Source organism: Paraburkholderia sp. Tr-20389, from assembly GCF_017104565.1.
Lineage (GTDB): Bacteria > Pseudomonadota > Gammaproteobacteria > Burkholderiales > Burkholderiaceae > Paraburkholderia.
The window spans coordinates 57,672-115,342 of record NZ_JAAGPD010000005.1 but is presented as its reverse complement, the minus strand read 5'-3'; the positions used below and the strand labels follow the sequence as shown (position 1 = coordinate 115,342).

General features: G+C 63.0%; 41 protein-coding genes, 1 tRNA gene and 2 riboswitches (2 of these 44 cut by a window edge). Of the genes, 26 read left to right on the top strand and 16 right to left on the bottom strand.

Annotated elements, in window-relative coordinates; translation table 11 throughout:
- The 6 genes from G3N95_RS07925 to G3N95_RS07900 form a co-directional block, all read left to right on the top strand.
- Nucleotides 1-190, top strand: the 3' portion of a protein-coding gene (locus G3N95_RS07925) for a F0F1 ATP synthase subunit delta (protein ID WP_205969453.1). 350 nt of this gene lie to the left of the window's left edge; 190 of the gene's 540 nt are visible here — the last part of the coding sequence; its start codon lies beyond the left edge, outside the window; the stop codon is at nucleotides 188-190.
- A gap of 58 nt (nucleotides 191-248) precedes the next feature.
- Nucleotides 249-1,790 carry a F0F1 ATP synthase subunit alpha gene (gene atpA / locus G3N95_RS07920; RefSeq protein ID WP_205969452.1) on the top strand — a complete coding sequence of 514 codons (1,542 nt, stop codon included), beginning with the start codon at nucleotides 249-251 and terminating at the stop codon, nucleotides 1,788-1,790.
- Between the two features lie 90 nt (nucleotides 1,791-1,880).
- The gene (gene atpG / locus G3N95_RS07915) at nucleotides 1,881-2,768 is read left to right on the top strand and encodes a F0F1 ATP synthase subunit gamma (RefSeq protein WP_205969451.1); all 888 of its coding nucleotides are present in this window, start codon (nucleotides 1,881-1,883) and stop codon (nucleotides 2,766-2,768) included.
- 92 nt (nucleotides 2,769-2,860) lie between these two features.
- Nucleotides 2,861-4,255: a F0F1 ATP synthase subunit beta gene (atpD, locus tag G3N95_RS07910; protein ID WP_205969450.1), complete on the top strand. Its 1,395-nt coding sequence runs from the start codon at nucleotides 2,861-2,863 to the stop codon at nucleotides 4,253-4,255.
- Nucleotides 4,256-4,404: 149 nt separating this feature from the next.
- Entirely contained in the window at nucleotides 4,405-4,830 is a 426-nt protein-coding gene (locus G3N95_RS07905; RefSeq protein WP_012402374.1) for a F0F1 ATP synthase subunit epsilon, read from the top strand.
- Nucleotides 4,831-5,029: 199 nt separating this feature from the next.
- Nucleotides 5,030-6,760 carry an AMP-binding protein gene (locus G3N95_RS07900; RefSeq protein ID WP_205969449.1) on the top strand — a complete coding sequence of 577 codons (1,731 nt, stop codon included), beginning with the start codon at nucleotides 5,030-5,032 and terminating at the stop codon, nucleotides 6,758-6,760.
- A gap of 790 nt (nucleotides 6,761-7,550) precedes the next feature.
- Here the strand turns inward: G3N95_RS07900 and G3N95_RS07895 are convergent.
- A complete protein-coding gene (locus G3N95_RS07895; protein ID WP_205969448.1) occupies nucleotides 7,551-8,333 on the bottom strand; it encodes a transporter substrate-binding domain-containing protein in 783 nt (260 codons plus the stop codon).
- Nucleotides 8,334-8,509: 176 nt separating this feature from the next.
- On the opposite strand from G3N95_RS07895, the gene hemE reads away from it, so the two are divergent.
- The 4 genes from hemE to G3N95_RS07875 all read left to right on the top strand — a co-directional run bounded on the left by hemE (nucleotide 8,510) and on the right by G3N95_RS07875 (nucleotide 14,152).
- The gene (gene hemE / locus G3N95_RS07890; RefSeq protein ID WP_205969447.1) at nucleotides 8,510-9,613 is read left to right on the top strand and encodes a uroporphyrinogen decarboxylase; all 1,104 of its coding nucleotides are present in this window, start codon (nucleotides 8,510-8,512) and stop codon (nucleotides 9,611-9,613) included.
- 442 nt (nucleotides 9,614-10,055) lie between these two features.
- Nucleotides 10,056-12,314: a primosomal protein N' gene (locus tag G3N95_RS07885; protein ID WP_205969446.1), complete on the top strand. Its 2,259-nt coding sequence runs from the start codon at nucleotides 10,056-10,058 to the stop codon at nucleotides 12,312-12,314.
- A 180-nt stretch (nucleotides 12,315-12,494) separates the two neighbouring features.
- Complete coding sequence (locus G3N95_RS07880; protein WP_205969445.1) at nucleotides 12,495-13,916, top strand: putative sulfate exporter family transporter; 1,422 nt, start codon at nucleotides 12,495-12,497, stop codon at nucleotides 13,914-13,916.
- Nucleotides 13,913-14,152: a hypothetical protein gene (locus tag G3N95_RS07875; RefSeq protein ID WP_205969444.1), complete on the top strand. Its 240-nt coding sequence runs from the start codon at nucleotides 13,913-13,915 to the stop codon at nucleotides 14,150-14,152. The genes G3N95_RS07880 and G3N95_RS07875 overlap by 4 nt, the downstream gene beginning before the upstream one ends.
- Nucleotides 14,153-14,207: 55 nt before the next feature.
- Here the strand turns inward: G3N95_RS07875 and G3N95_RS07870 are convergent, their stop codons facing one another.
- Nucleotides 14,208-14,366, bottom strand: a complete 159-nt coding sequence (locus G3N95_RS07870; protein ID WP_205969443.1) for a hypothetical protein — start codon at nucleotides 14,364-14,366, stop codon at nucleotides 14,208-14,210.
- 307 nt (nucleotides 14,367-14,673) lie between these two features.
- Here G3N95_RS07870 and putA point away from each other — a divergent pair, with 307 nt between their 5' ends.
- Together putA and G3N95_RS07860 are read left to right on the top strand one after the other, a co-directional pair.
- A complete protein-coding gene (putA, locus tag G3N95_RS07865) occupies nucleotides 14,674-18,624 on the top strand; it encodes a trifunctional transcriptional regulator/proline dehydrogenase/L-glutamate gamma-semialdehyde dehydrogenase (protein WP_205969442.1) in 3,951 nt (1,316 codons plus the stop codon).
- Between the two features lie 88 nt (nucleotides 18,625-18,712).
- On the top strand, nucleotides 18,713-19,861 hold the full coding sequence (locus G3N95_RS07860) for a branched-chain amino acid ABC transporter substrate-binding protein (protein WP_205969441.1): 1,149 nt from the start codon (nucleotides 18,713-18,715) through the stop codon (nucleotides 19,859-19,861).
- Between the two features lie 840 nt (nucleotides 19,862-20,701).
- Here the strand turns inward: G3N95_RS07860 and G3N95_RS07855 are convergent.
- The 6 genes from G3N95_RS07855 to gcvT all read right to left on the bottom strand — a co-directional run bounded on the left by G3N95_RS07855 (nucleotide 20,702) and on the right by gcvT (nucleotide 29,856).
- The gene (locus tag G3N95_RS07855) at nucleotides 20,702-22,402 is read right to left on the bottom strand and encodes a thiamine pyrophosphate-binding protein (protein WP_205969440.1); all 1,701 of its coding nucleotides are present in this window, start codon (nucleotides 22,400-22,402) and stop codon (nucleotides 20,702-20,704) included.
- Between the two features lie 74 nt (nucleotides 22,403-22,476).
- Nucleotides 22,477-23,865 carry an L-serine ammonia-lyase gene (locus tag G3N95_RS07850; RefSeq protein WP_205969439.1) on the bottom strand — a complete coding sequence of 463 codons (1,389 nt, stop codon included), beginning with the start codon at nucleotides 23,863-23,865 and terminating at the stop codon, nucleotides 22,477-22,479.
- Between the two features lie 121 nt (nucleotides 23,866-23,986).
- Nucleotides 23,987-25,123 carry an alginate lyase family protein gene (locus G3N95_RS07845; protein WP_205969438.1) on the bottom strand — a complete coding sequence of 379 codons (1,137 nt, stop codon included), beginning with the start codon at nucleotides 25,121-25,123 and terminating at the stop codon, nucleotides 23,987-23,989.
- A 135-nt stretch (nucleotides 25,124-25,258) separates the two neighbouring features.
- Nucleotides 25,259-28,189: an aminomethyl-transferring glycine dehydrogenase gene (gcvP, locus tag G3N95_RS07840; protein WP_205969437.1), complete on the bottom strand. Its 2,931-nt coding sequence runs from the start codon at nucleotides 28,187-28,189 to the stop codon at nucleotides 25,259-25,261.
- A gap of 64 nt (nucleotides 28,190-28,253) precedes the next feature.
- Nucleotides 28,254-28,634, bottom strand: a complete 381-nt coding sequence (gcvH, locus tag G3N95_RS07835) for a glycine cleavage system protein GcvH (protein WP_012402352.1) — start codon at nucleotides 28,632-28,634, stop codon at nucleotides 28,254-28,256.
- A 103-nt stretch (nucleotides 28,635-28,737) separates the two neighbouring features.
- Nucleotides 28,738-29,856: a glycine cleavage system aminomethyltransferase GcvT gene (gcvT, locus tag G3N95_RS07830; RefSeq protein WP_205969436.1), complete on the bottom strand. Its 1,119-nt coding sequence runs from the start codon at nucleotides 29,854-29,856 to the stop codon at nucleotides 28,738-28,740.
- Between the two features lie 83 nt (nucleotides 29,857-29,939).
- Nucleotides 29,940-30,079: riboswitch (glycine riboswitch) on the bottom strand.
- 49 nt (nucleotides 30,080-30,128) lie between these two features.
- Nucleotides 30,129-30,240, bottom strand: a riboswitch (glycine riboswitch).
- A gap of 231 nt (nucleotides 30,241-30,471) precedes the next feature.
- Here gcvT and G3N95_RS07825 point away from each other — a divergent pair.
- A complete protein-coding gene (locus G3N95_RS07825; protein WP_205969435.1) occupies nucleotides 30,472-31,290 on the top strand; it encodes a hypothetical protein in 819 nt (272 codons plus the stop codon).
- On the opposite strand, the gene G3N95_RS07820 is transcribed toward G3N95_RS07825, so the two are convergent.
- Complete coding sequence (locus G3N95_RS07820) at nucleotides 31,287-31,643, bottom strand: hypothetical protein (protein WP_205969434.1); 357 nt, start codon at nucleotides 31,641-31,643, stop codon at nucleotides 31,287-31,289. The two genes, G3N95_RS07825 and G3N95_RS07820, sit on opposite strands and share 4 nt — an antisense overlap.
- A gap of 198 nt (nucleotides 31,644-31,841) precedes the next feature.
- Nucleotides 31,842-32,891, bottom strand: a complete 1,050-nt coding sequence (locus tag G3N95_RS07815; RefSeq protein ID WP_205969433.1) for an oxidoreductase — start codon at nucleotides 32,889-32,891, stop codon at nucleotides 31,842-31,844.
- Nucleotides 32,892-33,230: 339 nt separating this feature from the next.
- On the opposite strand from G3N95_RS07815, the gene G3N95_RS07810 reads away from it, so the two are divergent.
- Nucleotides 33,231-35,318 carry a UvrD-helicase domain-containing protein gene (locus G3N95_RS07810; protein WP_205969432.1) on the top strand — a complete coding sequence of 696 codons (2,088 nt, stop codon included), beginning with the start codon at nucleotides 33,231-33,233 and terminating at the stop codon, nucleotides 35,316-35,318.
- A gap of 55 nt (nucleotides 35,319-35,373) precedes the next feature.
- Here G3N95_RS07810 and G3N95_RS07805 read toward each other — a convergent pair whose 3' ends face one another.
- The gene (locus G3N95_RS07805; protein WP_205969431.1) at nucleotides 35,374-36,324 is read right to left on the bottom strand and encodes a c-type cytochrome; all 951 of its coding nucleotides are present in this window, start codon (nucleotides 36,322-36,324) and stop codon (nucleotides 35,374-35,376) included.
- A 364-nt stretch (nucleotides 36,325-36,688) separates the two neighbouring features.
- Between G3N95_RS07805 and G3N95_RS07800 the strand changes: the two genes are divergently transcribed.
- Nucleotides 36,689-36,764: transfer RNA gene (locus tag G3N95_RS07800), tRNA-Arg, on the top strand.
- Nucleotides 36,765-36,893: 129 nt separating this feature from the next.
- Here the strand turns inward: G3N95_RS07800 and G3N95_RS07795 are convergent.
- The gene (locus G3N95_RS07795; protein ID WP_205969430.1) at nucleotides 36,894-37,052 is read right to left on the bottom strand and encodes a hypothetical protein; all 159 of its coding nucleotides are present in this window, start codon (nucleotides 37,050-37,052) and stop codon (nucleotides 36,894-36,896) included.
- Nucleotides 37,053-37,142: 90 nt separating this feature from the next.
- On the opposite strand from G3N95_RS07795, the gene G3N95_RS07790 reads away from it, so the two are divergent.
- From G3N95_RS07790 to G3N95_RS07775, 4 genes are read left to right on the top strand one after another with little or no spacing between them, the layout of a single operon-like run.
- Nucleotides 37,143-37,835, top strand: coding sequence for a class I SAM-dependent methyltransferase (locus G3N95_RS07790; RefSeq protein ID WP_205969429.1), 693 nt, complete (start codon nucleotides 37,143-37,145; stop codon nucleotides 37,833-37,835).
- A gap of 22 nt (nucleotides 37,836-37,857) precedes the next feature.
- The gene (locus G3N95_RS07785; protein WP_205969428.1) at nucleotides 37,858-39,054 is read left to right on the top strand and encodes an aminotransferase class I/II-fold pyridoxal phosphate-dependent enzyme; all 1,197 of its coding nucleotides are present in this window, start codon (nucleotides 37,858-37,860) and stop codon (nucleotides 39,052-39,054) included.
- A complete protein-coding gene (locus G3N95_RS07780) occupies nucleotides 39,051-40,232 on the top strand; it encodes an aminotransferase class I/II-fold pyridoxal phosphate-dependent enzyme (RefSeq protein WP_205969427.1) in 1,182 nt (393 codons plus the stop codon). The genes G3N95_RS07785 and G3N95_RS07780 overlap by 4 nt, the downstream gene beginning before the upstream one ends.
- A 1-nt stretch (nucleotide 40,233) precedes the next feature.
- Entirely contained in the window at nucleotides 40,234-40,953 is a 720-nt protein-coding gene (locus tag G3N95_RS07775) for a WbqC family protein (protein WP_205969426.1), read from the top strand.
- Nucleotides 40,954-40,959: 6 nt separating this feature from the next.
- On the opposite strand, the gene G3N95_RS07770 is transcribed toward G3N95_RS07775, so the two are convergent.
- From G3N95_RS07770 to G3N95_RS07760, 3 genes are all read right to left on the bottom strand, one after another.
- Nucleotides 40,960-41,949, bottom strand: a complete 990-nt coding sequence (locus G3N95_RS07770) for a hypothetical protein (RefSeq protein ID WP_205969425.1) — start codon at nucleotides 41,947-41,949, stop codon at nucleotides 40,960-40,962.
- Nucleotides 41,946-43,256 (bottom strand): DegT/DnrJ/EryC1/StrS family aminotransferase, encoded by a 1,311-nt coding sequence (locus G3N95_RS07765; protein ID WP_205969424.1) that lies wholly within the window; start codon nucleotides 43,254-43,256, stop codon nucleotides 41,946-41,948. The genes G3N95_RS07770 and G3N95_RS07765 overlap by 4 nt, the downstream gene beginning before the upstream one ends.
- Nucleotides 43,257-43,457: 201 nt before the next feature.
- Nucleotides 43,458-45,161 (bottom strand): glycosyltransferase, encoded by a 1,704-nt coding sequence (locus G3N95_RS07760; RefSeq protein WP_205969423.1) that lies wholly within the window; start codon nucleotides 45,159-45,161, stop codon nucleotides 43,458-43,460.
- Between the two features lie 451 nt (nucleotides 45,162-45,612).
- Here G3N95_RS07760 and G3N95_RS07755 point away from each other — a divergent pair, with 451 nt between their 5' ends.
- The 7 genes from G3N95_RS07755 to G3N95_RS07725 are packed head-to-tail and all read left to right on the top strand — an operon-like array spanning nucleotide 45,613 to nucleotide 57,377.
- Nucleotides 45,613-46,302, top strand: coding sequence for a glycosyltransferase (locus tag G3N95_RS07755; protein ID WP_205969422.1), 690 nt, complete (start codon nucleotides 45,613-45,615; stop codon nucleotides 46,300-46,302).
- A 34-nt stretch (nucleotides 46,303-46,336) separates the two neighbouring features.
- Nucleotides 46,337-48,469, top strand: coding sequence for a tetratricopeptide repeat protein (locus G3N95_RS07750; protein WP_205969421.1), 2,133 nt, complete (start codon nucleotides 46,337-46,339; stop codon nucleotides 48,467-48,469).
- Nucleotides 48,466-50,346 carry a tetratricopeptide repeat protein gene (locus G3N95_RS07745; protein WP_241018309.1) on the top strand — a complete coding sequence of 627 codons (1,881 nt, stop codon included), beginning with the start codon at nucleotides 48,466-48,468 and terminating at the stop codon, nucleotides 50,344-50,346. The genes G3N95_RS07750 and G3N95_RS07745 overlap by 4 nt, the downstream gene beginning before the upstream one ends.
- On the top strand, nucleotides 50,343-51,284 hold the full coding sequence (locus G3N95_RS07740; protein WP_205969420.1) for a UDP-glucuronic acid decarboxylase family protein: 942 nt from the start codon (nucleotides 50,343-50,345) through the stop codon (nucleotides 51,282-51,284). Before G3N95_RS07745 ends, G3N95_RS07740 begins: the two co-directional genes overlap by 4 nt.
- A complete protein-coding gene (locus G3N95_RS07735; protein ID WP_205969419.1) occupies nucleotides 51,281-52,486 on the top strand; it encodes a class I SAM-dependent methyltransferase in 1,206 nt (401 codons plus the stop codon). Before G3N95_RS07740 ends, G3N95_RS07735 begins: the two co-directional genes overlap by 4 nt.
- 22 nt (nucleotides 52,487-52,508) lie before the next feature.
- Complete coding sequence (locus G3N95_RS07730) at nucleotides 52,509-54,884, top strand: tetratricopeptide repeat protein (protein ID WP_205969418.1); 2,376 nt, start codon at nucleotides 52,509-52,511, stop codon at nucleotides 54,882-54,884.
- A 51-nt stretch (nucleotides 54,885-54,935) separates the two neighbouring features.
- Nucleotides 54,936-57,377 carry a glycosyltransferase family 41 protein gene (locus G3N95_RS07725; RefSeq protein WP_205969417.1) on the top strand — a complete coding sequence of 814 codons (2,442 nt, stop codon included), beginning with the start codon at nucleotides 54,936-54,938 and terminating at the stop codon, nucleotides 57,375-57,377.
- Nucleotides 57,378-57,524: 147 nt separating this feature from the next.
- Here the strand turns inward: G3N95_RS07725 and G3N95_RS07720 are convergent, their stop codons facing one another.
- On the bottom strand, nucleotides 57,525-57,671 hold the final stretch of the coding sequence (locus tag G3N95_RS07720; RefSeq protein WP_205969416.1) for a flagellar protein FliT. The gene runs 150 nt beyond the window's last position; only the last 147 of its 297 coding nucleotides appear in the window; its start codon lies off the right edge, out of view — the gene reads right to left on this strand; the stop codon is at nucleotides 57,525-57,527.

Below are 57,671 nucleotides of genomic sequence, written 5' to 3'. Positions count from 1 at the left end.
CCCCCTCGAAGGTGCGCAGCTGGACGACCTCGTCGCAAGCCTCGAACGCAAATTCAAACGCAAGCTGAAGCCGACGGTCCAGGTGGACTCGTCGCTGATCGGCGGCGTTCGCGTGACGGTCGGCGACGAAGTGCTCGATACCTCGGTCCGCGCGCGGCTCGCCAGCATGCAGACGGCACTGACCGCCTGAAGCCCTTACGTGGTTGTGGCGGCTGGCACGCAACAGAATTGACTATCAGGAGCGAATAATGCAACTCAATCCCTCTGAGATCAGCGAGCTGATCAAGAGCCGGATCCAGGGCCTTGAAGCGAGCGCAGACGTTCGCAACCAGGGCACGGTGATCTCCGTGACCGACGGTATCGTGCGTATCCACGGCCTGTCGGAAGTGATGCAGGGCGAAATGCTCGAATTCCCGGGCAACGTGTACGGTCTCGCGCTGAACCTCGAGCGCGACTCGGTCGGCGCGGTGATTCTGGGTGAATACGAAAGCATCTCGGAAGGCGACATCGTCAAGACGACGGGCCGCATTCTCGAAGTGCCGGTGGGTCCGGAACTGATCGGCCGCGTGGTCGACGCGCTGGGCAACCCGATCGACGGCAAAGGCCCGATCAACGCGAAGCTGACGGACGCAATCGAAAAGATCGCCCCGGGCGTGATCTGGCGTAAGTCGGTGTCGCAGCCGGTGCAAACGGGTCTGAAGTCGATCGACTCGATGGTGCCGATCGGCCGTGGTCAGCGCGAGCTGATCATCGGCGACCGTCAGTGCGGCAAGACGGCCGTGGCAGTCGACGCGATCATCAACCAGAAGGGCAAAGACCTGATCTGTATCTACGTCGCGATCGGCCAGAAGGCTTCGTCGATCATGAACGTGGTTCGCAAGCTCGAAGAAACGGGCGCGATGGCATACACGATCGTCGTCGCCGCTTCGGCTTCGGAATCGGCTGCGATGCAGTACCTCGCACCGTACGCCGGCTGCACGATGGGCGAATACTTCCGCGACCGCGGCCAGGACGCACTGATCGTTTATGACGACTTGACCAAGCAGGCTTGGGCATACCGTCAGATCTCGCTGCTGCTGCGCCGTCCGCCGGGCCGTGAAGCTTATCCGGGCGACGTGTTCTATCTGCACTCGCGTCTGCTGGAACGTGCTGCTCGCGTCTCGGAAGAGTACGTCGAGAAGTTCACGAACGGCGAAGTGAAGGGCAAGAGCGGCTCGCTGACGGCACTGCCCGTCATCGAAACGCAGGCAGGCGACGTGACGGCGTTCGTTCCGACGAACGTGATCTCGATTACCGACGGTCAGATCTTCCTGGAAACCGACCTCTTCAACGCAGGTATCCGCCCGGCAATTAACGCCGGCGTGTCGGTGTCGCGCGTTGGTGGTGCGGCTCAGACGAAGGTCGTGAAGAAGCTGTCGGGCGGTATCCGTACCGACCTCGCACAGTACCGTGAACTGGCAGCATTCGCGCAGTTCGCGTCGGACCTCGACGAAGCCACCCGCAAGCAGCTCGAGCGCGGCCGCCGCGTGACGGAACTGCTGAAGCAGCCGCAGTATCAGCCGCTGCAAGTGTGGGAACTGTCGGTGTCGCTGTTCGCAGCGAACAACGGCTATCTCGACGATCTGGAAGTGTCGCAAGTTCTGGCCTTCGAAAAGGGCATGCGCGAATTCCTGAAGTCGAAGCATGCTGACCTGGTCAAGCGCATCGAAGACAACAAAGACTTGTCGAAGGACGACGAGGGCGCGCTGCATGCCGCACTCAAGGACTTCAAGAAGTCGGGCGCTTATTGATCCGCGAGTGATCCGCAAGGCATAAACGGAGCTTGAAGCAGCGTGGACGCGTGAAAGCGCGCCGACGCTGCTTCGATCAAGGAGCAAGCAATGGCTGGAATGAAGGAAATTCGCGGCAAGATCAAGAGCGTGCAAAACACGCGCAAGATCACCAAAGCGATGGAGATGGTGGCCGCATCGAAGATGCGCCGCGCTCAGGAGCGCATGCGCGCTGCTCGCCCGTATGCCGACAAGGTCCGCGATATCGCTGCGCACATGAGCAGTGCGACTCCGGAGTACCGTCACCCGTTCATGGTATCGAACGAAGGTGCGAAGTCGACGGGCTTCATCCTTGTCACGACTGACAAGGGTCTGTGCGGCGGTATGAACACGAACGTGCTGCGCGCCACGCTTCAGAAGTTCAAGGAGCTGGAAGGCCAGGGCAAGACGATCGAAGCGACGGCAATCGGCGGCAAGGGGTTCGGTTTCCTGAACCGTCTGCGCGCGAAGCTCGTGTCGAACGTCGTGCAACTGGGCGACACGCCGCACCTCGAGAAGCTGATCGGCGCGGTGAAGGTTCAGCTCGACATGTACTCGGAAGGCAAGGTCTCGGCCGTGTACCTCGCGTACACCCGCTTCGTCAACACGATGAAGCAGGAGCCGGTGATCGAGCAACTGCTGCCGCTGTCGACGGAACAGTTCGAGAGCACGGACGACAAGGATAGCCCGACGCCGAAAACGTCATGGGACTACATCTACGAGCCGGACGCACAAACGGTCGTCGACGAACTGCTGGTGCGTTATGTCGAAGCGCTGGTCTATCAGGCCGTCGCGGAAAACATGGCATCGGAACAGTCGGCACGGATGGTCGCAATGAAGGCCGCTTCGGACAACGCGAAGACGGTCATCAACGAACTGCAGCTCTCGTACAACAAGAGCCGTCAGGCAGCGATCACGAAGGAACTGTCGGAAATCGTCGGTGGCGCCGCGGCAGTCTGACGCTGACGTCGACACGCGGAAGCGCCTTCTGGCGAGTCCACCGAAACTGCGCCGTTGCGCGAGTGAAGAATTGAGTATCTAAAGGAAAAGCGATGAGTACTACTGCTTTGGTAGAAGGCAAGATCGTACAGTGCATCGGCGCGGTGATCGACGTGGAATTCCCGCGTACACACATGCCGAAGGTTTACGACGCGCTCATTCTCGAAGGTTCGGAACTGACGCTCGAAGTCCAGCAGCAGCTGGGCGACGGCGTTGTCCGTACCATCTGTCTGGGTTCGTCGGACGGTCTGCGCCGTGGCGTGATCGTCAAGAACACGGCCAAGCCGATCAGCGTGCCCGTCGGCAAGCCGACGCTCGGCCGCATCATGGACGTGCTGGGTCGTCCGATCGACGAAGCGGGCCCGATCGCCAGCGACAACATGCGCTCGATCCACCAGAAGGCACCGGCGTTCGACGAACTGTCGCCGTCGACGGAACTGCTCGAAACGGGTATCAAGGTTATCGACCTGATCTGCCCGTTCGCGAAGGGCGGCAAGGTGGGCCTGTTCGGCGGTGCTGGCGTGGGCAAGACCGTCAACATGATGGAGCTCATCAACAACATCGCGAAGGAGCACGGCGGTTACTCCGTGTTCGCGGGCGTGGGCGAGCGTACCCGTGAAGGGAACGACTTCTACCACGAAATGAAGGACTCGAACGTTCTCGACAAGGTCGCGCTGGTGTACGGCCAGATGAACGAGCCGCCGGGCAACCGTCTGCGCGTCGCGCTGACGGGTCTGACGATGGCTGAGCACTTCCGTGACGAAGGTCTCGACGTGCTGTTCTTCGTCGACAACATCTACCGTTTCACGCTGGCTGGTACGGAAGTGTCGGCACTGCTCGGTCGTATGCCTTCTGCAGTGGGCTATCAGCCGACGCTGGCTGAAGAAATGGGCAAGCTGCAAGAGCGTATTACGTCGACGAAGACGGGCTCGATCACGTCGGTTCAAGCCGTGTACGTCCCTGCGGACGACTTGACGGACCCGTCGCCGGCTACGACCTTCGGCCACCTGGACGCAACCGTCGTTCTGTCGCGTGACATCGCTTCGCTGGGTATCTACCCGGCTGTGGACCCGCTCGATTCGACCTCGCGTCAGATCGACCCGCACGTGATCGGCGAAGAGCACTACTCGATCACGCGTGGCGTTCAGCAGACGCTACAGCGCTACAAGGAACTGCGCGACATTATCGCGATTCTGGGCATGGACGAACTGTCGCCGGAAGACAAGCTGTCGGTCGCGCGCGCTCGTAAGATCCAGCGTTTCCTGTCGCAGCCGTTCCACGTTGCTGAAGTGTTCACGGGCTCGCCGGGCAAGTACGTGCCGCTGAAGGAAACGATCCGTGGCTTCAAGATGATCGTCGAAGGCGAGTGCGATCACCTGCCGGAGCAGGCGTTCTACATGGTCGGCACGATCGACGAAGCCTTCGAAAAGGCCAAGAAGATCCAGTAAAGGCTGGGTGTAACGAAGCGGGCGCCGGCTCGCGCCTGGTTGCCGTCGAAAGGCGGCACCCGGCGAAGCGGGCGCCTCGTCCTACGCTCAACCATGGGACCAGAGCAAGACGCTGAAGCGCCAACTCTGGTCGACAGGAGTCGACATAAATGGCAACCATCAAGGTAGACGTCGTCAGCGCGGAAGAGCAGATCTTCTCGGGCCAGGCGAAGTTCGTTGCGCTCCCGGGCGAAGCGGGCGAACTCGGCATTCTGCCGGGCCACACGCCCCTCATCACGCGGATTCGTCCGGGTGCGGTGCGCATCGAATCGGAAAACGGTGAAGAAGAGTTCGTGTTCGTCGCCGGCGGCATTCTCGAAGTCCAACCGGGCGCAGTGACGGTTCTGGCCGACACGGCGATCCGCGGCAAGGATCTCGACGAAGCAAAAGCCGAACAGGCTCGCAAGCGCGCGGAAGAAGCGCTGCAAAACACCGGCTCGAACCTCGAATACGCTACTGCGCAAGCAGAACTGGCGTACGCGACGGCTCAGCTGGCTGCGATCCAGCGTCTGCGTAAGCTGCGCGGACAGCACTAAGCAGCACAATCAAAAGCAGCCTCCGTGGCTGCTTTTTTTGTCCTCTACTTGACGTTTACGGAAAGGTCAGCAAAATCATACCGACGCCCGGAACAGCTAGAAAGCTGCGGGTAAGACTTGATGCCGGACGAATTGGCGCCGGGGCACAATCGGTCGCAAAGTCATTTCAATACTGGGATTCACCTCTGGAGACAGGATCATGGCAACGCAAGCTGCAGGAGAGGGTGCACTCATCGAACCGAAAGACGGACTCTCATATGTGCGCGGTTCGACTGACGTCCCGCTCAGCGAGTCGACCGTCGGACAGTTTCTCGTCGACACGGCGCGACGCTTTCCCGAGCGTCCGGCAGTGGTGTTCCGTGAGCAGGAGATTCGCTGGAGTTGGAAGGAGTTTCAGCAAGAAGTCGATATTTTGGCCGCAGGTTTGCTGGAACTTGGGATTGAGAAGGGCGATCGGGTCGGCATCTGGTCGCCCAATCGCGTCGAATGGCTGATGACGCAGTTCGCGACCGCGCGGATCGGCGCCGTGCTCGTCAACATCAACCCCGCCTATCGTCTTGCCGAACTCGAATACGCGCTGAACAAGGTGAGTTGCAAGGCGATCGTCTCGGCTGAGAAGTTCAAGTCTTCGATGTACCTGCAGATGCTTCAGGAGCTGGCGCCTGAACTGGCGACGGCTACGCCGGGTGATCTCCACGCCGCCCGTCTGCCCGACTTGCGCATCGTGATCCGGATGTGCGACACCGAAACGCCTGGAATGCTGACGTTTTCCGACGTCATCGAGCGCGGCCGCACCGCGCTCGATCCCGCGAAACTCGACGCAATCGGTGCGACGCTCGATCCGGGCGATCCTATCAACATCCAGTTCACGAGCGGCACCACCGGCAACCCCAAGGGCGCGACGCTGACGCATCGAAACGTCGTCAACAACGCGCGCTATATCGCGATGGCCATGCGGCTGACGGAAGAGGACTCGCTCTGCATTCCGGTGCCGCTGTATCACTGTTTCGGCATGGTGCTGGCGGTGCTGGCGTGCGTCTCGGTGGGCGCCGCGATGGTCTTTCCCGGCGAAGCGTTCGAGCCCGGCGCGACGCTCAGAGCGGTCGCGGAAGAGAGATGCACGGCGCTGCATGGCGTACCGACCATGTTTATCGCTGAACTCGATCATCCCGACTTTGCGACCTTCGATCTCACGCGCTTGCGCACCGGCATCATGGCAGGGTCGCCGTGCCCAATCGAGACGATGAAACGGGTCGTCTCGCAGATGCATCTCGCGGAGATCACGATCGCTTACGGTATGACGGAGACGAGTCCCGTGTCGTTCCAGAGTTCGACAACGGATCCTTTGGACAAGCGAACGACGACAGTCGGACGCATCCAGCCACATCTGGAAGTGCAGGTCGTCGATCCGCTTGGCGCAATCGTGCCTGTCGGCGAAACGGGCGAACTGTGCACGCGCGGCTATTCCGTAATGAAGGGCTATTGGGGCGACGAAGCCAAGACGCGGGAGAGCATCGTCGACGGCTGGATGCATACGGGCGACCTCGCGACGATCGATGCCGATGGTTATTGCAACATCGTCGGTCGTCTGAAGGACATGCTGATCCGCGGCGGTGAAAACATCTATCCGCGTGAAATTGAGGAATTCCTGTTCCGTCACCCGAAGATCCAGAGTGCGCAGGTGTTCGGCGTGCCGGACGCGAAGTATGGCGAGGAGGTGTGCGCATGGGTCGTACTGCGCTCAGGTGAGCAGCTGACGGCCGAAGAGGTCCAGGAATTCTGCCGCGGCCAGATCGCACACTACAAGATTCCGAAATACATCCGCTTCGTCGACGAACTGCCGATGACGGTGACGGGCAAAGTACAGAAGTTCGTGATGCGCGAGCGGATGATCGACGAGCTTCACCTGAAGGAAGACAAGACCGCGTAGCGGGACTCGCGGATCGCAGCCGCAAAAACCAAAAACGCCGTGTGCGAGTCACACGGCGTTTCGCTTTCAGAGGAAGGGATGCCGGCTCGCGCGCAGTTGCTTGATGGCGCGCAAACGTTTGGCTAGGCAAAAAAAAAGCGGGCCTGGAGCCCGCTAAAAACCACACGCTACGGGGTTAGCGCGAGGAGACCATTGGAGGAATCGGATAATCGGCGTGATCAACGCCGATCACGACTCCAGCAGAGATGCCCCTTTGAAGAGCTTCGACGTTTGCGTCGACCGATCAGGAATTTGTGTCCGGAGACACTACTACCCGGCCGCATCCTTGCTGAACCCGTGAAAGGCATTGTGGGCGAATTACCCTGCGCGCGCGGTAACAAAGTGTTTCAGGTTGTAACGCCCACCAGATAAGGCGCTACGGGATTTTTTGCGACAGGAAAGCGGATTTGAGGCAACTATTACCGATACCTTTTGAGTCCAACGGTCGCACTTTCGCGCGGTCGTTCGAATCGGATATTGCACTGCGCTACGTCTCCGGAACTGAAGGATTCTCCTTATTCATCGCGTGGGCAGATCACGAAAGTCAAATGCTCATACGGATTCCACGCCGACCTGTTTGAAACTACCGTTTGCAGGACACGCGCACTCATGCTGCGCTGCCGCATTAACCGACCATCCCAAACGGACTTGTCTTGTAACCGACGGGCACGTATATGCCATCGATGCGCCTTCCGGCAGCCGCACGCCCGAATCGGTAAGTGCGACTGCCTCGGCCGTCACAAACTCGGCGTTATTTCAGCCATTTGTCGGATATGGACTGATATTCACCCGTCGCGCGGGCCAGGTGCAGCCACTGGTCGACATATTGCTGGAACACGACGTCGCCGCGCGGCACGAGCCACGCTTTTTCCCCGTACTGGAACGGCTTGTCCGGATGCACCGAACACAGACCCGGATTGAGCTTCTGCTGCAGCAAGGTCTCTGATGCATCCGTCACCATCACGTCGGCCTTTCCCGCAAGAATCTGCTTGAAGATAGTCACGTTGTCGGGATACACCGTGAGATTTGCGTGCGGAAAGAACTGCCGTGCGAAGCGCTCGTTGGTGCCGCCCGGATTGAAGATCACGCGCGTGGATGGCTGATCGATCTGAGCGACCGTCTGGTACTTCTCCACATCGTCGCAACGTACGATCGGCGATTTGCCGTCCACCTGATACGCGACCGTGAAGAAAGCCTTCTTTTGCCGGTCGAGCGTCGTGGACACACCGCCCACGCCGACGTCGCACTTCGACACAAAGTCGCTCATCAAATTCGACCACGACGTTTTCACGAACTCCGCTTTCACGCCGAGCGACTTCGCAAGCGACTCGGTCATGTCGATATCGATCCCTTCGAACTGGCCGTCCTGCCTGTAGAACGAGTACGGTTTGTAGTCGCCCGTCGTGCAGGCCCGCAGCGTGCCGCGAGCGAGAATCTCGTCGAGCCTCGACGCAGGCGCTGGTGCGGCACTTTGCGCCTGGGCCGCGCCCGCCCACAACAGCGCGCTGACAAGAACCACCGTGGCTTTCTTCATTGAGTCTCCTTTATCGTTGTTTATCGTGATGCAACGGAGTCGATCATAGTCCCCGCAACTCCCTGTGACCATTGATCTAAGGGCATAGGACAAACAGCAATTGCCAGGATTACGGAGGCGGCACCGGACGCTCAGCGGGTAAAATGCGTTTTTGCCTTCCTTCAGTCGCGAGCAACGTGGCCCACAACCTCCTCAACGACACCTTCCTGCGCGCGTTGATGCGCGAGCCGACCGAGTACACGCCGATCTGGCTGATGCGCCAGGCGGGGCGTTATCTGCCGGAATACAACGCGACGCGCAGTCGCGCCGGCAGTTTCCTCGGGCTCGCGAAGAATCCCGATTACGCGACGGAAGTCACGCTGCAGCCGCTCGAGCGCTATCCGCTCGACGCTGCGATTCTGTTCTCCGACATCCTGACCATCCCCGACGCAATGGGTCTCGGTCTGGACTTCCAGGTCGGCGAAGGGCCGAAGTTCGCGCGCCCCGTGCGCACCGAAGACGACGTCGCGCGTCTCGCCGTACCGGATATCGACGCCACGCTGCGCTACGTGACGGACGCCGTGCGCCAGATCCGCACCGCGCTGACCGACGCGCAAGGCCGGCAGCGCGTGCCGTTGATCGGCTTCTCGGGAAGTCCGTGGACGCTCGCGTGCTACATGGTCGAAGGCGGTGGTTCCGACGATTTCCGCACCGTGAAGTCGATGCTGTACAGCCGCCCGGACCTGATGCATCGCATCCTGGACGTCAACGCGAAGGCCGTTGCTGCGTATCTGAATGCGCAGATCGAGGCGGGCGCGCAAGCCGTGATGATTTTCGATACCTGGGGCGGTGCGCTTGCCGACGGCATCTATCAACGCTTCTCGCTGCACTACATCCAGCAGGTCGTGAGCCAGTTGAAACGCGAACACGACGGCAATCGCGTGCCCGTCATCACCTTCACGAAGGGCGGCGGCCTGTGGCTCGAAGAAATCGCCGCGACGGGCGTCGATGCTGTCGGTCTCGACTGGACGGTGAATCTGGGCAAGGCGCGCGAACGCGTAGGTGGAAAAGTCGCGCTACAAGGCAATATCGATCCGTCCGTGCTGTTCGCGCCGCCGTCGACCATCCGCATCGAAGCGCGCGCGGTGCTCGACAGTTTCGGCAACCATCCGGGACACGTGTTCAACCTCGGACATGGCATTTCCCAGTTCACGCCGCCGGAACACGTGGCCGAACTGGTTGACGAAGTGCATCGGCATAGTCGCGCAATTCGCGCGACGGGCGGCAGCAACGCGGCCTGAAGCGGCAGCGATATGTGACGTTTGTGTTGCAATGCAGCGACGCGGGCTCGCGGCCAAAGGGGAAAATAGCGTTCCACAGGCCGCCCCGGCGCCGTTTTAGCGTTGTCAAGACTTGACTTATGCACATTCGTCACGCTGCGGCGCGGTAGAGGGATAGATCGTCGCAGGTGCCTTGAAAAGTACGTAGAAATCTGGTCTGTGCCTTAAGCGATAAGGGTTTCCGGGTTCCTAAGAGGAATGTGCGCTATCCCACAAAGAGGCCGGAATGACGCGGTCTGCGGGCCATCGGGCCTGAGTTCTCAACAAAGTTATCCACAGGCAGGCGAGGCTGGGCGCAATTGTCGATGCAAATTCAAAACTTAGCGCCGAATTTGAAGTTTTACTTTAAGTGTGGCGACCGCAGCATCGAGCCTGTGCATAACTCTCTCCGCCGACACCCGTCATGCAGGTCGAAGCGCTGACCGACACCTACGTTCGCGTCGCGCTCGATCATCCGCTGCCGACGCTCTTCGATTACCGCTGCGACGCCGCCCTGGCGCCGGCGCCGGGCACGCTCGTCAGCGTGCCGTTCGGCAAGCGGCATATCGTGGGGCTCGTCATGGAAGTGACCGCTCACAGTGACGTGCCCGCCGATCGCATCAAATCGGTCCACAGCGTCTGCACGGCTTGCCCGCCGCTGTCGGAGCATTGGCTGCAACTCGCGCAGTTCGCTGCCGACTACTACCAACGCGGCATCGGTGAAGTCGCGCTGCCCGCGCTTCCTCAGGCATTGCGTGATGCGGCGCGCTGGACGCGCCTGTTTGCGCCCGAAGAGTTTTATCGTCTGCTGCCTGCGGGCCGGGCCGCATTGCCCGACGTGTTGCCCGCTCGCGCGACCGCGCTGCGCCGTCTGGCGGCAGCGCTGGCGGAAGCGGACTCGCTGCCGGCCGTCGAAGCCCGTGCGCTGCATGCGAAGGCCACCGCGACGCTTGAAGCGTGGCAAGCGGAAGGCTGGGTTGCGCTCGACGTGATCGATCCAGCGGCACCGCGTCCAGCGCAGTTCCACACGCCGCACAGCACATCGCTGCCCACGCTCACGGACGAACAGACCACCGCGGTCGAAGCGATCCGCGACGCACAGGGCTTCGCTCCGTTCCTGCTGCACGGGGTGACGGGCAGCGGCAAGACCGAGGTGTATCTGCGCGCGCTGGCGGGCTTGCTGGCCGCCAATCCCAACGCGCAAGCGCTGGTTCTCGTACCCGAGATCAATCTCACGCCCCAGTTCGAAGCGGCGTTCCGTGCGCGTTTCGCGTCGATGGGCGATTCCGAAATCGTCACGCTGCACAGCGGTCTGGCCGAAGGCGAGCGCGCCCGCAACTGGTTCGCCGCGCATACGGGCCGAGCGCGCATCGTGCTCGGTACGCGGCTCGCGGTGCTCGCGTCGTTGCCGCACCTGGCCATCATCGTCGTCGACGAGGAGCACGATCCCGCCTACAAGCAGCAGGAAGGCCTGCGCTATTCGGCGCGCGATCTGGCGATCTGGCGGGCGAAGCAGCTCGCGATCCCTGTCGTGCTGGGGTCGGCGACGCCCTCGCTGGAAAGCTGGTGGCAGGTCGATCAGGGACGCTACAAGCGCCTGACGTTGTCGCGCCGCGCCGTCGCGGATGCCGTGCTGCCCACCGTCAGGCTCGTCGATCTGGAAGACGAACGCAGGCGCGGACGCGCATCGGTGGAAGGTCTGTCGGGGCCGCTGATCGCGGCGCTGAAAACCCGCCTCGAACGCGGCGAACAAAGTCTCGTGTTCCTGAACCGCCGAGGCTACGCGCCGCAACTGGCGTGCGATGCATGCGGCTGGGTCGCGGGATGCCCGCGGTGCAGCGCCTACGTCGTGCTGCATAAGCCGGAACGCGCGCTGCGCTGCCACCACTGCGGCTGGGAAGCGCGCATTCCACGCTCGTGTCCGGAATGCGGCAATGTCGATATCGCGCCGCTCGGACGCGGCACCCAGCGTATCGAAGAGGCGCTCACCGGCGCGGTGCCGGGCGCGCGCGTGCTGCGCATCGATGCCGACAGCACCCGTCGCAAGGGCAGCGCGCAGGCGCTGTTCTCGGACGTGCATGCGGGCGAAGTCGACATTCTGGTCGGCACGCAGATGATTGCGAAGGGGCACGATTTCCGTCGCGTGTCGCTGGTTGGCGTGCTGAACGCGGACACGGCGCTCTTTTCCCACGATTTCCGGGCCAGCGAACGCCTCTTCGCGCAACTGATGCAGGTGAGCGGCCGCGCGGGCCGCGCCGGACTGCCCGGCGAGGTGCTGGTCCAGACGCGTTACCCGACTCACGCGCTGTATCACGCGCTGGCTCGCCAGGACTACGTCGGCTTCGCGAATTCGACGCTTTCCGAACGGCGCGACGCGCATCTGCCGCCCTTCGTGTATCAGGCGATGCTGCGCGCAGAAGGCCGCACGCTCGACGCCGCGCTCACGTTCCTGCAACAGGCGGCGGCGGTGCTGACCGAGATTCCCGCTGCGAGTCGCGTGACCGTCTACGACGCGGTGCCGCTCACCATCGTCAAGGTGATGCATGTGCATCGCGCGCAACTGCTGGTCGAAAGCGCCTCGCGCGCCGCTTTGCAGGCGACGCTGCGCGGCTGGCAGCCGCTGTTGCGCACACTCAAGGGCGTGCTGCGCTGGAGCATCGAGGTCGATCCGCTCGACATCTGATTCGCCCTCTGCCAAGCCTCGATCTCGCGCCATCTTCGCGCAAATCCATTTAAGTCATATCGATCAAACGAAAGGTCGTTTCGTTTCAGCAGATCGCTCGACTATATTTCGCCGAATCGGCGCATGAATTACAACGATCGACAGCGCGTGCGCCGCCATCTCATTACCGGGGCACTGCACATGAGCGATACCAGACATACCTTGCCGGCAGGCGCACAGCCTTCGCGACCGGCAAGCTCGACAGGCGGCGGATTGTTTTCGACGGAGGACTGGTGGGCCGTGTGGGTCGGCCTGCTGGTGATCGTCGTCGCATGGGCTCTGTTCGCGTCGGGCAGCAGCATTAAATGGCTCGCGACGGCGCCCGCTAAATGGTCGGACCTCGGCGCGGCCGGTCACGATCTCGCGAAGCATCTGCCGAACTACGTTGCGCTGTTCGTCGTGTTCGCCGTGCTGTTCGGCGTCAGCCTGAGCGTGCTGAAGCAGCGAATCGCCCACTTCCTGCCGTCGTTCGCGATTCTCTTCGTCGTGTCGGTGCTGATTTTCGAGGTCGGCGCGTGGGCCAACGCATCGAAGTACAACCTTGAGACGCCGCTGGTCGCGCTGGCCCTCGGTCTGCTGATTTCAAACGTCTTCACGCTGCCCGAGTGGTTCTCGGCGGGACTGCGCGTGGAGTTTTACATCAAGGTGGGGATCGTGCTGCTCGGCGCGACGCTGCCGTTCACGCTGCTCGTGTGGGCCGGTCCCGTCGCAGTCGGACAGGCGACGATCGTCTCGTTGGTCACTTTCTTCGTGATCTTCTTTGCCGCCAAGGCGCTGGGACTCGACAAGCGCTTCGCCGCGGTGCTCGGCGTGGGTGGTGCGGTGTGCGGCGTGTCGGCCGCCATCGCGATCGCGGGCGCGGTGCGCGCTAAGCGCGAACATGCGTCGGTGGCGATCACGCTCGTGATCTTGTGGGCGATCGTGATGATTTTCGTGTTGCCGTTCGTCTCGCGCTCACTGGGGCTGTCGACGGCCGTCGCGGGCGCATGGATCGGCACCTCGGAGTTCGCGGATGCCGCCGGGATCGCCGCAGCGCAAGCTTACGGCGACTTCGCGAAGCACGCGGGCGGCGCGATCGCCGGTTCGCCCGAAGCGTCGCTTCAGGCGTTCACGCTGATGAAGGTCGTGGGCCGCGACATCTGGATCGGCATCTGGGCGTTCCTGCTGGCGATCGTTGCAACCACGCGCTGGGAGTCGGATGAAAGTGGCGTTATCGCGAAAGCCGACGCGCGCGAAATCTGGGCGCGCTTTCCGAAATTCGTGATCGGCTTCGTGATCGCGTCGGCGCTCGTCACGTGGATCGCGAGCCACTACTCGCTGGCCGACTACCGCAAGGTGGTGACGCCCGAGTTCGTCGCGCCGATCACCGCGCTGCGCACGTGGGCGTTCATCTTCTGCTTCTTCAGCATCGGACTGACGACGCGCGTCCGTTCACTCGCGGCCACGGGCATCAAGCCGTTCATCGCGTTCACGATCGGCGTGGCCGTCAATATCGCCATCGGCTACGCGCTGTCCGCGCACGTGTTCGCACCGTATTGGAATAGCTTGGGGCGGGGATCGTGAGCGCACCCGCCGTTCTCGACGACCACATCCATACGCCGTCCGACGCGCGCCGGCCGTGCTGCGCGGATTGCCGGTTTCGCGCCGACGATCGGCATTCGCTTGAGCAGAGCATTCCGGGCCTCGTTGTGTTCGGGTCGGGCTTCGGCGCAAGCGTCGCCGACAGCCGCCTGTGTCTTGTCCACGATCGGCTCGTCGCGTCGCGCGACAGCTGCCGCGCGTTCGCGCCGCTACGCTGATCCTTTCTTCGCCTGACGTGCGCCCGCTCTAAGCGGGCGCCGCATCATCGAACGCTTAACCGCGCATTGATCCCCGCGCCGCGTCGCGCTCGTCGTCGCGCACTTCGATGGGCACCAGTTCGTTGCGCGATGGGCCCGTCGCGCCGCGAATGAAAAACACCATGCACGTTGCGAACATCATCCAGATCCCCGTCACTACCAGCCACTTTTCCATTTGGTCACCTCATATAGCGAGACTTCGAACCCCGTACCGTGCGTCAGTGCGCATCTCATAGCCGGTATAACGGCGCGATTTCGGATTCGATAAGGGTTGCCAGAAAATAAACCGATCCAGGGAAAACACCGAGCGCAACTGCGTGCATCCAGAAGGTGCACGCTCGCCGCAAACCCTTGTGGAATAACGGTTTCATAGGGGTGCAACCGTTTCGCTAGACTGGTTGCACCTTTTTATTGGGAGAGGTACGATTCGCCCAACTTTTTAGTCTTTGGCCGGCGTCCGCCCGGCGCATAAAGAAGGAATCATGGCGAGCACCACCCTTGGCGTAAAAGTCGACGACCTGCTGCGTACCCGGCTGAAAGACGCCGCCACGCGCCTCGAACGCACTCCCCACTGGCTGATCAAGCAGGCGATCTTCGCGTACCTGGAAAAGATCGAGCACGGCCAGCTTCCCGCCGAACTCTCCGGCCATCACGGCGCAACCGAACTGGCCGATGGTGCCGCCGATTCGGACGAGAGCGACGGGCTGCATCCGTTCCTCGAATTCGCGCAGAACGTGCAACCACAGTCGGTGCTGCGTGCGGCGATCACGGCGGCGTATCGCCGGCCGGAGCCGGAATGCGTGCCGTTCCTGATCGGCCAGGCGCGTCTGCCCGCGAACATCGCGAACGACGTGCAGGCGATGGCGAGCAAGCTTGTTGAAGCCCTGCGTTCGAAGAGCACGGGCGGCGGCGTCGAAGGGCTGATCCACGAGTTCTCGCTGTCGAGCCAGGAAGGCGTGGCGCTGATGTGCCTCGCGGAAGCGCTGCTGCGCATTCCCGACCGGGCGACTCGCGACGCGCTGATTCGCGACAAGATCAGCAAGGGCGACTGGCGCTCGCACGTCGGCCATGCGCCGTCGCTGTTCGTGAACGCGGCGACGTGGGGCCTGATGATCACCGGCAAGCTGGTGACGACGAACAGCGAAACGGGTCTGTCGTCGGCGCTGACGCGCATGATCGGCAAGGGCGGCGAGCCGCTGATCCGCAAGGGTGTCGACATGGCGATGCGCCTGATGGGCGAGCAGTTCGTCACGGGCGAAACCATCTCCGAAGCGCTGGCCAACAGCCGCAAGTTCGAGGCACGCGGTTTCCGCTACTCGTACGACATGCTCGGCGAAGCCGCGACGACGGAAGCCGACGCACAGCGCTACTACGCATCGTACGAACAGGCGATCCACGCGATCGGCAAGGCGGCGGGCGGCCGTGGCATCTACGAAGGTCCGGGCATTTCGATCAAGCTGTCGGCGCTGCATCCGCGCTACTCGCGTTCGCAGCAGGAACGCACGATGAGCGAGTTGCTGCCGCGCGTACGTGCGCTCGCGATTCTCGCGCGCCGCTACGACATCGGCCTGAACATCGACGCGGAAGAAGCGGACCGTCTGGAAATCTCGCTCGATCTGCTCGAAGCACTGTGCTTCGATCCGGAACTGCAAGGCTGGAACGGCATTGGCTTCGTCGTGCAGGCGTATCAGAAGCGCTGCCCGTTCGTGATCGACTACATCGTCGATCTGGCGCGCCGCAGCCGTCACCGAATCATGGTCCGTCTGGTGAAGGGCGCGTACTGGGATACGGAAATCAAGCGCGCACAGGTGGATGGCCTCGAAGGTTATCCCGTCTATACGCGCAAGATCTATACGGACGTGTCGTACCTCGCGTGCGCGAAGAAGCTGCTGGGCGCGCCGGATGCCGTCTATCCGCAGTTCGCGACGCACAACGCGCACACGCTGTCCGCGATCTATCACCTCGCGGGCCAGAACTACTATCCTGGCCAGTACGAATTCCAGTGCCTGCACGGCATGGGCGAGCCGCTGTACGAAGAAGTGACGGGCCGCGACAAGCTGAACCGTCCGTGCCGCGTGTACGCGCCTGTCGGTACGCATGAAACGCTGCTCGCGTATCTCGTGCGTCGACTGCTGGAGAATGGCGCGAATACGTCGTTCGTGAACCGCATCGCCGATGAAACCGTGCCGGTGAAGGACCTCGTCGCCGATCCCGTCGACGAAGCCGCGAAGATCGTTCCGCTCGGCGCGCCGCACGCCAAGATCCCGCTGCCGCGCAATCTGTACGGCGCGGAGCGCACCAATTCGATGGGCCTCGATCTGTCGAACGAGCATCGTCTTGCGTCGCTGTCATCGGCGCTGCTGGCTAGCGCGAATCATCCGTGGCGTGCTGCACCGATGCTCGAAGACAACGAGATCGCCGTCGGCAACGCACGCGATGTGCGCAATCCGTCCGATCATCGCGACCTCGTCGGCACGGTTGTCGAAGCGACGCCGGAGCACGTGAGCGCGGCGCTCGCGCATGCCGTGGCCGCTGCGCCGATCTGGCAGGCGACGCCCGTCGAAGCGCGCGCCGATTGCCTCGCACGTGCCGCCGATCTGCTCGAAGCGCAGATGCATACGCTGATGGGTCTGGTCGTGCGCGAAGCGGGCAAGTCGCTGCCGAACGCCGTCGCTGAAATCCGCGAAGCGATCGACTTCCTGCGCTACTACTCGACGCAGATCCGCGACGAGTTCTCGAACGACACGCACCGCCCGCTCGGACCCGTCGTGTGTATCAGCCCGTGGAATTTCCCGCTGGCGATCTTCATGGGTCAGGTTGCGGCGGCGCTTGCAGCAGGCAACACGGTGCTCGCGAAGCCGGCTGAACAGACGCCGCTGATCGCCGCGCAAGCCGTACGCATTCTGCGCGAAGCGGGCGTGCCCGCAGGCGCGGTGCAACTGCTGCCGGGCGACGGCGAAACGGTTGGCGCCGCATTGGTGGCCGACGCGCGCACGCGCGCCGTGATGTTCACCGGCTCGACGGAAGTCGCGCGTCTGATCAACAAGACGCTCTCGAATCGCCTCGATCCGGAAGGCAAGCCGATTCCGCTGATCGCCGAAACGGGCGGTCAAAACGCGATGATCGTCGATTCGTCGGCACTCGCCGAACAGGTCGTCGCGGATGTGCTGCAGTCGTCGTTCGATTCGGCCGGTCAACGTTGTTCCGCGCTGCGCGTTCTCTGTCTTCAGGATGACGTCGCGGATCGCACGCTCGAAATGCTGACGGGCGCGATGAAGGAACTGGCAGTGGGCAACCCGGATCGTCTGTCGATCGACGTTGGCCCTGTGATCGACGCGGAAGCGAAGCGCGGCATCGACGCGCATATCGCGGGGATGCGCGAGAAGGGCCGCAAGGTCACGCAGATGCCGACGCCGGATGGCTGCAACGCCGGTACGTTCGTGCCGCCGACGCTGATCGAACTCGACAGCATCGACGAACTGAAGCGTGAAGTGTTCGGCCCGGTGCTGCACGTGGTGCGTTACCGCCGCAGCGCACTGGACAAACTGCTCGAGCAGATCCGCTCGACGGGTTACGGGCTGACGCTCGGCATCCATACGCGTATCGATGAGACGATCGCGCATGTGATCGGCCGCGCGCACGTGGGCAACATCTACGTGAACCGCAACGTGATCGGCGCGGTGGTGGGTGTGCAGCCGTTCGGCGGCGAAGGGCTGTCGGGCACGGGTCCGAAGGCGGGTGGCGCGCTGTATCTGCAGCGTCTGCTGGCGACGCGTCCGGCCGGTTTGCCGAAGTCGCTTGCGCAGACCTTGATGGTCGACGCATCGCAAAACGCGGTGAATGGTGGACAAAACGGCAACGCGGCAAGCGATAATCCTGCCGCTGCGCTGACGACGCTGCGCGACTGGTTGATCGCGGAACGCGAGCCGGTGCTGGCCGCACGTTGCGACGGCTATCTGTCGCACATTCCGGCCGGCGCGACGGCTGTGCTGACGGGGCCGACGGGCGAGCGCAACACGTACACGCTCGGCGCGCGCGGCACGGTGCTGTGCGTGGCGTCGACGGCGAGCGGTGCGCGCGTGCAGTTCGCGGCGGCGCTGGCGACGGGCAACAAGGCGCTGTTCGAAGGCGCGGCGGGCGAGCAGCTGTATGCTGCGCTGCCGGCGTCGTTGAAGCAGTACGCGAGCGTGAAGAAGAACGCCGAAGCATCGTTCGATGCCGCGCTCTTCGAAGGCGACAGTGACGAGTTGCTGACGCTCGTGAAGGACATCGCGAAGCGCGCGGGTCCGATCGTGTCGGTGCAGGGCGTCGCGGCGCGAGCGCTCGAAAGCGGCGATGAGGATTACGCACTCGAACGTCTGTTGACGGAGCGTTCAGTGAGCGTGAATACGGCAGCAGCAGGCGGTAATGCGAATTTGATGACGATCGGCTGAGCGAACCTCGCTCGATCGATTCAAAAAAATGGCGCGCGACGGCGACCCCGATCACCGCGCCGTCCACACCTGGTACCAAGGAGAAGATATGCAACACACGATGAAAAAGCTGGCAGGCGCGACGCTGTTCGCTGCCATGTCGCTGGCGGGGACTGCGCATGCACAGCAGGTCGAAGACGTGAAGATCGGCTTCGCGGGCCCGATGACGGGCGCGCAGGCGCACTACGGCAAGGACTTCCAGAACGGCATCACGCTCGCAGTCGAAGACATGAACGCGACGAAGCCGACGATCGGCGGCAAGCAGGTTCGCTTCGTGCTGGACGTGGCCGACGACCAGGCTGACCCGCGCACGGGTACGACGGTTGCACAGAAGCTCGTCGACGACAACATCAAGGGCATGCTCGGCCACTTCAACTCGGGCACGACGATCCCGGCCTCGCGCATCTACGCGAACGCGGGCATTCCGCAGATCGCGATGGCGACGGCGCCTGAATACACGCAACAGGGCTTCAAGACGACGTTCCGCATGATGACCTCGGACACGCAGCAGGGCTCCGTCGCGGGCACGTTCGCTGTGAAGAGCCTGGGCATGAAGAAGATCGCGATCGTCGACGACCGCACGGCCTACGGCCAGGGTCTTGCCGACCAGTTCGAGAAGGCAGCGAAGGCTGCTGGCGGCACGATCGTCGATCGTGAATTCACGAACGACAAGGCTGTCGACTTCAAGTCGATTCTGACGAAGCTGAAGTCGGTCCAGCCGGATCTGATTTACTACGGCGGTGCCGATTCGCAGGCAGCGCCGATGGTCAAGCAGATGAAGACGCTGGGCATCAAGGCACCGCTGATGGGCGGCGAAATGGTTCACACGCCGACGTTCCTGCAAATCGCGGGCGACGCGGCGAACGGCACGGTGGCTTCGCTGGCTGGTCTGCCGTTGGAAGAAATGCCGGGCGGCAAGGACTACGTTGCGAAGTACAAGAAGCGCTTCGGTGAAGACGTTCAGACGTACTCGCCGTACGCTTACGACGGCGCGATGGCGATGTTCGACGCGATGAAGAAGGCGAACTCGACGGATCCGGCGAAGTACCTGCCCGTGCTGGCGAAGACGAGCATGCCTGCTGTGACGACCAAGGATCTCGCGTATGACCCGAAGGGCGATCTGAAGAACGGCGGCATCACGCTGTATAAGGTCGTTGATGGGAAGTGGACGACGCTGCAGAGCGTGGGTGGTAAGTAAGGGTTTTTGTTTTTTGCCTTAGCGGCGCATGGTGGTGGTTTTTCGCTTCTTGCGGCGCTTGGGTTTTTGGGTTGTTATCGAGGCCTCGTGGAGTTTTGTTCTCTGCGAGGCTTTTTTTTCGCTGGCGTCCGCGCTGTGTCTCTGGTTTGCTAGCGTTGCCCCTGTGCGGGGCGGCACTTACTTTCTTTGCCGCCGCAAAGAAAGTAAGCAAAGAAAGCGGGCTCACACCGCCAGCCCGTGTGATTGCCCAGGAGCCCAAACGTCCCCGTCCTTCGCGCGGTGGCGAGCTGATCCATGCTCGTTGCCAGCGCTCTTAGATGCGCCTCACCCGCTTCGCACTCCCGCGTCACGGACCGCGTTACCAGACGTCCACCGCCGCCCAGGTGGCAAACGGTGTGTAGGCCGTCGCGATGGATGTGCACCACTCCGGACGAAAAAGCGGGATCGGTGTCGTAGGATCGCCAACGCATGTGGCGCGACAAGCTACACACAGTTTGCCACCTGGGCGGCGCAGACGAGTCGCTGCCGCTGGCTGCCTGCGGGTGATTGGAGTGGGTGATGCGCCTGTTCGAGGCGCTGGCAGCGGGCGCAAAACGATGTGTTGCCGTGTGGAGTGCGGGACCCGTAGGGGGCCCGCAGGCAAGCACAAAAGCTAGCGGTGTGAGCGGCTTTCTTTTGCCTACTTTTCTTTGCCGCTGCAAAGAAAAGTAGGTGCCGCCCCGCACAGGGGCAACGCATGAAGTACGAAGGCATCGCGCGGATGCCAGCGAAAGCGAAAGCAAGAGCGAAAGCAAGAGCAAAAAGCCAAAACCGGCGACGCCGCGCCGCAGGCAAAAACCCCTACTCGCCCCTCAATTTCCGCCCTTGCTCCCGAACCTGTTCAAGAGTCGCACCCGGCGTACTCACGTCCTGCAGCATGCGAACTTCAATCAAAGCCGGCCGCGCCGACTCCTGAGCGCGCCTGAACGCAGGCATAAAGTCCTCCGTCCGCTCGACGGTCTCCCCAAACGCGCCGAACGACTTCGCAAACGCCGCAAAGTCAGGATTCGTCAACCCAGTCCCATGCACGCGATGCGGATAGTGCCGCTCCTGATGCATTCGAATCGTCCCATAGTGGCTGTTATTCACGACGATGAAAATCACAGGCAGGTTGTACTGCATCGCCGTGGCGATTTCCGACGACGCCATCATGAAGCAGCCGTCACCCGCAAACGCGACCACGGTGCGATCCGGATACATCGACTTCGCCGCAATCGCCGCCGGCACGCCATAACCCATCGCGCCGCTAGTCGGCGCCAACTGCGAACGGAAATGCCGATACGCAAAATGACGATGCAACCACGTCGCGTAGTTGCCCGCGCCGTTCGTGAGAATCGCGTCCTTCGGCAGATGCTCGCGCAGTTGCAGCATGATCTCGCCGAGTTGGACATCGCCCGGAATCTTGCGCGGCTTGCGCCATTCGAGGTACGCCTCGTGCGCTTCTCTCGCGCTACCCGACCAGGCAGGTTGCGCCGCAGGCTTCAGCGCCGCCAGCATCGACGCGATTTCCGGCATGCCCGACACGATGGGGAGATCGGCGGAATAGACGCGGCCCAACTCGTCCGCACCTTGATGCACATGAATCAGCGTCTGTTTCGTCTTGGGAATGTCGAGCAGCGTGTAGCCGCCCGTCGTCGCTTCACCGAGGCGCGGTCCGAGTGCGAGCAGCACGTCGGCGTCCTGAATGCGTTTGGCGAGCGCGGGATTGATGCCGAGACCCACATCGCCCGCATAGTTCGGATGCTCGTTGTCGAGCGTGTCCTGGAAGCGGAACGCGAGGCCAATGGGAAGCTGCCAGTTCTCGATGAAGGTGCGCAGGTCTTCGCACGCTTGCGGCGTCCAGCCGCTGCCGCCCGCGATCACCATCGGCTTCTTCGCGCCTTCGAGCAGGCCGCGCAGACGCTCGATCTGCTGTGGCGCCGGCGCGGCCGCCACGCGCTGATAAGCGGGCGCGCCCGGCATCGCGGCACACGCGTCGCTCAGCACGTCTTCGGGCAACGACAGCACGACAGGACCAGGACGGCCCGACGTCGCGACGTGAAACGCGTGGCTCATGTACTCGGGAATGCGGCGCGGATCGTCGATTTGCGCGACCCACTTCGCCATCTGTCCGAACATGCGCCGATAGTCGATTTCCTGGAACGCCTCGCGGTCCAGATGCTCGCGCGCACATTGGCCGATCAGCAGAATCATCGGCGTCGAGTCCTGAAACGCCGTGTGCACGCCAATCGATGCGTGCGTCGCGCCCGGTCCGCGCGTAACGATCGCGATGCCCGGCCGGCCCGTCAGCTTGCCGACGGCTTCCGCCATGTTGGCGGCAGCCGCTTCGTGGCGGCACACAACCGTCTGAATCTGCGAAGTCTCGTCGTGCAACGAATCGAGGATTGCCAGAAAACTTTCGCCAGGCACGCAAAACACGCGCTCGACGCCATGCGTCAGCAGCGCGTCGACCATGAGCCGTGCGCCCGTGGTCATATTTGAAGCATCGGAAGACAGCGACATTGCGAACACACCTCCAGTCAGAAGAGCTTCGACAGCTTACGCCGAGACCCTCTTCGATGTCATTCGCAAAAGCGTCAACATTCGATGATGTTTACCGCGAGACCGCCGCGCGACGTTTCCTTGTACTTGGTCTTCATGTCGGCGCCCGTTTCGCGCATCGTCTTGATGACGGAATCGAGCGATACGTAATGACTGCCGTCACCTCGCAGCGCCATGCGCGCCGCGTTCACCGCTTTCACGGAAGCCATCGCGTTGCGCTCGATGCACGGAATCTGCACCATCCCGCCGACCGGGTCGCACGTGAGGCCCAGGTTGTGCTCCATGCCGATTTCGGCGGCGTTCTCGACCTGCAACGGCGTGCCGCCCATTACGGCCGCGAGCGCGCCTGCCGCCATCGAGCAGGCAACGCCCACCTCGCCCTGGCAGCCCACTTCCGCGCCGGAAATCGATGCGTTCAGCTTGTAGAGAATGCCGATCGCGGCGGCCGTCATCAGAAAGTCGAACACGCCTTGCTCGGTTGAGTGGGGCATGAAGCGCGTGTAGTAATGCAGCACGGCGGGAATGATGCCCGCTGCGCCGTTGGTCGGCGCGGTGACCACGCGGCCGCCCGCTGCGTTTTCTTCATTGACGGCGATCGCGTACAGATTGATCCAGTCGACCATCGACAGCGGATCCTGCAACGCGCGCTCCGGATTGCCCGTCAACGCACGGTACAGTTGCGGCGCGCGGCGCTTCACCTGGAACGGGCCGGGCAGATTGCCCTCGGCATCCGGATTGTTGATCCCGCAGCCGCGCGCGACACACGACTGCATCACGTTCCAGATTTTCAGCAGGCCCGTGCGCGTCTCTTCGTCCGTATGCCATGCGCGCTCGTTGTCCCACATCAGTTGAGCGATGCTCTTGCCCGTGGTCTTGCACATGTCGAGCAATTCGGCACCCGTGCGAAACGGATGCGGCAACTGTTCGACGGCGGCAAGCACCTTCGTATTCGGCGCGCCCGCAGTTACGACGAAGCCGCCGCCCACCGACAGATATGTCGCTTCGCGCAGCGTCTCGCCATTCGCATCGAATGCGCGCAGCTTGAGACCGTTCGGATGCTCCGGCAGCGCCTGCCGATAAAACGAAATGTGTTCCTTCTGCACGAACGGGATGACGTGCGTGCCGAGCAGTGCGAGCGTGCGCGACGTGCGCACCTGTTCGAGGCGCGCCGCGATCGTGTCGGGATCGACGGTATCGGGAGCATCGCCGAGCAGGCCGAGCATCACGCCGCGATCGGTGCCGTGGCCTTTGCCCGTTGCACCGAGCGATCCATACAGATCGACCTTCACCGATGCCGTGTTCTCAAGCAGCCCATCGCGCTCGAGCCCTTGCGCGAACATCAGCGCTGCACGCATGGGACCGACCGTGTGCGAACTCGACGGACCGATGCCGATTTTGAAGAGATCGAAAACGCTGACTGCCATCACTGCTCCCGCTAACTTGAATTTCGTCGATGCTGCACTGCGTGGGTAACGCGGCAGCGGAGTGCGCCGGGTAAGGCGCGGAACAACATGAGCGCCGGGGCGCTCGATACACGGCGCGTGATCAACGCGCCGGCAAAGGCAGGCACACGGCGAGCCACGCGGGCGGCGTCGGTGCCAGTTTCAGCGCGACGGGCGTGTAGCGTCCGTCGAGCCGCGCGGCGAGGTGATACAGCTCGGCCGCATTTTTCGGATCCCACTGTCCACTATAGCCAGGCAAACCGGCTTCGCGACGTTTCGCATCGAACGGCACGCTCGAGTTCACGAATTCGTCGTGCGTCTTCGCGCCCGTCGCGTACGGCGTCAACCAGTTCAGCGCGGCGGCGAGCGTCGCGCCGTCCGGCGCACGCTCGTTGAGCCAGTTGCGATTGTGGCGGCGCGCCGCGAGCGCGGCCGTTACCAGCGGCTGAAGATCGTAGGTCACATAGTGCAGCGCATCGCGTTCGCCGAAATCGACGGTCGTGCCGTCGGGCGCGATGTTGTCGTTGAGGTGCTCGACGTACAGACGCTGCGCCGCTTCGATCATCTTGCGGTTATCGAGCGTGAACGCCGCCATCGCGATCAGCTTCACGCGATGGCTCTGCCAGTTGTTGCGGAACGTGCCCGTGAGCGGCCGTTTCTGCGTGTCGATCTGCGCGATGTAGCCGTTTGCGAGCTTCGTCAGAAACGCCATCGTCGCGTTGCGGGTCTTCACGGGCAGTGCGCTCGCCGTCATGTCGTACGCGAGGATCAACCCTTCGAACGGCGTTTCGTCGATCGGATTGAACGACGGCTCGTAGGTCGTGACCCACGCGTACAGCAGACGGTCGACGAGCTTCAGATAACGGTCGTCGCTGGTCGCGCGCCATGCGAGCGCGGCGTCGCGCAACAGGTCGAGATCTTTCTCCGCATCCTTGCTCTGGTCGTAGATGCCTTCGTGCGGCAGCGTGCCTTCCGTATGCAACTGACGCACCGCATGCGCCGGCTCGCTCAGATGCGCCTGCACATTCCTCACCAGTGCCTTGACGCCAGGATCGGCGTTGGTGCGTTCGCTGGTTTGCAGCGCGGGCGCGGCGCAGAGATTCATCGCGGCATGGGCGGATTGCGCGCAGAACGCGACGGCCGCCATCAACAGCGCGGCCAGCGGGAAAGCGGGAGAGGGATGTTGCGGCGCACGCGTACGGTGTGTCGGGGGTTGCATCATTCGCACCTGTCGCACCATGCGAAACTCCTTCGTTGGGCTGATTCGGTGTGAGATGGTAACGGTTTGACGCGCCGAGCAACAGGACTGCGGGCAGAACCGCGCGCAGCTCTTGCAGGAGCCGCACGCGGTTCACACTACTTCAACACTTCGGCGTTACTCGTAATCGGCCACGGGCACGCACGAGCAGAACAGATTGCGGTCGCCATACACGTTGTCGGCACGGCCGACGGGCGGCCAGTACTTCTTCGCGACGAGCGTCGGCAGCGGGTACGCCGCCGTCTCACGTGCATAGCCATGCTTCCACTCGTTCGCGACGACGACAGCCGCCGTATGCGGCGCGTGCTTCAGCGGATTGTCCTCGCGATCGCTGCGACCTTCCTCGACGTCGCGGATTTCGTTGCGAATCGCGATCATCGCTTCGATGAAACGATCCAGCTCTTCCTTCGATTCCGATTCGGTCGGCTCGACCATCAGCGTGCCCGGCACAGGGAAGCTCATCGTCGGCGCGTGGAAGCCGTAGTCCATCAGGCGCTTCGCCACGTCGTCGACGGAGATGCCGCTCGTGTCCTTGATGGGACGCAGATCGAGAATGCATTCGTGCGCGACGAGTCCGCCCGGGCCCGAGTACAGCACCGGGTAATGTGGTGCGAGCTTGTTCGCGACGTAGTTCGCGTTGAGGATCGCGGTTTCCGTCGCGGCCGTCAGATTCTTCGCGCCCATCATCGCGATGTACATCCACGAGATCGGCAGGATCGATGCCGAGCCGTACGGCGCAGCGGAGACGGCGCCGATGCCGTTAGCGTCGCGCTCATAGCCCGTCGACGTCTGGTTCGGCAGGAACTTCGCCAGATGCGCGCCGACCGCGACGGGGCCAACGCCCGGTCCGCCGCCGCCGTGCGGAATGCAGAACGTCTTGTGCAGGTTCAGGTGCGAGACGTCGCCGCCGAACTGGCCGGGCGCCGCGAGACCGACCATCGCGTTCATGTTCGCGCCGTCCACATACACCTGGCCGCCGTGCGCGTGCACGATCTCGCAGACTTCACGAACGTTCTGCTCGAACACGCCGTGCGTCGACGGATACGTGATCATGATCGCCGCGAGTTTTTCCGAGTGCTGGGCGGCCTTCTTCTTCAGGTCTTCGATATCGACGTTGCCTTGTGCATCGCACGCGACGACGACGACCTGCATGCCCGCCATCTGCGCCGACGCCGGGTTCGTGCCGTGCGCCGAAGCGGGAATCAGGCAGACATTGCGATGACCTTCGCCGCGCGACTCGTGATACGCGTGAATGATCAGCAGGCCCGCGTACTCGCCTTGCGAGCCGGCATTCGGCTGCAGCGACACGGCAGCGTAGCCGGTTGCGGCGACCAGCATCTGTTCGAGCTGATCGATCATTTCGCGGTAGCCGACGGTTTGCTCGGCAGGCGCGAACGGGTGAATCTGGCCGAACTCGGGCCACGTGACGGGCAGCATTTCCGACGTCGCGTTCAGCTTCATCGTGCACGAGCCGAGCGGGATCATCGAGCGGTCGAGCGCGAGGTCCTTGTCCGACAGGCTGCGCAGATAGCGCAGCATTTCCGTTTCCGAATGATGACGGTTGAACACGTGATGCGTCAGATATGCGCTTTCACGTTCGAGCGTCGCCGGGAACGTGTTCGACTGGCCAAGCTGTGCATCGAGTTCGTCGATTTGCGGCGCGGCGTCGACGAATGCAGCTTGCGCGAAAGCGGCGAGCAGATCGGCGAGATCGGCGCGCGTCGTCGTTTCGTCGATCGACAGACCGACGCGCGTTTCGCTCACGTGACGCAGGTTGATGCCCTTCGCGGTCGCGGCGTCATGCAGCGCCTGCGTGCGCGGACCCGTTTCGAACGTGAGGGTGTCGAAGAAGCTGTCATTGACGAGCGTGTAGCCGAGTTGCTTCGCGCCTTCCGCGAGCAGCGCGGCGATGCGGTTCACGCGCTGCGCGATCGTCTTCAGGCCGCGCGGACCGTGATAGACGGCGTACATGCTGGCCATGATGGCGAGCAGCGCCTGCGCGGTACAGACGTTCGACGTCGCCTTTTCGCGGCGGATGTGCTGTTCGCGGGTTTGCAGTGCGAGACGCAGCGCGGGGTTGCCTTGCGCATCGACGGTGACGCCGACGAGACGGCCCGGCATCTGACGCTTGAATTCGTCGCGCACGGCGAGATACGCCGCGTGCGGGCCACCGAAGCCGACGGGCACGCCGAAGCGCTGCGAGTTGCCGACGGCCACGTCCGCGCCCCATTCGCCCGGCGGCGTGAGCACGGTGAGCGCGAGCAGATCGGCGGCGGCGACCACATGGCCGCCTGCGGCGTGGATCGCGTCAGCGAGCGCGCGGTAGTCGCGCACGTCGCCGTTCACGCCCGGATATTGCAGCAGCACGCCGAACGCATTCGATGCTGCCGCTTCCGCAGCCGGACCGACCTTCACTTCGATGCCGACGGGCAGCGCGCGCGTCTTCACGACTTCGATGGTTTGCGGCAGCACGTCGTCTGCCACATAGAAAATGTTCGACTTCGGCTTGCCGACGCGTTGCAGCAGCGTCATCGCTTCGGCGGCGGCCGTTGCTTCGTCGAGCAGCGAAGCATTCGAGATCGCGAGGCCCGTCAGGTCGACGATCATCTGCTGATAGTTCAGCAGCGCTTCGAGACGGCCTTGCGAGATTTCCGGCTGATACGGCGTGTAAGCCGTGTACCAGGCGGGGTTTTCGAGCACGTTGCGCAGGATGACGGCGGGCGTGTGCGCGTTGTAATAGCCCTGACCGATGTACGAGCGGAACACCTTGTTCTTGTCCGCGAGTTCGCGCAGCGCGGCGAGCGCTTCGGCTTCGCTCTTCGGCTGACCGAAGGGGCCGAGCGGCAGCGCGTCCTGGCGGCGGATCGACTGCGGAATCACCGCGTCCATCAACGCGGCGCGCGATGCGAAGCCGAGGGCTTCGAGCATCGACTGCTGATCGGCGCCGTCCGGGCCGATATGCCGTTCAGCGAAGGCGTCATGCACTTCGAGCGCGGCGAGCGAGAGGGGAGTGCGGTTCATCAGACGATCCGGGTGTTCGAGCTTCATTGAGTGTTCCTGCTGGCGCGGCGTTCGCGAGCGGTGAGCGCCGCGCCTGTCGTGGGTAAGTGACTTATTCGCCGATCGACTTGCCGTATGCGGCGGCGTCCATCAGACGGTCCTGCGATGCGCCGTCAGCCGGCTTGATCTTGAACAGCCAGTTGTCGTACGGCGCGCTGTTCACGGCGTCCGGCGTGTCGGCGACGTTCGGGTTGGCTTCGATGATCTCGCCCGAAACGGGTGCGTAGATATCGGAAGCGGCCTTCACCGATTCGATGACGGCGACGGTGTCGCCTGCCGACACCGTCTGGCCCAGTTGCTGCACTTCGAAGAAGACGATGTCGCCGAGCGCTTCCTGCGCGTGGTCGGTGATGCCGACCGTCAGCGTGCCGTCTGCTTCGGTGCGGACCCATTCGTGCGATTCGGTGTATTTCAGATCGGCCGGGATGCTCATCGGATGCTCCTATGCGGTAATTCGGTTGATTTAAATGGTGGGACGCACGCGACGTTTTCGTGTCTGTCCGGTGTCTGTCTCGTGACGCTCATCGTGTGACCGATCAGCCGACGAGCACTTTGCCGTTGCGCACGAATGGCAGTTTAACCACGCTGGCAGGAAGTGCCTTGTCACGGATCTGGACGTGCACGACGTCGCCCGGCTGCACGCCTTTCGGCACGCGCGCAAAGGCGATCGACTCCTGCATGGTCGGCGAGAATGTGCCGCTCGTGATTTCGCCTTCGCCGTCCGGCGTCACGACCTTCTGATGCGCGCGCAGCACGCCCGCCGCCTTGCCGTTGTCCTTGTGAAGGATCAGACCGACGAACGATTGTTTCGAGCCGTCCGCTTCGAGCTTCGCGCGGCCGATGAAATCGCGCGGCGCGGACAGGTCGACCGTCCACGCGAGACCGGCGTCGAGGGGCGACACGTCGTCGTCCATGTCCTGGCCGTACAGGTTCATGCCCGCTTCGAGGCGAAGCGTGTCGCGCGCGCCGAGGCCGGCGGGGCGCACGCCCTGCGCCTGCAGCGCATTCCACAGTGCTTCGACGTGTGCGGCGGGAACGATGATTTCGAAGCCGTCCTCGCCCGTGTAGCCGGTGCGCGCGACGGTCAGCTCGCCAAACGGCGTATCGGCGACGCGCGCCGCGTTGAACGGCTTGAGCGCTTCGCTGGCGGCGCGAGCATGCGGCACGGTCGCCCAGACTTTTTCGCGCGCGTTCGGGCCTTGCACGGCGACGATCGCGTAGTCGCGGCGCGGCGTGATGGTGAGGCCGAAGCCTTGTTCGTCATTGAGCTTGTTGAACCACGCGACGTCTTTCTCGGCCGTGCCGGCATTCACGACGACACGGAAATGATCTTCGCCGAAGTAATAGACGATCAGGTCGTCGATCACGCCGCCTTGCGGATTCAGCAGACAGGAATAGAGGGCCTTGCCCGGCGCTTGCAGCTTGCCGACGTTATTGGCCAGCGCGCGCTCGAAGAAGGCGCGCACGCGCGCGCCCGTGAAATCGACGACACACATGTGGGACACGTCGAACATGCCGGCGTCCGTGCGCACGGCGCGATGCTCTTCGATCTGCGAGCCGTAATTGACGGGCATGTCCCAGCCGCCGAAATCGACCATGCGGGCATTGAGCGCACGGTGCGTGGCGTGGAGCGGGGTGTGTTTGAGTTCGGTCATCGGGGCCTCGGGCATCGCTAAACAGGAAAGGCCATGCGGCGAAACCTCTCGCGATCCCACTTCGGGTCGACGAGCGATAACTGCATGCCCCCTCTGTCCTCGATACCTGAGAGATTGCGCTGCCGTCAGCGAGTGCTGGCGGACGTGGCGCGCGCCCCTTCGGTGGGCAGCCTGCGCGTGCATTCGTGCACGGGCGCTACTGCCGCTCTCCAGAGTGCGAAAAACGGGCGCTCGTTCGAACAGGTCGCTTCGACCAGAAGATGAGCGGGTTTTTCGACGCGTTCGGTCCTTTTGCCTGAGAGTTTGCGGGTGTGCCCCTTCGGCGGCGCTGCGTGCTGTGCACTACGGACGACAGCAAACGGCGCGCTCTCCCGACGCGTGCGGCGAATGTACGCGAGGCCCAGAGGGTTGTCAAATCGGGCCGGCGGGCGCCGATCGGCGGCGCTCGGCGCCCTCTGGCGGTCAAAAAAGCATGATGCGTGCGCCGTCGCGATCGGGTGAATTGATGCGGAATCCATCGGCTGATTGGGCGATTGCATTACGCGATTGCCGCGGATACTTGCAAAACGGCGCCTTGCGGCCGCCGCTTATTCACACAAAACCAGATTGCAGCCGATGACCACCGCGCACATCCATCAGATCTTCTATTCGGAGCAGACCCGAAGCACGCTGGACAAAGGCTTCATCCCGCTCGACAACGTCGGGCAGCGGCCCGACTGGCGCGAATACTGGCCGATCCGTAACTTCCTGCTCAACAACACGCTGGACGACGCGGCGTACTACGGCTTCCTGTCGCCCAAGTTCGCGGCGAAAACGAACCTGGAGGCGAGCGACGTGAACGCGTTTCTCGCCACGGTGCCGGAATCGACGGACATCGTGTCGTTCTCGCCGTATTTCGACGCGGGCGCGCTGTTCACGAACGTGTTCCTGCAAGGCGCGCAAGGGCATCCGAACGCATGGGGACCGTTCGAGGAAGTGGTGCGGCTGATCAAGCCGGGCGTCGAACTGAGCACGCTGATCATGGATTCGTCGAATAGCGTGTATTGCAACTACTTCGTCGCGAAGCCGCGCTTCTGGCGGCATTGGCTTAGCCTCGCGGAAATCATCTTCGGCATCGCCGAAGCGAACGGCACGCCGCTCGCCTTCGCGCTGAACGCCGCGGCGCGTCACGCGCAGGGCGACACGCCCGTCAAGACGTTTCTGATCGAGCGGCTCGTTTCGCTGATCCTCGCGACGGAAAAGCACTGGCAGGTCGAGTCGTTCAATCCGCTCCAGCTGCCGCTCGTCTATCCGGGCGCGGCGCAGGCCGCGCAGGAACTCGTGATGCTCGACGCGCTCAAGCGTTCCGCTGTCGGCAGCGGCCGCGCGGAGTACATGACCGTCTGGTCGCAGCTACGCGAGCGCGTCGTCGCGTCGATGACGGCGTCCCGCTAGCGGTTGATGGCCGCCGCCGCCGTATCCAGCTCCTGATTCAGCACGCGCTGTTCGTCGCCCGTGAGGCCGCCGCCGTGTTGCGCGGCCATGTCGTGCGATTCCTGGCGGATCGTGTCGAGCCGGCGATGCAGCGCAGCGCCTTCGGGCGGCGGATAGTGGCCCTGGTTCACGCGGGCGTCGATGTGATGGCCCATGTTGTCGATACGGCCTTCCACCTGCTCGAGGCGATGCACGGCCGCTTCATGCGGATTCGGCGCGGGATGCGGTTCGGCCCACTGCTGCTGCGAGCTGACGCACGCGGCGAGCGACGAAACCAGTGCACAACAGCCAAGCGCACGAACGATACGTTGCATAGGGTTCTCTCCTTCTTTCTGATCGATTCCAAACGAATACGCGAAACAACGGACCGGCTGCCGCGTGCGCTGACGCGCTGCCGGCAGGGTCCACAACGGTTTGCTTGCCGATTGCGTGATCGGCTGGGAATGGGGTGCGAGGCGAGGCCCGAGAATGTTCAATCAAGCCGGAGCCTGGCGCACTGCGTCGCTCGCCTTTCAGGCGCCGCGCTTGAACGGCAAACGCACGCCTTCCTTCTCGCTGCGGTTCGCCAGTTCGATGATCGCCATCACATCGACAGCGTCCTGCGTGCTGATCGGGAACGGCACACCGTCATGAATCGATGCCGCCATCGCGCGGTAGAAGTCGACATAGGCGCCGTCGCGCGTCGGCAGCTCGCGCTGCACTTCCTGCTCGCCTTCCAGCACGCGCAGCGTGCCCGCGTCGTTGCCGCCGCCAAAGCCGGCATCGCCCGGACGCAAGCCGGTTTTCAGCTGGTCTTCCTGCGTATCCAGGCCGTATTTCACGTAACTGCCGCGCGTGCCGTGGATCGTGTAGCGCGGCGCGACCAACGCCGTCAGCGCGCTCGCGTGCAGCACGACTTCGTGATTCGCGTAACCGAGCAGCAGATGCACGTAATCCGGCGCGCTCGCGTTGTCGCGATACGCCTTCACCGTCGCGTAGACGGTTTCGGGCGCGCCGAACAGCGTCAACGCCTGATCGATCAGATGCGGGCCGAGATCGAACAGCAAGCCGCCGCCGCGCGATGCCTCTTCACGCCAGCGCTGCCGGATGCCCGGACGGAACCGGTCGAAGTGCGATTCGAAATGCGTGATGCGGCCCAGTTCGCCGCTCGCGAGCAGATCGCGCACGGTCATGAAATCGCCGTCCCAACGGCGGTTGTGGAACGGCGCGAACAGCAGCCCCTTGCCTTGCGCGAGATCGGCGAGCGTGCGCGCGTCGGCGGCCGACAGCGTGACGGGCTTGTCGACGACGACGTGCTTGCCTGCTTCGAGCGCGCGGCGCGCGAGGTCGAAGTGCGTGTCGTTGGGCGTCGCGATCACGACGCATTCGATCTCGGGCAGTGCGAGCAGCGCGTCGATATCGGCGACGATCTTCGCATCCGGATAATCGGCGCGTGCCTTGTCCCCTTGTCCCGTGGCGATCGCCGCGACGCTGGCGCGTCCGCAATGTTCGATCACCGGCGCATGAAAGGTGGCGCCGGCAAAGCCGTAGCCCATCAAGCCAATTTTCAGCGATGAAGACATGCGTGTTCCCTGCATAACCGGCACGCCGCGGGGGCAGCGCGCAACGCCGTAATTGTGGCACGGCGGCGCTTCGCGCCATGCCGCTCCCGGTGGCGCGCGTCGTGCCGGTCTCGGCCGAACGGGATAAGCCGGGGCATCGGGAAGGGCATTCGTGTTAACATCGCGGCTCTCACGCGAACGGCAAAAAGCGCATGGAATCAATTGCGTGGCGCATCGGCGGACAGTTCGGCCAGTGCCGCGCGGCTGCCCGCCACGATGCGCCGCAAACGCCGTTTCGCTGCATGTTCTCGGGCCGTTCCTCGCGAATCGCGCCCTCAATCGACTACTCATCCACACACGATGTCCGCAGGCCTGAATTCCGCCCAAAGCGAAGCGGTGCGCTATCTCGACGGTCCCTGCCTCGTGCTCGCGGGCGCGGGCAGCGGCAAGACGCGCGTGATCACGCAGAAGATCGCGCACCTGATCGAAAACAAAGGCTTCGAGCCGCGCCATATCGCCGCCGTCACCTTCACGAACAAGGCCGCGGCGGAAATGCGCGAGCGCGTCGGCAAGCTGCTCGAAGGCAAGACGCTCACCGCGCCCGGCAAGGAAGGACGCAAGGTGCCCGTCAACCAGCTGACGGTGAGCACGTTTCACTCGCTCGGCGTGCAGATTCTGCGTCAGGAGGCGGAGCACGTCGGCCTCAAGCCGCAGTTCTCGATCATGGATTCCGACGACTGCTTCGGCATGATCCAGGAGCAGGTCGGATCGACGGATAAGGGCTTCATCCGAAAGATCCAGACGATCATCTCGTTGTGGAAGAACGGCCTCATCATGCCGGACGAGGCGATGAGGATTGCGTCGAACGAAGACGAACACCAGGCGGCGATCGTCTACCGCAACTACGTCGCGACGCTGCACGCGTATCAGGCCGTCGATTTCGACGATCTGATCCGTCTGCCCGCGGAACTCTTCAAGAACAACGAGCAGGTGCGCGACCGCTGGCAGAACAAGCTGCGCTATCTGCTGATCGACGAGTATCAGGACACCAACGCGTGCCAGTACGAACTGGTGAAGCTGCTGGCGGGGCCGCGCGCCGCGTTCACGGCCGTCGGCGACGACGATCAGGCGATCTACGGCTGGCGCGGCGCGACGCTCGAAAATCTCGCGCAGCTCGGCAAGGACTTTCCGAAGCTGCACGTGATCAAGCTCGAGCAGAACTACCGCTCGACAGTGCGCATCCTGACGGCCGCGAACAACGTCATCGCGAACAATCCGAAGCTGTTCGAGAAGAAGCTGTGGTCCGAGCACGGCATGGGCGATTCGATCACCGTCACCGGTTGCAACGACGAAGAGCATGAAGCGGAGTCGGTCGTGTTCCGGCTGTCGGCGCACAAGTTCGAGCGGCGCGCGCAGTTCCGCGACTACGCGATCCTGTATCGCGGCAATTTTCAGGCACGCATCTTCGAACAGGTGCTGCGCCGCGAGCGGATTCCGTATGTGCTGTCGGGCGGCCAGTCGTTCTTCGACAAGGCCGAGATCAAGGACATCTGCGCGTATCTGCGGCTGATCGCGAATGCGGACGACGATCCTGCGTTCATCCGCGCGATCACGACGCCGCGCCGAGGTGTCGGCAATACGACGCTCGAAGCGCTCGGCTCGTTCGCGGGACAGGCGAAAGTGTCGCTGTTCGAGGCGGTGTACATGGGCGGCATCGAGGCGCGGCTGTCGGCGCGTCAGGTCGAGCCGCTGCGAGTCTTCTGCGATTTCATGCAGCGTCTTCGGGATCGTGCGGACAAGGATGCAGCAACCTCCGTGCTGAACGACATGATGGAGGCGATCCACTACGAAGCCTACCTGTACGACGCATTCGACGAGCGCCAGGCTCAGGCGAAATGGCAAAACGTGCTGGAGTTTCTGGAGTGGCTCAAGCGCAAGGGCACGAAGCCCGAGCCGGAAGCGGGCGTCGAGCAGACCGGCTACGACACCGCCGACGGTCTCGCCGATACTGGCAAGAACCTCCTCGGACTGATTCAGACGGTCGCGCTGATGTCGATGCTCGAAGGCAAGGATGAAGACCCGGATGCCGTGCGGCTGTCGACGGTGCACGCGTCGAAAGGCCTCGAATATCCGCACGTGTTTCTGGTCGGCGTCGAGGAAGGCATCATGCCGCATCGCGGCGGTTCGGAAGACGATGCTCCGATCGATGACGAACGTATCGAAGAAGAGCGCCGCCTGATGTACGTCGCGATCACGCGCGCGCAGCGCAGCCTGCATCTGAACTGGTGCAAGAAGCGCAAGCGGGCGCGTGAAACTGTGGTGTGCGAGCCGTCGCGCTTCATCCCCGAGATGGGCCTCGACGAAGCGCCGCCCCCGACGGCGGAAGAAGCACCGATGTCGCCGAAGGATCGGCTCGCGAGTCTCAAGGCGCTGCTGCAGAAGGCCTAAAAAAATCCCCGCACGAGGCGGGGATTTTTATTTGGGCGGGCGTTATGCGCGCTGCTTATTTCGCCGCGTTGACCATGTAATCGACGGCGGCTTTCACGTCGGCATCGGAGGCGTTCGATCCGCCCTTCGGCGGCATTGCGCCCTTGCCGTGCAGCGCGTAGTTGTAGACGGTGTCGATGGGATCCTTCAGACGCGCCGCCCACGCTTCCTTGTCGCCGAACTTCGGCGCGTTCAGCACGCCCGCCGCGTGACAGGCCTGGCAGACCTGCTGATACAGCGCCTTGCCCGCCTGCGATGCGTCCGCGCTCTGCGCGGCACCCGACGCGGGCGCTGCGCTTTGCGGCACGTTGGCCATCGCGGCCATTGCGGCGGCGGCTTGTGCGCCTGCGGCACCGGAAGCGCCTTCCGCGCCGGAAGCCGGGGTTGCGCCCGATGCCGCCTCAGTGCCGGACGCAGCCGCTGCACCCGACGCGCCTGCCGGACCTGCGGCCGGCTGACCCGGCACCGGCTTCGGAGGATCTTCGAACTTCGCGCCCGCGTTGTTCGCCATGTAGGCGACGGCGAGACCGATTTCGTAGTCGCTGTAGTCGTCCGGGCTCGTGCCGCCGCGCGCGGGCATCGCGCCTTTGCCCGTCAGCGCGTTGTGCCACAGCGTATCGAAACCTGCGGCGATACGCGCAGCCCAGTCGCCCGCGTTGGTGAACTTCGGCGCCCCTGCCGCCCCCGATGCGTGACAGGCCGAGCAAACCGCCTTGTACACTTCCTCGCCCGTCTTGTAGACGCGCGGCGCGTTGGCGTCGCGGATATCGACCTTGGCGAGAGGGGCGGTGCGTGCGTCGACTGCGGCGTCGGACAAACCGTCCGTGCCGGCGCCCGTGCGCGTCGAGTTGTCGACGTAGTAGGCAAGCAGAATGATGATGATGATGGGGACAGCAAAGCCGGCGATGACTGCGGCGATCAGCTGTCCGGGGGTCTTGATCGGGGCTCCGTGTGGTGCTTCGCTCATGCTTGTCTCGTCTCCCGTGGGTATTGTGAGCGGTACAGCGCGACGGCAACAACCTTGTTCTAGATCAGCCACGACCGATTATAGACGGAAGGTTTCGGCGTCGGCGAGCAGGCCCGGACAGTGTTCAGTAGGCGTTTACGCGAACATTTTCGGGGTTCGGGCGGCAATTGCCGCGTGCGGTTGCGTGCGCGGCTCGGCGCAGCGGGTGGTGCCGGAAGACCTCGACGGCCCGCAGCGCCTTGCATCGACAGGGGCGCGGTGGACGGGCAGCTCGAAACCGGGTATGCTCTCGGTCTCGCTTTGGCGCCGCATTTCGCATCAACCTTGTGATTTTGCAGCGCTTTTTGCCGAGTTGTTGCCGAATGCGCCCGTAGCTCAATGGATAGAGTACTGCCCTCCGAAGGCAGGGGTTGCTGGTTCGATCCCAGCCGGGCGCGCCAATTTCTAGCGGAAACGTGGTCAGTATTTGTTGCTGATCACCATCACCACCGCTTTGCCTCATCTACTTCTTCCCGAAGTCCTCTTCCTCCCGCATTCCGTCGAACGACCTGGCAGCGTGTGCCTGGCGGTCACATCGCCGGACGATCCGCCATCCCGCCGTTCAGCGACCGTTCGCGACGAAATAACACCGAAACCCGATTCTTTTCACCTGATTGGCGATCGGCGACCGCCGTTATGCTGGAATCCATTGAAATCCCGCCGCTGCGATGTTCGCCGGTGGCGCTCATCAGCGAGTTCGTGAGGCAGCGTCATCCGACAGGCATCGCTCGCTCTTCACCCTTTAAGCGTGATTCTCCTTCTTGAATAGCCCGCATCGTATGGAATACCCAAAATCCGACTACAAGGAGTATCCGAAGACCCTGGCTCCAGACGATCTCTGGGGACAAGTGCGCCGTACGGTTTATGGCAAGCCGGTGTCGGATGAGCAGATCCAGATGATCGTCGAGTCGATACGCGCCGGGCTTGGACTAAGCGGCGAGGACGTGCTGCTTGAGCTCGGCTGCGGTAACGGCGCGCTCTCACAATATCTGTTCGATGGATGCAGTGAATTCGTCGGCGTGGACTTTTCCGACTATCTGATTTCCGTCGCACAGCGCAAGTTTCAGCGGGCCGGTTTCAGATTCGTCGCGAGCGACGCGTTGGCTTATCTCAGCGCTGAAGATCGTCCCGAGCGCTTTAGCAAGGCGCTGTGCTACGCAATGCTGTCTTATTTGAGCGATGAGCAGGCGCAAGCGTTGTTGATGAGCCTGTTCAATCGCTTCACGGGCATCACGACCATCTTTCTAGGCAATCTGCCGGATCGCGACCGCGCGCATCTCTTCTTCCACGACGGCAAGGACTTCACCACTGAACTCGACGATTCAGCGTCGCAGATCGGCAAGTGGCGCTCGCCAGCGCAGCTTGAGGCGCTGGCCGCCCAATGCGGTTGGCGTATGCGCGTCGAACTGATGCCCGACAACTTCTATCAGGCACATTACCGCTACAACGCCGTGCTCGAACGTGCACGCTAACCGCATCAGAGGTCACTCATTCATGTTCAGCAAGACTCAGCCTGCTGATCTCGCCATCTTCGGCGGCACACCGGTTTTCGATACCATCCGCTCGATCTCGAATCTGGTTCAACCCGATGTCGAGCAGTTCCTGTCGTATTCGAAACTGTTCCATGACGCGCGGCAATACACGGACCACGGGCGTGTCGAGCAGATGCTGGAACGCCGGCTCGCCGAATTCCATCAGGTCGAGCATTGCATCTCTTTCGCCGGCGGCTTCTGGGGGCTGGTGCTATCGATGAAGTGCCTTGCATTGCCCGGCAAGAAGGAAGTTGTGATGCCGTCGCTCACGTATCGGCGGCTCGCCGATATCGTCGCTTGGGCCGGGCTCGTCCCGCACTTTTGCGAAGTCGATCCTGTGACGCTTTCGATCACCGCTGAAACGGCGGCGCCCTGCATCAACGAGAACACTGCGTTGATCCTGGGTGTGCATCCCATCGTCAATTGTTGCGATGTCGATGGTCTCGAGCGGCTATCGGCGCAGACAGGCGTCCCCTTGTTGTTCGACGCCGTGGAGTCGGTCTACGAAACCTACCGGGGCCGAAAGATCGGCTCCTGTGGCCAGGCCGAATGCTTTTCGATGCAGTCGAGCAAGCTGTTCAACGCGTTCGAAGGCGGCTACGTGACGACCAACGACAGCGCGCTTGCCGCGCGACTGCGTGACATGCGTCACTTCGGCATCCGGGACGACGGCTCGCTCGACCCGGTGGGCATCGATGCAAAACAGAACGAGATTCACGCCGCGATGGCGCTGGCCGCAATCGACGACGTGGAGGCGCAGGTACTTCGCAATCGCGACCGCTATCGCGCCTACCAGCGACTCATCCCGACGGTGCCCGACATGCGTCTGTTGCCGTTCGACGAGAGCGAGCGCTGCGGCTACAAGAACATCGTCGTGGAGTTGAAGGATGGCTGGCCGGTCAAGCGCGAGCGCGTACTCGCGATTCTGCACGCCGAGCACATGCTCTCGCGTCCCTATTACTCGCCGGCGCTGCATCAGAAACGCGTCGACTATCCGACCGTCGCAGGCGATTTGCGCGCGACCGAACTGCTGGCAGAGCGTTTCCTGATGCTGCCGTGTGGTCATTTCGTCGATGAAACCGACATTGCGCAGATCGTCGCGCTGCTGAACTTCATTCATACGCACGCCACTGAAATCAACGAGCGGTATCCGGCATGAGCACAAGCACTTTCACCATCGACAATCTCGCGATCTTTGGCGGTGCCCCGGCGCTTGCGCAGCGACTCGCGCTCGGTCAGCACAATTTCCCTTCATGGGATCGCTACGAGGCCGCGTTTCGGGATATCTTCGCCCGCCAGTACTACACGAATCATGGGCCGCTTGCCCAGGCGCTCGAGGCTCGCCTCCAGCAACGCCTCAACGTGCGCCATGCAATGTGCGTGACCAACGCCACCATCGGACTCGCGCTCGCCGCGCAGGCGCTGGGGCTGAAGGGCAAGGTCGTCGTGCCGGCTTTCAGCTTTGTGAACACCGCGCAGTCGCTCGCCTGGGCCGATGTCGAGGTGGCGTTCTGCGACGTCTCGCGTGCAACCGGACATCTGAGTCCTGAAACGGTCGAGCCGCTCTTGACGGAAGGCGTCAGCGGAATTCTGGGTGTCAACCTGTGGGGCGATGCCGCCGATGTCGAAGCGTTGGAGCATCTTGCCGCGCGGCATGGCGTTCCACTCTATTTCGACACTGCACATGGATTTGGGTGCGAGATCGCCGGCAAGCCGGCTGGCGGCTTTGGCCGGCTCGAAGTCATCTCTTTTCATTCAAGCCATATTCTCAGCGCGACGGAAGGCGCGGTCATCTGCACCAACGACGACGACCTTGCCGCTCACATCCGCAATATCCGCAGCAACTATGGCATGGGGCGCCCGGTGCCCGTTGGCAAGACCGGCAACGGCCGGCTGTCGGAAGCCCAGGCCGCGATTGCGCTGATGAACCTGGACGATTTGCCGGAACTGATCGCGCGTAACCGACGCGTGTTCAACGCATACGAAACCTTGCTGGCCGACGTACCCGGCTTGCATCTGAAGAAGCCTCAGCAGGTAAGCGCAAGCAATTATCAGAACGTCGTCTACGAGATGGACGCGCGGGAGTTCGGCTTGTCCCGCGACGCGCTGATCGACGTGCTTCGCGCTGAGAACATCGAAGGCGGCGCGGACCGGGGCCTTGGCACGCGGTGTCGCGATCACGGCCATTCGTTGCCGAATACCGCGCACTGGTGCGAATCTGTCCTGCAACTGCCCACGGGCGCGCAGGTCGACGAAGCGGTAGTCGAGCGTATTGCCACGGTAGTCCGTACTGCACAACGTAATGCCGGGCGTGTCGCGAAAGCGCTGGGAGCGTGATGTGAAGCTCGGGATCATGCAGCCGTATTTTTTTCCGTACCTTGGGCATTTCGCCCTCATTGCCAGCACGGATGCATGGGTGGTGTTCGACATCACGCAGTACACACCCAAGACATGGATGAATCGCAATCGAGTCCTGCATCCGAAGGAGGGGTGGAATTACATTAGCGTCCCATTGTCGAACTCGTCGATCTCGATCACGACGAGCGAAGCTCGTGTGCTTAACCTGGCGGAAACGCGTCGCAGCGTGCTTGGCAAGCTGAGTCACTACCGGAATAAGGCACCGTACTATCGTGCTGTAGAGGGACTGGTGCAGGCCGCGATGGCCGACAACACGAACGACCGGCTGACGCACCTGAACGCGCGCGGATTGCAGGTCGTCTGCGATTACCTGGGTTTGCCGTTCAACTACCGGATTTGCTCCGAGCTCTCGCTGTCATTGCCGGAGAAGTTACCGGCGGGCGGCTGGGCGCCTGCCATCTGCTCGGCGCTGGGGGCGAGCGGGTATGTCAATCCCGTTGGTGGCCGGGAGTTGTTCGACGCGACAGACTTCGCATCACGCAATATCTCGTTGGAGTTTCTTTCCTTCGAGCACTTCGAGTATGGTACGGGACCCTACCAGTTCGAGTCAGGTCTTTCGATCCTCGACGTCCTGATGTGGAATTCGCCGCAGACGGTAGTCGATGCGCTGCGTGCCGGCACCACACTGCTAGCGCAATAGCACGCGTTATCGAGCTTGCCCGGCTGCGCCGGCTTCGCGCAACGCGGCTATCACCCGATCGACTTCCACTTCTCCATAACGCTGATCGCACGGCAGCGCGAGGCATTCGGTCGACAGCCTGAACTCGAGGTCGTCCGCCATGCCGGTGCCGCCGCGCGTGTCGGGCCAGTACTTTGCGACGAAGATGCGCTTCGCAGCCAATGCAGCGTGCAAGTCGGCCCGGTGATTCCAGAAGGGATAGCAGAGCGGCGCCTGGACTCGCGCATCGAGCGATGCCAGTGCATTCTCGCCGCCAAGCTGCTGGTGATAGCGAGCGAAATTCTGGCCGCGGCGTTCGAAAGCGCTGGCGTAGTCGAGATGGGCGAGCAGGCGTTGAGTGAGCGTAGACATGCGCTTCGGTTGCTGGCCTCGCAACGTTGCACGTGCTGCCCGAATGCCTGCATAGCCCGCTTCGGGGCCTCGATCGATTCGGATCAGCAGCGGCTGCAATCGCTCGATCGAGCCCGTGTCCTGCTCCTCGGGTTCCTCAACGGGCAATCCGGTTATCAGGTAGCCGCCATCCGGAATGCCGAAGAACTTGCGTGGCGAATACAGCGTCGCGAGGCAGGCCGTCGGAGGAGAAAAGAACGCCTGCGAATTGTCGATCACGATCTGCGTGCGCGGGAATCGCGAGAGCACCCGGTCGACCTGAGCGTCGCATACGCCGAAGTAATTCACGTAAAGAAGCCAGTCGTTTTCGCCGAGAACAATGTCCTCGGCAATGTCGAAGCTGGCGTCGATCCGGTATCGCTGAACGGGGATGCCGGCCATCGCAGGCGGCTCGAGCATGGTCTCGCAGTTGTACCACGGCATCCAGATACGCTCGGGCCGGCCCGCCATCAGCAACGCAAGAAACGCAGCGCGGGCGGACTGGAAGCGCAGCGCATCGGGATAGTGCTCACCGTTGCCCGGCGGCAATTCCAGTTCGAGATACCCGCCTATTGCGTCGCTATTCATCGTCCTGCCTCTGGAACCAGAACGGATACCCGGGCATGATCCGTTGCGCCACTGCCCGATGTCCGTTCAACATGCGCGGGACTGCGCCGCGCACACTCGAGGATCACTTCGATGATGCGTTCCTGCTCGCCTTGCTCGAGTGCCGGATAGATGGGCAGGCACAATACCTGGCGCGATAACGCTGTCGCGACGGGCAGATTGTGCGCGCCGGAGGACGGCAGGCCCCGATACATCGGGAATTCGCTGATGAGCGGATAGAAGTATCGGCGCGCCGCGATCCGGTGCTTCCTCAACTCCTCATACAGCTCGTCCCGGTTGAGCGGAAACTCGGGCCGTACGAGCAGTGGGAAGTACGAGTAGTTTCTTGAGCAGTATTCGGGCACATCGTGCATGGCGAGGCCGTGAACGTTGCGAAATGCCTTGCGATAGCGCTCATCGATAGCCGAGCGTTGTGCAAACACCTGCTCCATGTGCTTCAGTTGAAGCAGGCCGAAGGCGGCCTGAACTTCGTTCATCTTTCCATTGATGCCGGGCGCCACCACGGTCGTCTCATCGACAAAACCGAAATTCTTCAGGTTGTCGATGCGGCGCTTGGTTTTCTCGTCCTTGCAGACGATGGCTCCGCCCTCGAACGTGTTGAACACCTTGGTGCCGTGAAAGCTCAGCACGGACATGTCGCCGTATTCGAGAATCGAGCGGTCGCGAATGCGAACGCCGAACGCATGCGCTGCGTCGTAGATAACGCGCAGGCCATAGGTGTCCGCGATCGTCTCGATACGCTCCACGTCGCACGGATTGGCGTAGACGTGAACCGGAAGGATCGCGGTCGTCTGCGGCGTGATCGCAGCTTCGATTTTTTCCGGATCGAGATTCATGGTGACGGGATCGACGTCGGCGAACACCGGCTTGATGCCGTTCCAGTGCAGCGCATGCGTCGTCGCCACGAAGCTGAACGGCGTGGTGATCACCTCGCCCGTGATCTTCATCGCCTGCAACGCGGTAATAAGCGCCAGCGTGCCATTGGAGAACAGCGAGAGATGTTCGATGCCGAGATACTCGCACAGCTGCTTTTCGAGTTCCCGATGGAACACGCCGTTATTGGTCACCCATTTGCGTTTCCAGATTTCCTCGAGGTACGGCTGGAATTCCTCAAGCGGGGGCAGGTAGGGCTGCGTAACGGGAATCGGACTGCCTGGCGCGCCGAGTCCGGATACGGTGTTCGTGGGGGAGCTGGCGAGCGGCTGCGCGTCCTGCCCTGAAGGGGCTCCAGCCACCTGGCGGTTGGCAAACAGGATGTCCGTGGTCATGAGGGGATGCGCCTCGTCAGTCGTTATCGTTCGAGCCCGCGTCGCGGAGCTGGGAATATCGCCTTCGAACGCAATCGAAGGCAGGCTTGTTCAAAGTTTGTCATCGACGCGCATGGGACGGTCGGTGAATTAACGGGGCGAATGGGTTTCAATTTGCCGGAACGGTGCGCGTTGCCGTCCCGGTGCGTTCGACCATCCCTTTCAATCCGCGAATACGGGTGCCGGCCCCTTGGCGAACAGGAAGAAAGGCTCGCGCTCGTTGCAACCCCAGGCGACCGGGTCGATACCACCGAGCACGGTCGTGTGCGGATACAGGTCGCCATTCAATCCCGCCGCGCGAATGCGGGTGAGAAGATCGGCGCCGAAAAGCCGCACATGGTCGCTCTGTCCAAAGTAATGCGTTGCAAAGGGCTTGGACGGGGGAATCGTGAGCTCGAACGTTTGCTTGAGCAGTGGCGAATAAGGCGTTTGTGCAACCAGATGGCCGCCAGGGGCGAGGCATCGGGCGAACTCGGCGAGCGCGGTATCCGGCCTGTCGACGTGTTCGAGTACGTGATTGCAAACGATCAGATCGAAATATCCGTCGGGAAAGCCGATACGCTCCACGTTGATCGCACGGTGGTCGGGCTTTTGCGGGGAGAGATCCCCGGCCACGTACTCCAGCGGCGCGAGCGCGCGCAAGCGCCGCTCGATCCCCGCCTCAGGCGCGATATGCAGGATGCGTTTCTGGGCGATGTCCTTGAGAATCCCAGCCCGATCGAAATAGAGCCACAGGTGCCGCTCGCGATCGTTGCAATTGCAATTCGGGCATAGATGGTGTTCGAGCGTCGAGCCGACAGCGCCGATGTGTTGCATGAACTCCCGGTTGCTGTTTGCCTGGGGATGGGCTATCCAGCCCGGCACCGGGGTTTCGCAGAGCGCGCAGAACTTCTCGTCCGGTGAGGTTGAGGCGGCCTTGCGACGCGCGGCGATCCTGGCTCCCAACGCCTTGCGCGCGTGAGCCAGGTCGGCCTGGAACTGGCTCGAGTCGAGCAACTCGAGCGGATTGCGCTGGACCAGTTCGTCGAGATTGGCGGCGAGGCGTGCAATCTCCGGCAATCGAATGGCCCACATGGCATAGAGCTGTGCCAGCTGACGTTTCGCGCCTTCAAGCGCGAGGCCGCTGAGGTTTCCGGCGGCGGCTTCGCTGCGTGCCAACAGTTCCCATTCGTACAGGCCAGCGCTGATGTGCGGGCTGAACTGATTCGATGCCTGGTCGGCGTGCCGCCTGAACGCACTCAGGTATCCGCCGACGGCAACGATCGGCGCCTGCTCGGAGGCGTTCAGATAGGTCGCCACATCGCCGAGGAAGTCGAGTCGCTGCGAGCGGTAATGAAAAAGCCGTGCTGCATCGAATCGCTCGCGATCGAGCATCACGTTGCTCGGCTCGCCGACGAAGTTGTTCAGCAGGCCAACCATGTTCTGGACGAGGAAGCTGCGATCGATGCGGGCAGTTTTGCCGTCGTCGAGAAGACGCGGAGGAGCGGACGTGACCTTGTCGTCGGCATCGACGAACACGCGCTCGTGAAAGGCCAGCACCGAATCCGGGTTCGCACGCAGCGCGGCGACCAACGCCTCGACCGATGTCGGCAACAGAGCGTCGTCGTCGAAGAGAAACTTGATGAACTTGCCTTTCGCGCGTTCCCACAGCGCCAGAATGTTGCGCGTGCCTTTCTGAAAGCCATGGTGGAAGTACTGGACACGAGGATCGTCCATGCTCTGGACGATTTCTGCGAGCTTGCCGTCGGGCGTGTCGTCGCCCACGAGAATCTCGATGTCCGTGAACGTCTGATTTCGCGCGCTGATGATCGCCCGCGCGAGGTACTGTGGCTTGTACGCGGGGATCAGGATACTGACCGTTGCCATTAAAACGAACTCTCCGTATTCAGTCTGGTTGTAGGCGTCGCGGCTCCGGTCGGCGGCAGGCCGTCGAATGGCATGCAGGCGAGCGCGTTTGGACGCAGGTGTTCAGCGATGCGTCGAGACTACCGCCGATTGCCGCGCTTTAATCCGGGAAACAGACCGCCATTTAGCGGGTATTTCGGACCACTCGAGGTGAGGCTTACAGGCGGACGGCAATCTGGCCTGCTGCACAGTTCGGGGAATAGCGCCCGTTTTCGCGTCCTTATCCATCGATCACGCGCGGCGGCCGGCCATCAGAATAAGCGGCAAGATGATTCATCTGTCGCTGATGCGCAGTTTTCCCTTGTGGCGATGCCAGGTGTCAGAGCGTGAGCGCACTGCGCGCGCTCAGCCTGCACCAGTGCCGGCGTCCCGTTGACGCCTGGACCATCGTCTTTTCCTGGACTATCCGTTTATGAAGCCCATTCGCCTGGTTTGCGGCACGCGCGCCTCTTACGACGACTTCTCGCAGAAGACGGCACTCGGCCGTTCGCTCTCGCTGTTTCGCCACGCGACGCCGCCGCAGCTGATGCTGTTCGACAACAACCGGGCGGGTCTTTCGTCGATCTACAACTACGCGATCGAGCAATCCCGCAACGACCCGGCGATCCTCGTCTTCCTGCACGACGACCTGCATCTGTGCGACTTCTACTGGATGGACCGCATCCGCGAAGCCGTCACGCAGTTCGACATCGTCGGACTGGCGGGCAATACGCGCCGCCTGCCGGGCCAGCCGTCGTGGTTCTTCCGGGACGCGACGTTCACACGCGACGATTCGCAGTACCTGAGCGGCGTGGTAGGTCACGGCAACGGCTTCCCGTGCACGAACATGTCCATCTACGGGCCGCCCGGGCGCGAATGCAAGTTGCTCGACGGCCTGCTGCTCGCGGCGGATAGCGAGCGCCTGATCGCCAGCGGGCTCAACTTCGACGAGCGCTTCGACTTCCACTTCTACGACCTCGATTTCTGCCGCCAGGCCGAATCGCGCGGACTGCGCATGGGAACGTGGCCGATGAGCGTGGTTCACGAAAGCGGCGGTTCGTTCGGCAGCCCGGCATGGCGTGGCGGGTACGAGCGCTACATGCAGAAATACATGGGCGTCTGAGCGCGCCGTCAGCCGCAGCACGCCAGGATTTCCGATGCAAGCGCCAGCCGATCACGAAACACCCACGAACGGCGACGTCCCAATGGACGGGAGTGCGCACGCGCGTGCGCCGTTGCCATCGCCCGGTTTCGATGCCGCCACAACGTTGCAGGCCGCTTTCACGCATCATCAGGCAGGCCGCGTGAGCGAAGCCGCCGAACTGTACAAGCAGATCCTCGCGTCCGACGCGACGCACGCCGATGCGCTGCACTTTCTCGGCGTGCTCGCGTGCGACGTCGGCAATCTGCCCGCGGGCCTCAATCTGATCGAGCAATCGATCCAGCTGCATCCAAACGCGATCTACCTGAACAACCTCGGCAACATGCGCGGCCGCGCGCGCGACCGTCAGGGCGCGATTGCCGCGTATCGCGCGGCGCTTTCGCTCGCCCCCGATTACGCCGACGCGCTCAGCAACCTCGGCTACGCGCTGCGCGAAGAGGGCGACTCGCTGGCCGCAATCGTCGCCTGCAAGCAGGCGGTCCGCCTCAAGCCAGAGCATGCGCAAGCGTGGATCAACCTCGGCAACGCGCTGCTCGATCTCGGCAGCGACGAAGAGGCGCTCGAAAGCTACATCAAGGCGCTCGCACTGAATCCGAACGACGCGAACGCACACAACAACGTCGGCAACATCCAGGAAAAGTACGGCCGCGCCGCGAGTGCCGCCGAGTCGTATCAGCGCGCGCTCGCGCTCGAACCGGGCCGCGCGTCGCTGCATAACAATCTCGGCAACGTGCTGCGCGATCAGGGCCGGCTCGATCAGGCGACGGCAAGCTATCGGCGGGCCGTCGCGCTCGACCCAGGCTTCGCGCAGGCGCACAGCAATCTGCTGCTGTTGCTCAATACGCGGCCGGACGTGAGCTTGCGCGAGCAGTTCGATGAAGCGTGCGCGTTCGGCGCACACCAATCGGCAAAGGCGCAGCCCTTCCAGCACATTGCAAACGCAGACGACGCGGGCAGGCGTCTGCGCATCGGCTTCGTGTCCGGCGATCTGAACTCGCATCCCGTCGGCTTTTTCCTCGAAAGCGTGCTTGGCCATCTGGACCGCACGCGCATCGAACTCGTGGCCTACGCGACGCGCAAGCGCGAAGACGCGGTATCGCAACGCCTGATGCCGCAGTTCAGCGCATGGCACGACGTCTCGCGGCTCGACGACGCAGCGTGCGCGCGCCGCATCCGCGACGACGCGATCGATATTCTCGTCGACCTGTCGGGCCACACGAATCACAACCGTTTGCCCGTGTTCGCGTGGAAGCCCGCGCCCGTGCAGGCGACGTGGCTCGGCTACTTCGCGACGACGGGACTTGCCGCGATCGATTATGTGATCGCGGACCGCTACGTGCTGCCGTTCGACGAAGCGTCGCAATGCGTCGAAGCGCCTTGGCATCTGCCCGACAGCTATCTGTGCTTCACGCCGCCGCCATTCGATATCGGGGTCGGCCCGTTGCCCGCGAGCGCGAACAGCGCGATCACGTTCGGCTGCTTCAACCATCTGGTGAAGCTCAACGATGCCGTCGTCGCGCTGTGGGCGCGCGTGCTCGACGCCGTGCCGGGTTCGCGTCTGCTGCTGAAAACGCGGCAACTCGACGACCCATCCGTGCAGCACGCCACGCTTGCGCGTTTCGCCGCGCATGGCATCGACGGCGCGCGTCTGATGCTCGAAGGCCAGTCGCCGCGTGCAGAACTGCTCGCGGCGTACAACCGCGTCGACATCGCGCTCGATCCGTTTCCGTACGCGGGCGGCACGACCAGCGTCGAGGCGTTGTGGATGGGCGTGCCCGTGCTGACGCGCCGTGGCGAACGCTTTCTGTCGCATGTCGGCGAAAGCATCGTGAACACGGCGGGCCTGACCGACTGGATCGCGAGCGACGACACGGAGTACGTCGCCAAAGCCGTCCGCCTCGGCGCGCAGCGCGACGAACTGGCAATGCTCAGGCGCACGCTGCGCGAACGTCTGCTGGCGTCGCCGCTGTGCGACGCGCCGCGTTTCGCGCGCCATCTCGAAGACGCATTTCACGGCATGTGGGCGCGCCACGTCGCATGCCATCAAGCAAACGACGGGCAGCCCGCCCAACCGCATCGACATTCATCAGGGGACGCCCGCCACGCCGCGGAGCGCAATTTCGCATGACAGACTTCAATCAGAACCAAAACGGCTCGTGGCAGCGCATTCCGACGCCCGCCAATTTCGGCGCTGCGCCGGCACCGGCGGCGCCCGATGCGGCTGCGCAGGAACGCATCGCATCGATGCTGCAAGCGGCCGTCGCGCATCACGAGGCCGAGCGTTTCGACGAAGCGGAAACGCTGTATCGCCAGATTCTCGCGATCGATCCGAATCACGCGGATGCCATGCATCTGCTCGGCCTGATCGCGCACGAATTCGGCCAGTACCAGACGGCGTGCGATCTGATCATGGCGGCCATCACGCGCAATCCGAATGCGTTCTACTACTACAACCTCGGAAACGTGATGCAGGCGTACAACCGGCCTGCCGCCGCGGCCGAATGCTTCCGCCAGGCAATCGCGATGCAGCCCGACTACGTCGACGCGCACAACAACCTGGGCAATGCATTGCGCGCGGTGAAGGATCATCACGCGGCCGTGCAGTCGTTCTGCCAGGCGATCAACCTGAAGCCGGATCATGCGCGCGCGTACAACAACCTCGCGAACACGCTGATGGAACTCGATGAACTCGAGGCCGCCATCGAAGCGTGGCGCAACGCCATCTCGCTACGCCCCGATCTCGCGGAGCCGCGCAGCAATCTGCTGTTCGCACTGAACTATCCGCAGCAGACGACGCCGCAAGCGTATCTGGAAGAGGCGCTGAAATTCGGCGACGAAATGGCCGCACGCGCGACGCCGTTCGACACGTGGCTCGCCGATGCGGGCTCGCGCGAAGGCGGTCCGTTGCGCGTGGGCATCGTATCCGGCGATCTGAAGAAGCATCCTGTCGGGTACTTCATCGAAAGCGTGCTCGCGAATCTCGACGCGTCACGCGTGCAACTGGTCGCCTATCCGACGCGTGACATCGAAGACGAACTGACGGCGCGCATCAAGCCGTCGTTCTCGGCGTGGACGAGCCTTGCCGGTGTCGCTGACGAAGCCGCCGCGCAGCGCATCCGCAACGACAGCATCGACGTCCTGATCGACGCGTCGGGCCACAGCACGCACAACCGTCTGCCCCTCTTCGCATGGAAGCCGGCGCCCGTGCAGATCAGCTGGCCCGGCTACTTCGCGAGCACGGGCGTGCGCGCGATCGATTACATCCTCGGCGATGCACACGTACTGCCTGAAGCAGAAGAAGCGCACTTCGTCGAAAAGCCGTGGCGTCTGCCTGACAGCTATCTGTGCTTCACGCCGCCCACGGATTCCGTCGAAACGGGCGCGCTGCCGATGCTCGCGAACGGCCACGTCACCTTTGGCTATTTCGGCAACGTGACGAAGGTGACGGATCACGTGGTCGGCGTGTGGTCGACACTGTTGCAGAAAGTGCCCGGGTCGATGCTGTTCCTGAAGTCCGGCCAGTTCGACGACGCTCACGTACGCGACGCATTCGTTCGCCGCTTCGCGACACGCGGCATTCCGGCGTCGCGCCTGATCATCGAAGGGCGTTCGGCGCGCGACGAATACTTCACCGCCTACCGTCGCGTCGACATGATGCTGAGCCCGTTCCCATACGGCGGCGGCACGACGACGGCGGAAGCGTACTGGATGGGCGTGCCCGTGCTGTGCCGCCACGGCGAGCGCTTCGTCACGCACATCGCGGAAACGATCTGCCATGCGGCCGGTCTCGCCGACTGGATCGCAGCCGACGATGCCACCTATGTCGAGAAAGCCGTCGCGTTCGCCGCGAACCGCGAGCTTCTGTCGGCGCTGCGCAGCGGTCTGCGCGCGCAATTGCTCGACTCGTCGCTGTGCGACGCGGCACGCTTCGCGCGCAACTTCGAAGCGGCGCTGCACGGTATGTGGGAACAACGCGTCGCGCAGCTCGCGGAGGCGGCGCAGTGAACGCACAGTCGGTCCTGATCACGGGCGGCGCGGGGTTTCTCGGCTCGCATCTGTGCGACCGGCTGGTTGCGGCCGGTCACGACGTGATGTGCGTGGACAACTTCCATACGGGCAGCAAGCAGACCATTCACCACCTGATCGGCAAGGTGAACTTCGAAGTGATCCGCCATGACGTGTGGCTGCCGCTGTATGTCGAAGCGGGCCGCGTGTTCAACATGGCGTGTCCCGCGAGCCCCGTGCATTACCAGAGCGATCCCGTATCGACGGTGAAGACGGCCGTGCTCGGCGCGATCAACATGCTCGGACTCGCGAAGCGCTGCGGCGCGCGCATCCTGCAGGCATCGACGAGCGAAGTCTATGGCGACGCGCAGCAGCATCCGCAGCGCGAAACCTACTGGGGCAACGTGAACCCGAACGGGCCGCGCGCCTGTTACGACGAAGGCAAGCGTTGCGCGGAAACGCTGTTCTTCGACTATCACCGTCAGCATGGCGTCGACATTCGCATCGCGCGGATCTTCAACACGTACGGTCCGCGCATGCGTCCCGACGATGGCCGCGTGGTGTCGAACTTCATCATGCAGGCGCTGCAGGGCGAACCGATCACGCTGTACGGCGACGGCAGCCAGACGCGCTCGTTCTGCTATGTCGACGATCTCGTCGAAGGGCTGATGCGTCTGATGGATCACGAAGGCGAGCCGGGGCCGTTCAACATCGGCAATCCGAGCGAGATCACGATCCGCGAACTCGCGGAAACGGTGCTGCGTCTCACGGGTTCGCGCTCGCGCATCGAGTACCGGCCGCTGCCGTCGGACGACCCGGTGCAGCGCCGTCCCGACATCGCGAAGGCCCGCCAGCATCTCGAGTGGCAGCCGGGCGTGGCGCTCGAAGACGGTCTCAAGGAGACCATCGCGTACTTCAAAAAGGTAGTGAAGCAATGACTTGCGATCTGATCGAAGCGGCTTGTCCCGTTTGCTCGAACACGGTTGCCGCGGGCTTTTTTCCGGCGGGCGAGCAGACCCTGGCGACGCTCGCGTGGCCCGGCTCCGCGCACGCCGCGCAATCGCTGCCGCGTCATGCGCAGGATTTCGTGCAGTGCCCGTCGTGCACGCACGTGTGGAATCACCGCTTCGAATACGACGCGATTCCGTATCAAAGCAACCCGAACCGGATGTTCAACAGCGGCAGCATCTGGAAGGGGCATCTCGCGCAGACACGCGATCTCGTACTGTCGCGCTTGCCCGATGCACCGAACGTCGTCGAAATCGGCTGCGGCGAAGGGCATTTCGTGCGCGGACTCGCGCAGGCGCGTCCGGGTGGCCGCTTCATCGGCTTCGATCCGAATGCGACGCCGGAGACAGGTCTTGGCGTCGAGTTTCATCCGCGCCTGTTCGAGCCGCTCGCCGATATGCGCGCGTTCGGGCCGGATGCGATCGTGATTCGCCATGTGCTCGAGCATCTGACGGGACCGGCACGCCTGCTCGAAGCACTCGCATGGGGCGCGATGTCGGCGGGCAAGAATTGCTGGCTGTTCGCGGAAGTGCCGTGCATCGACCGGGTGTTCGACACGCATCGTCTCGCCGATTTTTTCTACGAGCATGTGTCGCACTTCACGACGGAATCGTTCCGCACGCTGATGTCGCGCGCCGGTGAAATCGTCACGCTCGATCACGGCTATGACGGAGAGGTCGTCTACGCACTCGTGAAGCTCGCGGTGCCCGCGCACGCGCGCTCTCGTGCGGAAGCCTCTACGCGTTTCGCGGCCCGCACTGTGGAAAGCCGCGCGACGATTTCGCAGCAACTGTCGCAACTGAGCGCGTCGGGTCAGCGCGTCGCGATCTGGGGCGGCACGGGCAAGGCGGCGGCGTTCATCCATCATTTCGGCGCGGATGCCGAGCGCTTTCCACTCGTCGTCGATTCGGATCCGGGCAAGGTCGGCACCTTCGTGCCGGGCACCGGCCAGCGGATCGAGTTCCGCGACGTGCTGAAGCAGACCGATGTCGACGTGATCGTGATTCCGACGCAATGGCGCGCGCGCGACATCATCGCCGAGATGACGCGTGAAGGCATCGCGACGAAGCGCGTGATGATCGAGCACGACGGCGGCCTCGTCGATTTCTTCACGCAGTCGCATCCTTATTGAACCGGCCGGACGACGTTTGACCATGCACGACATTCCCAGTCTTCTGAACGCCGCGCTGACGCATCATCAGGCAGGGCGCCTCGCCGACGCACAGGCGCTCTACGACGCCATTCTGCAAACCGAGCCGGCGCAATCCGACGCACTGCATTTCTCCGGACTGCTCGCGTGCCAGACGAATCGCGCGGACGCGGGCATCGCGTTGATGCGCGCATCGATTGCGGCGAATCCGAATGCCGTCTACTACAACAATCTGGGCAACGTGCTGCTCGGACGTCGTCAGCTTGGCGAAGCGATCGAAGGCTACCGGCATGCGGTGAATCTGCGTCCCGATTACGCCGAGGCGCACAACAATCTCGGCAACGCGTTACGCGAAGCGGGCGACGCGAACGCCGCGATGATGAGCTGTGCAACGGCGATCGAGCTGCGGCCCGGCTACGCGGAGGCGTACAACAATCTCGGCAACGCGCTGAAGGATCTCGGCGATCTCCCCAACGCGGTGCTGGCGTATCAGAAGGCGCTCGCGCACAGGCCCGACTACGCGGATGCGTTCGGCAACCTGGCGCGCGCAGAAGCAGGGCGCGGCAACGCGGACGCTTCGATTGCCGCGTTCCGTCGCGCGCTCGCGCTCGATCCGAATCGTGTGGACAGCTACGACAGTCTCGCGAAGCTGCTGCACGCGGGCGGCGAAATCGACGCCGCGATCGAAGTACTGCAACAGGCGGCGCGACGCGATCCCGCCAATGCCGCGCGTCTTCGCATGCTCGCGCAGTGGCTGCGCGGCCGCCATCGCTGGGACGAAGCTGCGCTGGCTCTGACGAACGCGGTGGAACTCGCGCCCAATGAGGCATCGGGTTATCTGGAACTCGGCGACGCTTACCGGGAAGCCGGCAAGCTCGACGCGGCAGTCCTCTGTTTCCAGACGGCGACAGAACTTGCGCCGCGCGACGCGGACGCGCATCACCGCTTGTCCGTCGCGTTGCTCAAGCATGGCCGAGCCGACGAAGCACTCAAGAGCGCTCGCATCGCCATCGAACTCGCGCCGCATCTGCCTGTGCCGCACCTCAATCTGGGCGACACATTGAGTATCCTCGGCGACGCGGACGGCGCGATCGACAGCTATCGGCGTGGTCTCGCGATCGACGGCGATCTGGAGCTTGCGCACAATCGCCTCATTTTCGATCTCGCCACGCATGCCGGCACGACTCCTTCGGAAACGCTCGCCGCTGCGCGTGAATTCGGCGAGCGCGTCGCCCGACGCGCGAAGCCGTACGCACATCCGCCACGGCGAAACGATGGACGCAAATTGCGCATCGGTTTTGTTTCGGGCGACTTGCAGCTGCATCCCGTCGGGATCTTCATCGAATCGGCGATGGAGCATTTTGCCGACGGCAGCTTCGATCTGATCGCTTATGCGACGCGAGCCAGCGACGAAGACCCCATTACACAACGCCTGAAGCGACGCTTCGACGTGTGGCGCAGTCTCGTGAACGTGTCGGATACGCAGGCTGCGCAGATGATCCGCGACGATGGAATCGACATTCTTGTCGATCTGTCGGGCCACACGGTGCACAACCGTTTGCCGCTTTTCGCGCGCAAGCCCGCGCCCGTGCAGGTGACCTGGCTCGGCTATTTCGGCACGACGGGCGTGCCGCAGATCGACTACCTGCTAGGCGATCCGCGTGTGGTGCCCGTCGATGAAGAATCGCACTACAGCGAGAGGATCTGGCGTTTGCCCGACAGCTATCTGTGCTTCACGCCGCCTGACGACGACGTGAGCGTCGGCCCCTTGCCGATGCAACGCAACGGCCACGTCACGTTCGGCTATTTCGGCAAGCTCCTCAAGGTCACGCCCGGCGTGATCGGGACTTGGTCGCGCATTCTGCACGCCGTGCCCGGATCGAAGCTGATGCTCAAGGCGCACCGCCTCGACGCCAACGAAGCTCGCGGATTGATGATCGACGGTTTCGGGGCGCACGGTATCGACGCGTCGCGTCTGATTCTCGAAGGCGGCTCTCCTCGGCACGAATACCTGGAGGCGTACAACCGCGTCGACATCATGTTGAGCCCGTTTCCGTATCCGGGCGGCACCACGACGGCGGAAGCGCTGTGGATGGGCACGCCCGTCGTGGCGCTCGCCGGCGACCGCTTCGTCACCCACATCTGCGAGAGTGTGCTCCACGCAGCGGACCACGCCGAATGGATTGCGCGCGACGAAGACGCATACATCGAAATAGCTCGCATGTGGGCGTCGCAGCCCGAGCGTCTCGCGGGATTGCGCGAAGGTTTGCGGGCGCAGACGCTGGCGTCGCCGCTGTGCGACGCGCGGCGCTTCGCGGTCAACCTTAAAGCGGCATTCGAAGGAATGTGGGCGCAGTACGCGGCTTCGCACGCTGCATGACGCGAAGCGAGCGCTCGCGCGCTTCGCTCCAGATAAATCGAAAGGATCAAAGTGGATCACGCTACTCTTCTCAACACCGCGCTCGCGCATCATCAGGCCGGGCGGCTCGTCGAAGCCAAGGCGATCTACGACGAGATCCTGCGCGCCAATCCCAGGCATTCCGATGCGCTGCATTTTCTCGGGCTGCTCGCCTGCCAGATTCAGCAGCATGAGGCGGGCATCACACTGATGCGCCAGTCGATTGCGATACTGCCGAACGCGATCTATCACAACAACCTCGGCAATGCGTTGCGCGAGCACGGGCAACTGACGCCTGCAATCGACGCGTATCGCGAGGCCGTCGTGCTCAATCCGGACTACGCCGAAGCGCATAACAATCTCGGCAATGCGCTGCGCGAAGACCGCCAGCCGGATGCGGCGATGCGAAGCTGCGCGCAGGCCATCGAATTGCGGCCCGGTTATGCCGAGGCGTACAACAATCTCGGCAACGCGCTGAAGGATCTCGGCGAAACGGATAGCGCGGTGCTCGCGTACCGCAAGGCGATCTCGTTCAGACAGCATTACGCGGATGCGCACAACAATCTCGGCAACGCGCTGATGGAGCAGGGCAAGTACGACGAGGCGATCGACAGCTATCACAGCGCGATCGCGCTCGACCCGAATCGCGCGCTGATTCACAACAGTCTCGGCACGCTGCATCTTGCGCGCGGGGAACTCGCGGAAGCGGCGGCGAGCCTTCGACGCTCGATCGAACTCGATCCCGAGCGGCCCGGTGTACACAACAATCTCGCGAACACGTTGCGCGATATGGGCGATCTCGAGGCCGCGCGGGCGCATTACGCGAAGGCGTTGCAACTGGCGCAGGCGGTCGTGGACGCCTATCAGGCTGGCGTTGGTGCGCCGTCGCTTGCGTACGTCCGTTTGCCGAAACTTCAATTGACGCTCGCTGAAGCCTTCGCGACACTCGGCAACGCGTGGTATGGCCTCTATCGCTACGAAGAGGCCATCGATAGTTATCTGCGTGCCGTCGCGCTCACGGACGACGATGCCGAAGTGCATCACAATCTGGCCGTTGCGTATCTGAAAACCGAACGCTCGAATGAGGCGCTGCGCTACGCGCGCAAGGCGCTCAAGCTGAAGGACGGTTCATCGCGGATGCACATCAATCTCGGCGACGTGCTGCGCTCGCTGGGCGAACTGGAAGCCGCTGTGAACAGCTATCGGAGCGCGATTGAACGGTCGCCGGATGCCGACGTCGCCCATACCGCGCTGCTGTTTTGCGAGGCGAGCATGTCGCAGCGCTCGGTCGAGGATTTCCTGGTCGATGCGATCTATTTCGGCAAACGGATGGCCGCGAACGTCACGCCATTCACACACACGCGTGCGCCGCGCGGAACGAGGCCGCTTCGTGTCGGCTTCGTGTCCGGCGATCTGCGCACGCATCCCGTCGGCATTTTCACCGAGAGCGTGTTGCGTCACGTCGATTCATCGCGGATCGAACTGATCGCCTACCAGACCAACGATGTCGAAGACGAGACGACGCAACGGCTCAAGCCGCTCTTCGGCGAATGGACGCAACTGTGGAAGCTTTCTCGTGAGGCCGCGGCCCAACGGATCTTCGACGATCGGATCGACATCCTGCTCGACATGTCGGGCCATACTGCGTTCAACCGGCTGTCCGTGTTCGCGATGAGGCCGGCACCCGTTCAGGTAACGTGGCTTGGATTCTTCGCGTCGACGGGCATCGCGCAGATGGATTATGTGCTCGGCGACCGTTACGTGCTGCCACCCGAAGAAGCGCATCACTTCATCGAAAAGCCGTGGCATCTGCCGGACGGTTATCTGTGCATGACGCCGCCGGAGCATGACATTTCGGTGGGGCCGCTGCCGATGCCGGCAAATGGCTTCGTCACCTTTGGCTATCTCGGCAAGCTCGCGAAGATGACGGATGAGGTGCTCGATCTGTGGGTGCGCGTATTGCGTGAAGTGCCCGACTCACGCCTGCTCATCAAGGCGCACGAGCTTGATCGCAAGCATGCCGTCGACGCGACTCTTCAGCGCTTCGCAGAGCGTGGCATCTACGCGTCGCAACTGATTCTCGAAGGAGGATCGAAGCGCGGCGAGTACTTCAAGACGTATCATCGCGTCGACATCGTGCTGAGCCCGTTCCCCTATCCTGGCGGCACGACGACGGCGGAATCCCTGTGGATGGGCGTGCCCGTCGTCGCGATGAAGGGCGACCGCTTCCTCGGCCATATCTGCGAAAGCGTGCTGCACTCCGCCGGATTCGGCGAGTGGATCTGCGACGACCAGGCGAGCTATGTCGAGAAGGCGCGCGAGCTGGCATCGAGCGCCGAATCGCTGGCGAAGCTGCGCGCGGGATTGCGCGAGCACGTGCTCGCTTCGCCGATGTGCGATGCGCGGCGCTTTGCGCGCAACTTCGAGGACGCGCTCGAAGGCATGTGGCGCGCGTACGAAGCAGGCAGCAACTGAATGCAATCTCGATGTTCGCATTGCGCCTGCGCGGCGCGATGCGGACATCTGCGTTTGCGCAGGCGAAAAAAAAGCTGCATCGCTGCAGCTTTGTGAGTCCGCGCAGTTCTTCTTGACTACATCGCGCGGCGTTCTTCAGATCGGTACTTAGAGCATGCCCGTCGTGTGGTAAAGACTCACCGACTTGATGCGCCGAAGGGCATCGCCGTGCCGGTCGGCAAGGCGGTCCATGCCCGAGCGCGCGTGCACAGCGATGCCCGCGTCGATGCGCTGGATCGTACGGATCTTCTCCAA

Bases quoted from the DNA above. Each gene is read 5' to 3' on its own strand.
- G3N95_RS07820 (WP_205969434.1), bottom strand. From the start codon at position 31,643: ATGCAACGTATCGTTCGTGCGCTTGGCTGTTGTGCACTGGTTTCGTCG.
- G3N95_RS07785 (WP_205969428.1), top strand. From the start codon at position 37,858: ATGTTCAGCAAGACTCAGCCTGCTGATCTCGCCATCTTCGGCGGCACA.
- G3N95_RS07805 (WP_205969431.1), bottom strand. From the start codon at position 36,324: ATGAGCGAAGCACCACACGGAGCCCCGATCAAGACCCCCGGACAGCTG.
- G3N95_RS07895 (WP_205969448.1), bottom strand. From the start codon at position 8,333: ATGAAGAAAGCCACGGTGGTTCTTGTCAGCGCGCTGTTGTGGGCGGGC.
- G3N95_RS07815 (WP_205969433.1), bottom strand. From the start codon at position 32,891: ATGTCTTCATCGCTGAAAATTGGCTTGATGGGCTACGGCTTTGCCGGC.
- G3N95_RS07770 (WP_205969425.1), bottom strand. From the start codon at position 41,949: ATGAATAGCGACGCAATAGGCGGGTATCTCGAACTGGAATTGCCGCCG.
- gcvT (WP_205969436.1), bottom strand. From the start codon at position 29,856: ATGACCGAACTCAAACACACCCCGCTCCACGCCACGCACCGTGCGCTC.
- G3N95_RS07735 (WP_205969419.1), top strand. From the start codon at position 51,281: ATGACTTGCGATCTGATCGAAGCGGCTTGTCCCGTTTGCTCGAACACG.
- G3N95_RS07780 (WP_205969427.1), top strand. From the start codon at position 39,051: ATGAGCACAAGCACTTTCACCATCGACAATCTCGCGATCTTTGGCGGT.
- gcvH (WP_012402352.1), bottom strand. From the start codon at position 28,634: ATGAGCATCCCGGCCGATCTGAAATACACCGAATCGCACGAATGGGTC.
- G3N95_RS07755 (WP_205969422.1), top strand. From the start codon at position 45,613: ATGAAGCCCATTCGCCTGGTTTGCGGCACGCGCGCCTCTTACGACGAC.
- atpA (WP_205969452.1), top strand. From the start codon at position 249: ATGCAACTCAATCCCTCTGAGATCAGCGAGCTGATCAAGAGCCGGATC.
- G3N95_RS07860 (WP_205969441.1), top strand. From the start codon at position 18,713: ATGCAACACACGATGAAAAAGCTGGCAGGCGCGACGCTGTTCGCTGCC.
- G3N95_RS07900 (WP_205969449.1), top strand. From the start codon at position 5,030: ATGGCAACGCAAGCTGCAGGAGAGGGTGCACTCATCGAACCGAAAGAC.
- G3N95_RS07795 (WP_205969430.1), bottom strand. From the start codon at position 37,052: ATGAGCGCCACCGGCGAACATCGCAGCGGCGGGATTTCAATGGATTCC.
- gcvP (WP_205969437.1), bottom strand. From the start codon at position 28,189: ATGAAGCTCGAACACCCGGATCGTCTGATGAACCGCACTCCCCTCTCG.
- G3N95_RS07885 (WP_205969446.1), top strand. From the start codon at position 10,056: ATGCAGGTCGAAGCGCTGACCGACACCTACGTTCGCGTCGCGCTCGAT.
- atpG (WP_205969451.1), top strand. From the start codon at position 1,881: ATGGCTGGAATGAAGGAAATTCGCGGCAAGATCAAGAGCGTGCAAAAC.
- G3N95_RS07855 (WP_205969440.1), bottom strand. From the start codon at position 22,402: ATGTCGCTGTCTTCCGATGCTTCAAATATGACCACGGGCGCACGGCTC.
- G3N95_RS07745 (WP_241018309.1), top strand. From the start codon at position 48,466: ATGACAGACTTCAATCAGAACCAAAACGGCTCGTGGCAGCGCATTCCG.
- G3N95_RS07845 (WP_205969438.1), bottom strand. From the start codon at position 25,123: ATGGTGCGACAGGTGCGAATGATGCAACCCCCGACACACCGTACGCGT.
- putA (WP_205969442.1), top strand. From the start codon at position 14,674: ATGGCGAGCACCACCCTTGGCGTAAAAGTCGACGACCTGCTGCGTACC.
- G3N95_RS07790 (WP_205969429.1), top strand. From the start codon at position 37,143: ATGGAATACCCAAAATCCGACTACAAGGAGTATCCGAAGACCCTGGCT.
- G3N95_RS07750 (WP_205969421.1), top strand. From the start codon at position 46,337: ATGCAAGCGCCAGCCGATCACGAAACACCCACGAACGGCGACGTCCCA.
- G3N95_RS07730 (WP_205969418.1), top strand. From the start codon at position 52,509: ATGCACGACATTCCCAGTCTTCTGAACGCCGCGCTGACGCATCATCAG.
- G3N95_RS07870 (WP_205969443.1), bottom strand. From the start codon at position 14,366: ATGGAAAAGTGGCTGGTAGTGACGGGGATCTGGATGATGTTCGCAACG.
- G3N95_RS07850 (WP_205969439.1), bottom strand. From the start codon at position 23,865: ATGGCAGTCAGCGTTTTCGATCTCTTCAAAATCGGCATCGGTCCGTCG.
- G3N95_RS07760 (WP_205969423.1), bottom strand. From the start codon at position 45,161: ATGGCAACGGTCAGTATCCTGATCCCCGCGTACAAGCCACAGTACCTC.
- atpD (WP_205969450.1), top strand. From the start codon at position 2,861: ATGAGTACTACTGCTTTGGTAGAAGGCAAGATCGTACAGTGCATCGGC.
- G3N95_RS07810 (WP_205969432.1), top strand. From the start codon at position 33,231: ATGTCCGCAGGCCTGAATTCCGCCCAAAGCGAAGCGGTGCGCTATCTC.
- G3N95_RS07825 (WP_205969435.1), top strand. From the start codon at position 30,472: ATGACCACCGCGCACATCCATCAGATCTTCTATTCGGAGCAGACCCGA.
- G3N95_RS07905 (WP_012402374.1), top strand. From the start codon at position 4,405: ATGGCAACCATCAAGGTAGACGTCGTCAGCGCGGAAGAGCAGATCTTC.
- G3N95_RS07765 (WP_205969424.1), bottom strand. From the start codon at position 43,256: ATGACCACGGACATCCTGTTTGCCAACCGCCAGGTGGCTGGAGCCCCT.
- G3N95_RS07880 (WP_205969445.1), top strand. From the start codon at position 12,495: ATGAGCGATACCAGACATACCTTGCCGGCAGGCGCACAGCCTTCGCGA.